A 42,855-nucleotide genomic window follows, 5' to 3' on the forward strand; every position below is an offset into this window, starting at 1 on the left:
GGTTCTGTGCCAGGCCGGGAGACCTGGTGCTCCTCCATCCACTGTTCCCCTTGTCCCCGCTTCCCATGTCACCCCCCACCCGCCAAATCCCTTAATTTTCCAACCCTGCCGGAAGCCACTCCAGGCTTCCTGCTGCGCCTTTGCCTGAACGCGAGGCGCCCAGCACCCGACCCAACGGCAGCTGAAAACGGACTTTCTCCTCCACCGTGACTTACCAGGCAGGTTCCCCCATGCAGTTCAGCGAATTATTGGCAGCGATTTCCACCCACGCGATCCGGCTGCAACGGGAAGAAGATGACCTGATCATCCTCGGCGACGACGAGGCGCTGGACGACGCCGTGTGGGATCAACTGATCGCCCACAAGGCGCGGTTGCTGCAACTGGTGGCCGAGCATGGTGGTGACTGGCTCAGCCCGGCGTACCGCATCACCCCGGACATGCTGCCCCTGGTCAGCCTCGACCAGGCCGCCATCGACCGTATCGTCGCCACCATCCCCGGCGGCGCGGCGAATGTGCAGGATATCTACCCGCTGGCGCCGCTGCAGGAAGGCATGCTTTATCACCATCTGTCGGCGGAGCAGGGCGATCCCTACGTGCTGCACGCGCAGTTTGCCTTCGACAGTCGCGCACGCTTGCAGACCTTTGCCGAGGCGTTGCAATGGGTGATCGACCGCCACGATATCCTGCGCACCTCCATGGTCTGGGAACGCCTCGACGCGCCGCTGCAAGTGGTATGGCGCAAGGCGGTGCTGGTGTGTGAAGAGACGGGCTTCGACACCCGCACCGACCGCATGGACCTCGGCCAGGCACCGCTGCTTCGACTGGTCTTCAAGCAGGAAGCGGCCACCGGCCAAGTGCTGGCGACGCTGCTGTTCCACCACACCATCCTCGACCACACCGCCCTGGATGTGGTGCGCCATGAAATCCAGCTGTACCTGGCCGGTGAACAAACCAACGCCGCCGAGCCAGTGCCGTTTCGCAGCTATATCGCCCAGGTCCTGCACGGCGTCAGCGAACAGGATCACGAGGCGTTTTTCCGCGAGATGCTGGCGGATATCGATGCGCCGACGCTGCCTTTCGGCTTGCAGGATGTGCAGGGCGACGGCCAGGGCATCGACGAGGCACGTATCTCCGTCGACAGCGCCTTGAGCCGCCGCCTGCGCACCTTGGCGCGACCGCTGGGCGTCAGCGTGGCGAGCATGATGCACCTGGCGTTGGCCCGTGTAGTGGGCGTGGTGTCCGGGCGTGATGCGGTGGTCTTCGGCACCGTGATGCTCGGTCGTATGGGCGCAGGCGAGGGCGGTGAACGGGCGCTGGGCATGTTCATCAACACTTTGCCGTTGCGGGTGGATGTGGGCGAGCAGGGCGTGCGCGCCGGGGTCAAGGCGACCCACCAACGCCTGACCACTTTGCTCAATCACGAGCACGCCTCCCTGGCGCTGGCCCAGCGTTGCAGCGGCGTGGCCGCGCCGGCGCCGCTGTTCAGCGCCATGCTCAACTACCGGCACAGCGCTGCGGGTGATATGGACGCAGTGATCGACATCGCCGAAGGCATTCAGGTCCTGGGTGCCGAGGAACGCACCAACTACCCGTTGACGGTCAACGTCGATGACCTGGGCGAAGACTTCGCGCTGACGGTGATGGTAGACGCGAGCATCGGTGCCGCACGCGTTGCCGACTACCTGCATACGGTCCTGCACAGCCTGGCCGAGGCCCTGGAGCAGCGACCGGATACGCCACTCGATAGCCTGAACATCCTGCCCGCCACCGAACGCCATCACCTGCTGCACGCCCTCAACCATACCCCGTATAGCTACGCCGACAGCGCCCTGATCCACCAGCAAGTCGAAACCCACGCCGCCGCCCAACCCGAAGCCATCGCCCTGCGCTTCGACAACCAACGTCTCAGCTATCGCCAACTCAACGAACGTGCCAACCAGGTCGCCCATCGCCTGTTGGCTCTGGGCGTGCGCCCTGACGACCGCGTGGCGATCTGCGTGGAACGCGGCCCGGAGATGATCATTGGCCTGCTGGGCATCCTCAAGGCGGGCGCCGGTTACGTACCCATCGACCCGGCCTACCCGCAGGAACGCATTGCCTACACCCTGCAAGACAGCGAACCGCTGGCCGTCTTGGTGCAAGCCAACACGCGGCATCGGGTCGGCGACGTACCACAGGTCGACCTCAACAGCCTGCGCGGTGAATCCATCGTCAACCCGCGGGTGAATCTCAACCCGGCGCACCTGGCCTATGTGATCTACACCTCCGGCTCCACCGGCCAGCCCAAGGGCGTGATGATCGAACACCGCCAGGTTGCGCGGCTGTTTACCGCCACCCAGCACTGGTTCGGCTTCAACCACAACGACGTGTGGGCGCTGTTCCATTCGTTTGCCTTCGATTTCTCGGTATGGGAAATCTGGGGCGCGCTGATGCACGGCGGCCAGTTGCTGATCGTGCCGCAACTGGTCAGCCGCTCGCCGGATGAGTGCTACACGCTGCTGTGCGAAGCGGGCGTGAGCATCCTCAACCAGACCCCCAGCGCGTTTCGCCAGTTGATCGCGGCGCAGCACCAAAACCCGCAGTCCCATTCCCTGCGCCAAGTGATTTTCGGCGGTGAGGCGCTGGAGCCGGGCATGCTCAAACCGTGGTACGCCCGGGCGATCAACGCCGGCACCCAATTGGTCAACATGTATGGCATCACCGAAACCACCGTGCACGTGACCTACCGTGCGTTGCAGGCGGCGGATGCGCAGTTGGTCGGCGTCAGTCCGATTGGCGTGCGCATTCCGGACCTGCAGTTGTATGTGTTGGATGCGCGCCGCGAGCCGCTGCCGGTGGGTGTGGTCGGCGAGTTGTACGTGGGCGGTGCGGGCGTCGCACGGGGTTATCTCAATCGCGACGCGTTGAACGCCGAACGTTTCCTGGCCGACCCGGCCACCGGCCTGCGCATGTACAAGACCGGCGACCTCGGCCGCCTGCTGAGCGATGGCAGCGTCGAATACCTGGGGCGCAACGACGACCAGGTGAAGATCCGTGGCTTCCGTATCGAACTGGGCGAAATCGAAGCGCGCCTGGCCACTGCCAGCGGTGTGCGTGACGCCGTGGTGATCGCCCGTGAAGACCTGCCCGGCGACAAGCGCCTGGTGGCCTACGTGATTGCCGATGGCGCATTCAGCGCAGCCGCTTTGCGTGACCATTTGCGGCTAAGCCTGGCCGACTACATGGTGCCCAGCGCCTTCGTGACGCTGGAGCGTTTTCCCCTCACCACCAATGGCAAGCTTGACCGCAAGGCCTTGCCGGCGCCCGACGCCGAAGCGCTGGCACGACGCGAATACCAGGCCCCCCAAGGCACCGTGGAAAGTACCCTCGCCGAACTCTGGCAGGACCTGCTCAAGCTCGACCGCGTGGGCCGCGACGACAACTTCTTTGAACTGGGCGGCCATTCACTGCTGGCGGTAAAACTGATCGAACGCATGCGCCAGGTCGACCTCAGCGCCGACGTGCGCGTGCTGTTTGGCCAGCCCACTCTGGCAGCGCTGGCTGCGGCAGTGGGCGGGCAGCAGGAAGTGAAGGTCCCGGCCAACCTGATTCACGCCACCAGCCAGCACATCACCCCGGACATGGTGCCGCTGGTGGAACTGGACCAGGCCGCCCTCGACCACATCATCCAGACCGTGCCCGGCGGCCTCAGCAATGTGCAGGACATCTACGGCCTGGCGCCGTTGCAGGCGGGCATTCTGTATCACCACCTGGCAACCACCGAGGGTGATCCCTACGTGTTGCAGGTGCAATTCGGCTTTGACGATCAAGCAGCGGTGGACGCATTTGTCCACGCGCTGGACAGCGTGATCGAACGCAACGATATCCTGCGTACCGCCATTCTCTGGGAAGGCCTGGATGAGCCGGTGCAAGTGGTGTTGCGCCACGCGCCGCTGGTGGTCGAGCGCATCGACGAGCCCCTGGCCCAGTTGCAACAACGCTTCGATCCGCGTCACTTTCGCCTGGACTTGAGCCGTGCCTCCCTGATGCGCTTTGTCTATGGCCAGGCGCAAGGCCGTTTCACCGGCATCTTGCTGCTGCACCATATCCTGCTGGACCACACCGCCCTGCAAGTGCTGGTGGAAGAAATGAGCGCCAGCCTCTGCGGTCACGGCGCCCAACTACCTGACGCGGTGCAGTACCGCAACTACGTGGCCCAGGCACGCCTTGGGGTCAGCCAGGCGCAGCACGAGGCCTTCTTCAGCCAGATGCTCGGCGATATCGACGAACCGACCCTGGCCTTCGGCTTGCAGGACGTGAACGGCGACGGCAGCGGCATCATCGAAGCCCATTTGCCGCTGGAACCGGCCCTGAGCCTTGGCCTGCGGGAACAGGCGCGCCAACTGGGCGTCAGCACCGCCAGCCTGGTGCACCTGGCGTGGGCGCAGGTACTCGGGCAGGTGTCCGGCCAGCAGGACGTGGTGTTCGGCACCGTGTTGCTGGGCCGTATGCAGGGCGGCGAGGGCGCTGACCGGGCGTTGGGGATGTTCATCAACACCTTGCCGCTGCGGGTCAGCCTCGGTGCGGTCGGCGTGCAAGCCGGGGTGCGCGCGACCCATGCGCGACTGGCGCAACTGCTGGGGCATGAACATGCGTCGCTGTCCCTGGCCCAGCGTTGCAGCGGTGTGCCGGGTTCGTTGCCGCTGTTCAGTACGCTGCTCAACTACCGCCACAGTGCACCCGGCGAGGCGCCCGGAGACGCGCCGTTTGCCGCGTCCGGCATCCAGATTCTCAGCTCCGAAGAGCGCAGCAACTACCCATTGGTACTCAACGTCGATGACCTCGGCACGGGCTTTGCGCTGACCGTGCAAGGCGTGGCCAGCCTGGATGTGCAGCGCGTGGGTGACTACATGCTCACCGCACTGCGCCATCTGGTGACCGCGCTGCAACAGGCGCCGACCACCGCGTTGCACGCCGTGTCGATTGTGCCGGCTGCGGAGCGTCACCAACTGCTGGTGGACTTCAATGCCACCGCCCGCCAATACCCGTCCCAACTCACCGTCAATCAACTGTTCGAAGCCCAGGCGCTGGCGCGTCCGGAAGCGGTGGCGGCGGTGCATGGCGTGTTGTCCCTGAGTTACCGCGACCTCAACCGTCGCGCCAACCGCCTGGCCCATCACCTGATCAACCAGGGCGTGCAACCGGGGGAAAGCGTGGCGATTGCCTTGCCGCGCTCCCTGGACCTGCTGGTGTGCCAGTTGGCGATCCTCAAATGCGCGGCGGTCTATGTGCCGCTGGACGTCAATGCGCCGCCCGAACGCCAGGCCTTTATCGTGCAGGACAGCGGCGCGCGCTGCGTACTCGATAGCCTCGAGGCGCTGGACCTGGACAGCTTGTCACCGCGTAATCCCGAGCTGCCGCAGTCGTCGGAGAGTGTTGCTTACATCCTCTACACCTCCGGCTCCACGGGTATGCCGAAAGGCGTGCAAGTGCCGCACCGCGCCATCTCACGGCTGGTGCTCAACAACGGCTATGCCGAGTTCAATGCGCGCGACCGCGTCGCCTTCGCCTCCAACCCGGCGTTCGACGCCAGCACCCTCGACGTGTGGGCGCCGTTGCTCAATGGCGGCTGCGTGGTGGTGGTCGAGCATGCGGTGTTGTTGTCCCAGGCGGCCTTCGCTGCGTTGTTGCAGGAGCAGTCGGTCAGCGTGCTGTGGATGACCGCCGGGCTGTTCCATCAGTACGCCGATGCGCTGATGCCGGTGTTCCGCCAACTGCGCTACCTGATCGTCGGCGGCGATGTGCTCGACCCGCTGGTGATCGGCCGTGTGCTTAAACACAGCAAACCCCAGCACTTGCTCAACGGTTACGGGCCGACCGAAGCCACGACGTTCTCCACCACCTTTGAGATCACGGCGGTGGGCGAGGGGGCTGTTCCGATTGGCCGACCGATCGCCAACGCACAGGCCTATGTGTTGGACGCGCGTCAGCAACCGCTGCCATTGGGCGTGATCGGCGAGCTGTATATCGGTGGCACGGGTGTGGCCAAGGGTTACCTGAACCAGCCGCAACTGAGCGCCGAAAAGTTTATCCAGAACCCCTTTGGCGAAGGGCTGCTGTACCGCACCGGCGACCTGGCGTGCTGGCAGCCGGATGGCAACTTGCAGTACCACGGGCGCAACGACCTGCAAGTGAAGATCCGTGGTTTCCGGATTGAACCGGGTGAAATCGAAACCCGCCTGGCGACGTTCCCCGACGTGAACGACGCCGTGGTGCAAGTCCGTGAAGACGAACCGGGCGACAAGCGCCTGGTGGCCTATTACACCGCAGACGCAGCGCTGGACATTGAAACCTTGCGTGCCCATCTGCAAGGCCAATTGCCGGACTATATGGTGCCGTCGGCCTACGTGTGGTTGGCGCTGCTGCCCCTGACCGCCAACGGCAAGCTCGACCGCAAGGGCCTGCCGGTGCCCGATCAAAGCGCCTTGCTCAGCCGAGGCTATGAAGCACCGGAGGGCGAGGTGGAAATCCTGCTGGCGCAGATCTGGCAGGACCTGCTCAAGCTGGAACGCGTCGGCCGTCATGATCACTTCTTTGAACTGGGCGGGCATTCGTTGCTGGCGGTGAGCCTGATCGAGCGCATGCGCCAGGTCGGCCTGAGCGCGGATGTGCGCGTGTTATTCAGCCAGCCAAGCCTGGCCGCGCTGGCAGCGGCGGTGGGCAGCGGGCGAGAGGTCGAGGTGCCGGCCAATGGCATTCCTGCGCACTGCACGCGCATTACGCCGTCGATGCTGACCCTGGTGCAATTCGATCAAGCGGCCATCGAGCGAATCGTGGCGAGCGTGCCCGGTGGCGCGGCGAATGTGCAGGATATCTACCCGCTGGCGCCGTTGCAGGAAGGCATTCTCTACCACCATATCAGCGCCGAGCAGGGCGACCCGTACCTGCTGCAATCGCGCATGGCGTTTGACAGCCTGGAGCGCTTGCATGGGTTTATGGGCGCGCTGCAACAGGTGGTGGCGCGCCACGACATCCTGCGTACCGGGGTAGTCTGGGAGGGCCTGGACAGCCCGGTGCAAGTGGTCTTGCGTGAGGCGCAACTGGTCGTTCAAGAGATCCCGCTGGACCCTGCGGACGGCGGCATCATCGAACAACTCCACGGCCGTTTCGATGCGCGCCACTACCGCCTGGACATCACCCAGGCGCCGTTGCTGCGCATGGTCTACGCCCACGACCCGCTCAATCGGCGGGTGGCGGCGATCCTGCTGTTTCACCACCTGGCGCTGGACCACACCGCCATGGCCGTGGTGGGCCAGGAGATGGAGGCGTTCCTGTTCAATCAGGGCCAGGACTTGCCCGAGCCCGCGCCATTTCGCAACTACGTGGCCCAGGCGCGCTTGGGTGTCAGCGTGGCGGAACATGAGCAGTTCTTCCGCGACATGCTCGCCGATGTCGATGAGCCGACCTTGCCCTTTGGCGTACAGGATGTGCAGGGCGACGGGCGTGATATCGAAGAAGCCGAACAGCCCCTCGACCCAGCACTCGCCCTGCGTGTGCGCGAACAGGCGCGGCAATTGGGCGTCAGCGCGGCGAGCCTGATGCACCTGGCCTGGGCCCATGTGCTGGGGGTGGTGTCCGGGCGTGACGAGGTGGTGTTCGGCACCGTGTTGATGGGCCGCATGCAGGCCGGTGACGGCGCGGACCGTGCACTGGGCATGTTTATCAACACCTTGCCGCTGCGGGTCGATATCGCGGCCAGCGCGGCGGTGGCGGTCAAGGCCACCCATGCACGCTTGAGCGCCTTGCTCGGGCATGAACACGCGTCCCTGGCCTTGGCCCAGCGGTGCAGCGGCGTGGCCACGGGCTCGCCGTTGTTCAGTGCCTTGCTCAACTACCGGCACAGCAGTCCCGACGAAATGGCCCGCGATGGTCATGGCATCTGGGAAGGGGTGCAGTTGCTGGGCGGTGAAGAACGCAGCAACTACCCGCTGACGTTGAGTGTGGATGACCTGGGTGTCGGCTTTGGCCTCACGGTGCTGGCGTTGCCGCAGATTGGCGCGCAACGCCTGTGCGGCTATATGCATAACGCGGTGGCGCAGTTGGTGTCGGCGCTGGAAAGCCGATCCAACCATCTGGACATCCTGCCGGCGACTGAACGCGAAACCCTGCTGCGCGAATTCAACGCCACCCACTGCGATTTCCCCACGGGCCACACCGTGCATGGCGCCTTCGAAGTCCAGGCGCAGCGCCAACCCCACGGGATTGCCGTGGTGCAGGACGGCGAGTCCCTGACTTACCAGCAGCTCAACCAGCGCGCCAATCAGTTGGCCCACCAGCTGTTGAGCCTGGGTGTGCAGCCGGATGACTGCGTCGCCCTGTGCTGCCGTCGCGGCCCGCAGATGCTGGTGGGGTTGCTGGGCATTCTCAAGGCCGGTGCGGGTTACGTGCCCATCGACCCGGCTTACCCCGCCGAGCGCATCGCCTATTTGCTGCAAGACAGTGCGCCGGTGGCGGTGTTGGCCGAGGCCAGTACCCGCGACCTGCTGGGCGCAGTGACCTGTATCGACCTGAATGAGCCACGTCAGCACCACCCCATCAGCAACCCGCACATCACGACGCTGACTCCGGCGCACCTGGCCTACGTGATCTACACCTCCGGCTCCACCGGCCAGCCCAAAGGCGTAATGGTGGAACACCGGACCGTGGAAAACCTGGTGCACTGGCATTGCGAGGCCTTTGGCCTGGATGCCACGGGCCACACCAGCTGCGTCGCCGGGTTCGGCTTTGACGCGATGGCCTGGGAGGTCTGGCCGGCACTGTGCGTGGGCGCCACCTTGCACCTGCCGCCGGCCAACGTGGGCAATGAAAACATCGACGAACTGCTGGCCTGGTGGCTGGCGCAGCCGCTGGATGTAAGTTTCCTGCCGACCCCGGTGGCCGAGTACGCGTTCAGCCAGGACCTGGTGCACCCCACGTTGCGCATCCTGCTGATTGGCGGCGACCGCCTGCGCCAGTTCAGCCACGAACGACGCTTTGCGGTGATCAACAATTACGGTCCCACCGAGGCCACCGTGGTCGCCACCTCCGGCCGTGTGCGCGCTGGGCAGGCCTTGCATATCGGCCGGCCCATCGCCAATGCCCGCGTCTACCTGTTGGACGCACAGCAGCGCCCGGTGCCGATCGGTGTGGCGGGTGAACTCTACGTGGGCGGCAGCGGCGTGGCGCGGGGTTACCTGAACCGACCCGAGCTGACCGCCGAACGCTTCCTGCACGACCCGTTCAACCCGGGGACGATGTACCGCACCGGTGACCTGGCGCGCTGGCTGCCCGATGGCAATATCGAGTACCTGGGCCGCAACGATGACCAGGTTAAGGTGCGCGGCGTACGGGTCGAGCTGGGCGAGATTGAAAGTCGCCTGGCCGCATTGGACGGTGTCGGTGAGGCGGTTGTATTAGTGCGCGAAGGCCGCCTGATCGCCTGGTTCACTGAACAGCAACCGCTGGATATTGAGCTGCTGCGCGCCCAACTGCTTGCCCAACTGCCCGAGGCGCTGGTGCCGGTGGCCTACGTGAAACTGCACGCGCTGCCCCTGACCGCCAACGGCAAGCTGGACCGCAAGGCGCTGCCGGAGCCGGATCACACCGCGCTGCTGAGTCGTGACTATGAGGCGCCCAAGGGCGCGGTGGAAATAGCGTTGGCGCAACTCTGGGCCGAGGTGCTGAACGTCGAGCAGGTGGGGCGGCACGACCATTTCTTCGAACTGGGCGGCCATTCGCTGTTGGCCGTCAGCCTAATCGAACGCATGCGCCAGGTCGGCCTCACTGCCGATGTGCGCGTGCTGTTCAGCCAGCCGACCCTGGCCGCGCTGGCCGCCGCCGTGGGCAGTGGTCGCGAAGTGCAGGTGCCGGCCAATCGTATTCCTGCCGATTGCCAGCGCATCACCCCGGACCTGCTGTCCCTGGTGGCGCTTGATCAGTCGACGATTGATCACGTGGTCGCCCAGGTCCCCGGCGGCGCGGCGAATGTGCAGGACATCTACCCGTTGGCGCCGTTGCAGGAGGGCATCCTCTACCACCACATCAGTGCCGGGCAGGGCGACCCGTACCTGCTGCAATCGCACCTGGCGTTCGACAGCCTGGAGCGTTTGAGCGCGTTCGCTCGTGCGCTGCAACAGGTCATCGACCGTCACGACATCCTGCGCACCGCTGTGGTGTGGGAAGGCTTGGCGCAGCCGCTGCAAGTGGTGTGGCGCCAGGCACAATTGGAGGTGCAGGCCGATACCCTCGATCACCTGCACCAACGCTTCGACCCACGTCACTACCGCGTGGCACTGGACCAGGCGCCGCTGATCCGCCTGGTATACGCCCAGGACCCGGCCAACCAGCGGCTGGTGGCGATCCTGTTGTTCCACCATATCGCCCTTGACCACACCGCCCTCGACGGCGTGCGCCACGAGATGCAAGCCAGCCTGCTCGGGCAGCCACAGCCTGCCGGCGAGGCCACGCCGTACCGCAACTACGTGGCCCAGGCACGCCTGGGTGTCAGTGAGCAGGAACATGAACAGTTCTTCCGCGAGATGCTCGGCACGATCAGCGAGCCAACACTGCCGTTTGGCTTGCAGGATGTGCGCGGTGACGGCAACGCCATCGAAGAGGTCCAGCTCAGCCTGGCGCCCGCGCTCAACCAGCGCCTTCGCACCCAGGCGCGTTTGCTGGGTGTCAGCGCGGCCAGCCTGTTTCACCTGGCCTGGGCGCGAGTGCTGACCAGCACCAGCGGCCAGCAGAATGTGGTGTTCGGCACCGTATTGCTGGGTCGCATGCAAGGCGGCAAGGGCAGCGATCGTGCCTTGGGCATGTTCATCAACACCTTGCCGCTGCGGGTGGATATCGACGCCACCGGTGTACGCCTGGCGGTCAAGCACACCCATGAACGGCTCACCGCCTTGCTGGGTCATGAGCATGCGTCCCTGGCCTTGGCCCAACGTTGCAGCGGCGTTGCCGCGCCGCAGCCGTTGTTCAGCGCCATGCTCAACTATCGCCACAGCGACAGCCAGCAGGCGCCGCAGTCCCAGGCCTGGGAAGGTATCCACACCCTGGCCAGCGAGGAACGCACCAACTACCCGCTGACCTTGAACGTGGATGACCAGGGCGACGGCTTCCGCCTTACCGCCATGACCCCGGCGCAGATTGGCGCGCAACGCCTCTGCGGTTACCTGCAAGTGACCTTGCTGGGGCTGGTGGACGCGCTGGAGCAGGCGCCGCAGTTGCCGGTCAACCGCCTGCCGGTGCTGGAAGACCACGAGCGTCAGCAACTGTTGTCGGGCTTTAACGCGACCGAAAAGGATTACAACCTCGACCAGACCTTGCACGGGATGTTCGAAGCCCAAGTCGTGCGTACGCCGGATGCGGTGGCGGTCAAGGCTGGCGCGCAGCAACTGACGTATGCGCAATTGAACCAACGGGCCAACCAGTTGGCGCACCACTTGCTGGCGCTGGGCGTCCAGCCGGATTCGCGGGTGGCGATCTGTGTGGAGCGCAGTCTGGAGATGGTCATTGGCCTGTACGCGATCCTCAAGGCCGGCGCCGCCTATGTACCGCTGGACCCGAGCTATCCGCCGGAGCGCCTGGCCTACATGCTCGAAGACAGCGCGCCGCTGGTCGTGTTGGCGCAACCTGCCACCCGTGCACTGCTGGGTACGCTGCCGGTGATCGATCTGGAGCAGCCGACCTGGCAACACCAACCTCTCGACAATCCCCAGGTCGCAGCGCGGGGCGCCTATGTGATCTACACCTCCGGCTCCACCGGCCAGCCCAAGGGCGTGATCAACGACCACCCCGGTGTGGTCAACCGCCTGTTGTGGATGCAGGACGCCTACGGCCTCAAGGCCCACGACACGGTGTTGCAGAAAACCCCGTTCAGCTTCGACGTGTCGGTATGGGAGTTCTTCTGGCCGCTGTTCACCGGCGCACGCCTGGTCATGGCGCGCCCTGGCGGCCACAAGGACCCGGCGTACCTGTGCGAGGTGATCGAGGCGGAACAGATCACCACGCTGCACTTCGTGCCGTCGATGCTCGATGTGTTCCTGGCCCATGGCGATGTGCGCCAGGCCCGTGGCCTGGTGCGGGTGATGTGCAGCGGCGAAGCGTTGCCGGGCAATGTGGTGCGGCGCTTCAAGCAGCAACTGCCGGGGATCGGCCTGTACAACCTGTATGGCCCGACCGAAGCCGCCGTGGACGTCACCGCCTGGAACTGTGCACGCCCAGAGGCGCCGGACAACACGCCGATTGGCAAACCCATCGCCAACACTCGAATGTACGTACTGGACCCGCAGTTGCAGCCGGTGCCGTTGGGCGTGGCCGGCGAGCTGTTTATCGGCGGCGTGCAAGTGGCGCGGGGTTACCTGAACCGTCCGGAGCTGACCGCCGAGCGCTTCATCGACAACCCGTTCGGCGAGGGGCGCCTGTACCGCACCGGCGACCTGGGCCGCTACTTGGCGGACGGCACCCTCGAATACCTGGGCCGCAACGATGACCAGGTGAAAATCCGTGGCCTGCGTATCGAACTGGGGGAAATCCAGGCGCGTTTGCTGGAGCATGTCCATGTCAAGGAAGCCGCCGTGGTCGCCCGCGAAGAGCGCCTTGTCGCTTATTACACCGGCGTGCAGTCGACCGACCTGCGCGAGCACCTGTTGCAGCACTTGCCGGACTTTATGGTGCCCGCGCTGTTTGTGCATCTGGACGCGCTGCCCCTGAGCCCCAACGGCAAACTCGACCGCAAGGCACTGCCGGAACCTGGCAGTCAGGCGCTGACGGTGCGCGAATACGAAGCCCCAGTGGGCGACACCGAAATCCTCTTGGCGCAACTCTGGTCTGAACTGCTCAACGTCGAGCGGGTAGGGCGCCAGGACAATTTCTTTGAACTGGGCGGGCATTCGTTGCTCGCCGTGAGCTTGATCGGGCGCTTGCGCCAGGAAGGCATGGAAGCCGATGTGCGTGCGTTGTTCGAACAGCCGACCCTGGCTGGCTACGCCGCAATGACCGAACGAATGGAGATCGTCCTGTGAGCATTCACGAACTGCTGGCCACGCTGAAAACCAAGGGTGTGCACTTGGCACTCAAAGGTGAGCAGCTCTCGGTGCAAGGCAACAAGCAAGCCCTGAGCGACCCGTCGATCCTGGCGGCGTTGCGTGAACATAAGCCGGCGTTGATCGAACTGATCAAGGCGGGTGACTACGCAGCGGCCAACGAAGTGCCCGCCAATGGCATCCCGGCGGATGCCGAGTGCATCACGCCGGCCATGTTGACCCTGTCGGCACTGAGCCAGGACGAGATCGACCGCATCGTCGCCACGGTAGAAGGTGGGGTGGCGAACATCCAGGACATCTACCCACTGGCGCCGTTGCAGGAAGGCATCCTGTTTCACCACGTCAGCACCGATCAGGGCGACCCCTATGTGATGCAGTCGCAGTTCGCCTTTGACAGCCCTGCGCGCTTCGAGGGGTTTGCCCAGGCTCTGCAAGGCGTGATCGACCGTCACGATATCCTGCGTACGGGCGTGGTCTGGGATGGCTTGCAGCAACCGTCGCAAGTGGTGTGGCGTACGGCCCGGCTGCCGGTGCAGGCGGTCGAGTTGGACCCGGCCGACGGCGATATCGCCGCGCAACTCCACGCGCGTTTCGATGCTCGCCACTACCGGCTCGACGTGACCCAGGCGCCGCTGCTGCGCCTGGCCTGGGCGGCAGACCCGGCGCAGGGCCGCATCGTCGCGATGCTGCTGTTTCATCATATGGCCCTGGACCACAGCGCCCTGGAAGTGGTGCGCCATGAAATGCAGGCGTTCCTGCAAGGTCAGGCTGGCCAACTGGGCGCGGCGGTGCCGTTTCGCAACTATGTGGCGCAAGCGCGGTTGGGTGTCAGCGAACAGCAGCACGAGGGGTTTTTCCGGCAGATGCTCAGTGATGTGGTCGAGCCCACCCTGCCTTTCGGTTTGCAGGACGTGCAGGGCGATGGCCGAGGGATCACTGAACTCGATTGGCCACTGTCGGACACCCTGAATCAACGCCTGCGCGCCCAGGCGCGTTTGCTCGGCGTGAGTGTCGCCAGCCTGTTCCATTTGGGCTGGGCCCAGGTATTGAGCGTGCTGGCGGGCAAGTCCCAAGTGGTGTTCGGCACGGTACTGATGGGGCGCATGCAAGGCGGGCACGCCACGGAGCGCGCCTTGGGGATTTTCATCAACACCTTGCCGTTCCGTGTGGACGTGGGCAGCGATGACCTGCGCAGCGCCATCAAGACGACCCACGCACGCCTTACCGCGCTGTTGCGGCATGAACATGCGCCACTGGCCCTGGCCCAACGTTGCAGCGGCGTGGTGGCGCCGACGCCACTGTTCAGCGCGTTGCTCAATTATCGCCACAGCGGCAGCGGTAGCAGCCGTGAAGCGGTGGCGGCCTGGCAGGGCATTCAAACCCTGCGCTCGGATGAGCGCACCAACTACCCGCTGACCTTGAGTGTGGATGACCTGGGCGACGGTTTTATCCTGCGCCTGCTGGCGACCACTCAGGTCGACCCGCAGCGCGTGTGTGCCTACCTGCAAACCGCACTCGACAACCTGGTGACGGCGCTGGAGCAGGCACCGGACACCGCGCTAAACCAGGTATCGGTGTTGCCGGTTGCCGAGCGCCAGGTGTTGCTGGAGCAGTTCAACGCAACCCACGCCGATTTCCCCCAAGACATGACATTGCACGGGCGCATCGAAGCGCAAGTGGCTGCCACACCCGCCGCCATCGCTGCCGTGTGCCAGGGTCGCCAACTGACCTACGCCGAACTGAATCAACAGGCCAACCAACTGGCCCACCATCTATTAAGCCTTGGCGTTACGCCCGACGACCGCGTGGCCATCGTCGCCCGTCGTGGCCTGGACACCCTGGTCGGCCTGCTGGCGATCCTCAAGGCCGGCGCCTGCTATGTGCCCGTGGACCCGTCCCACCCGGCCGAGCGCCTGCATTACCTGCTGCGCGACAGTGCGCCGGTGGCGGTGCTGAGCCAACACGCCCTGCTTGAGCGCCTGCCGGCTCTGGATGTGCCGCTGATCACGCTGGATCACTGCACCTGGCAGCACGCTTCGCCCCGCAATCCCGACGTGGCGGTTGCCCCCTCGCACCTCGCCTATGTGATTTACACCTCCGGCTCCACCGGCCTGCCCAAGGGCGTGATGGTGGAACACCACACCGTGGCCAACCTGGTGGACTGGCACTGCACCGCCTTCGACCTGCGCGCCGGGCGCCATACCGCCAGCGTCGCCGGGTTCGGCTTCGATGCGATGGCCTGGGAGGTCTGGCCGGCGCTGTGCGTGGGCGCGACCCTGCACCTGCCGCCGGCCCACGATGGCGCCGAAGATATCGACGCACTACTCGCCTGGTGGTGCGCGCAACCACTGGACGTGTGCTTCCTGCCCACGCCGGTGGCCGAATACGCCTTCAGCCAGCAGATCGAACACCCCACGTTGCGCACGTTGTTGATTGGCGGTGATCGCTTGCGCCAGTTCAACCGTGCGCAGCGTTTTGACCTGATCAATAACTATGGGCCGACCGAGGCCACGGTGGTCGCCACCTCGGGCAAGCTCGACGTGGGCCAACCGCTGCACATCGGCAAGCCCATCGCCAATGCCACGGTGTACCTGCTGGACGAACAACAGCGCCCGGTGCCATTGGGGGTGGCGGGGGAGTTGTACGTCGGCGGCAAGGGCGTGGCCCGGGGCTACCTGAACCGCCCGGAACTGACCGCCGAGCGCTTCCTGCGCGACCCGTTCAACCCTGGGCGCATGTACCGCACAGGCGACCTGGCGCGCTGGTTGCCCGACGGCACTATCGAGTACCTGGGGCGCAATGACGACCAGGTGAAGATCCGTGGCATGCGCATCGAATTGGGCGAGATCGAAACCCACCTCAACCAATTGCCGGGTATCCAGGAAGCGGTGGTGCTGGTGCGTGAAGAGCGGTTGCTGGCGTATTTCACCGAGCATCCGCAACTGGACCCGTTGAGTGTCGGCGCGATTCGCGCCCATCTGGTGGCGCACCTGCCGGACTATATGGTGCCGGTGGCCTATATGAAGCTCGACGCGCTGCCGCTGACCGCCAACGGCAAGCTCGACCGCAAGGCCTTGCCCATGCCGGACATGGCGGCGCTGTTCACCCGCGACTACGTCGCTGCCGAAGGCGAAATCGAAAGTGTGCTCGCGCAGATCTGGGCCGATGTGCTGCAAGTTGAACGGGTAGGGCGTCACGATCACTTTTTCGAACTGGGCGGGCATTCGTTGCTGGCCATGCGCATGGTCTCGCAAGTCCGCCAGCGCCTGGGGGTCGAGCTGCAACTGGGCGAGCTGTTTGCCAATGCCGAACTCACGGCGGTCGCCGATGTGTTGGCCAAGGCTGGGCGCAGCGAGTTGCCGGACATCCTCCCAGCCAATCGCGCCGAGGATGTGCCGCTGTCATTCGCCCAACAGCGCCTGTGGTTCCTGGCGCTGATGGAAGGCGCCAACACCGCCTATAACATTCCCATCGGCCTGCGTTTGCGCGGCCAACTGCATGTGCAGGCGCTGCAACGGGCGCTGGCGCGAATCGTGGCGCGTCATGACACGTTGCGCAGCCGATTCGCCCAGCACGGCGATGATGCCAAGGTGCTGATCGTACCGGCCGAAGCCATGCTCCCTCTGCAAGTGCAGGACCTGCGCCGTCACCCCCAACCGCAACAGGCGCTGGATGCGTTGATCCACGGCGAAGCCTCGGCACCTTTCGACCTGGAGCGCGGCCCGTTGCTGCGCGGGCGTCTGGTGGTGATGGCCGACGATCACCATGTGCTGTTGCTGACCCTGCACCATATCGTCTCCGATGGTTGGTCCATGGGTGTGTTGACCCGTGAGTTGATGGCGCTGTACCAGGCGTTCAGCCATGGCCTGCCCGACCCGCTGGCGCCGCTGGCGATCCAGTACGGTGACTTCGCGGTGTGGCAACGCCTGTGGCTCAGCGGTGAGGTGCTGCACCGCCAAAGCGCCTATTGGCAGCAGGCCCTGGCCGGTGCGCCGGCCTTGCTTACGTTACCCACCGACCGCCCACGCCCGGTCCAACAGGACTACGCCGGCAGCAGCGTCGAGGTGCGCCTGGACGAGCGGCTTACTGCGGCGCTCAAGGCCTTGAGCCAACGCCACGGCACCACGTTGTACATGACTTTGCTGAGCGCCTGGGCGTCGTTGCTGGCGCGCTTGTCCGGGCAATCGGAGGTGGTGATCGGCTCGCCCGTGGCCAACCGCAACCGCGCCGAAGTGGAAGGGCTGATCGGCCTGTTCGTCAACACCCTGGCGATACGCATCGATACCTCTGGCGAGCTGAGCAGCGAAGCGCTGTTGGCGCGGGTCAAATCCCAGACCTTGGCGGCCCAGGCCCATCAGGACCTGCCGTTCGAGCAAGTGGTGGAGATCACCCGACCACCGCGCAGCCTGGCCCATAGCCCGCTGTTCCAGACCCTGTTCACCTGGCAGGACAGCAGCGCGCCGACCCTGGCCCTGGGCGACCTGGCCCTGGAAGGCATCGTGGAAAACCGCCACTTTGCCAAGTTCGACCTGTCCCTGGATTTGTCGCAAGTGCAGGGCAGCCTGATCGGCACGCTGGAATATGCGGTGGCGCTGTTTGATGAAGCGACGGTGCAGCGTTACGCCGGTTACTTCACCCGCGTATTGCAGGCCATGGTCGATAACGACCAGGCGGTACTGGAACAGGCGCCATTGCTGGATGCGCGTGAGCGTCAACACCTGCTGGTGGATTTCAATGCGACCGAGGTGGCGTATGACCTTGAGCAGACCGTGCACGGGCTGTTCGAAGCGCAAGTGCTGCGCACACCCCAGGCGGTGGCGGTCAAGGCCGGTGAACAGCAACTGACCTATGCCCAATTGAACGAGCGGGCCAACCAGTTGGCCCATCACCTGTTGGCGCTGGGGGTAGACGCAGATTCGCGGGTGGCGATCTGCGTCGAGCGCGGCCTGGACATGGTGATTGGCCTGTACGCGATCCTCAAGGCCGGCGCCGCCTATGTACCGCTGGACCCGGCGTATCCGCTGGAACGCATCGGCTACATGCTCGAAGACAGCGCGCCGGTGGTCGTACTGGTGCAGGCTTCGACGCGAGCGCTGGTGGGTGCAGTGTCGGTGATCGACCTGGAACAGCCGAGCTGGCAGCACCAACCCGTCGACAATCCGCAGATCGCCAGCCGCAGCGCCTATGTGATCTATACCTCGGGCTCCACGGGCCAACCCAAAGGCGTGATCAACGACCACCCCGGCGTGGTCAACCGTCTGCTGTGGATGCAAGACGCCTATGGCCTCGACGCCGACGACCGTGTCTTGCAGAAAACCCCGTTCAGCTTCGACGTGTCGGTGTGGGAGTTCTTCTGGCCGTTGTTGACCGGCGCGCGCCTGGTGATGGCGCTTCCCGGCGGGCACAAAGACCCGGCGTACCTGTGTGAAGTGATCGAGGCGGAGCAGATCACCACCCTGCATTTCGTGCCGTCGATGCTCGACGTATTCCTCGCCCACGGCGATGTGAGCCAGGCCGCCGGCCTGGTGCGGGTGATGTGCAGCGGTGAGGCGTTGCCTGGCAGCCTGGTACGGCGCTTCAAGCAGCAACTGCCCGGCAGTCAATTGCATAACCTGTATGGCCCGACCGAAGCGGCGGTCGACGTCACCGCCTGGGACTGCGCAGGGCCCGTAACGCCGGACAACACGCCGATTGGCAAGCCGATTGCCAACACGCGCATGTACCTGCTGGACGCGCAGTTGCAACCGGTGCCGTTGGGCGTGGTGGGTGAATTGTTTATCGGCGGCGTGCAAGTGGCGCGGGGCTATTTGAACCGCCCTGAGTTGACCGCTGAGCGTTTCCTCAAAGACCCGTTCACCGAAGGCCGTCTGTACCGTACCGGTGACGTCGGCCGCTATTTGCCGGACGGGAATATCGAATACCTGGGTCGCAACGATGACCAGGTGAAACTGCGTGGCCTGCGCATCGAACTCGGCGAAATCCAGGCGCGTCTCACTGAGCTTGCACAGGTGCAGGAAGCCGCCGTGATCGCCCGCGACCAGCGTCTTGTTGCCTATTACACCGGCGTACCGAGTGCGACCGACACACTGCGCGCCCATCTGCTCCAGCACCTGCCGGAGTTCATGGTGCCGGCCACGTTCGTGCACCTCGACGCACTGCCCCTGAGCCCCAACGGCAAGCTCGACCGCAAGGCCCTGCCCACGCCGGATGCGGTGGGGGGGCGTGACTATGTCGCGCCCCAGGGCGACACGGAAATTGCCCTGGCCAGCCTATGGGCCGAGTTGCTCAACGTGGAACGTGTGGGCCGGCATGACAACTTCTTCGAACTGGGCGGGCACTCGCTGCTGGCCGTGAGTTTGATGGGGCGTATGCGCGACATGGGCCTGTCGGCGGATGTGAAGGTGCTGTTTGCGCAACCGACCTTGGCGGCCCTGGCGTCGGCACTGGGTGGCGGCCGTGAAGTGGCGGTGCCGGCCAATCGCATTGTTGCCGGTTGCACCCCTATCACCCCGGACATGCTGCCGCTGGTCCAACTGGATCAGCCCGCCATCGAGCGTATCGTCGCCTGCATCCCCGGCGGCGCGGCGAATGTGCAGGACATCTACCCGCTGGCGCCGTTGCAGGTGGGCATGCTGTATCACCATCGGGCGTCGCCGTCCGGGGATGATTATGTGCTGCGCGCCGAGTTCGCCTTCGAGAGTCGCCAGCGCCTGGAAGCCTTTGCCCTGGCGTTGCAGGCGGTGATCCAGCGCCATGACAGCCTGCGTTCATCCTTCCATTGGGATGGCCTGGAAGAACCGGTGCAGGTGGTGTGGCGCGAGGCGTCGCTGCGGGTGGAAAACGGCCCGCTGCCGCCACGTCTGGACCTGTCCCAGGCGCCGTTGATGCGCCTGGTTTGTGACGGGGACAGCGCGACGCTGCTGTTCCACCACCTGGTGATGGACCACATTGCCTTGGAGATTCTGCAACACGAAATGCAAGCCTTCCTGCTGGGCACCCAGCACACCCTTGGCGCTGCGGTGCCGTACCGCAACTACGTGGCCCAGACCCGCTTGGCGGCCCAGGATCACGAGGGGTTTTTCCGCGACCTGCTCGGGGCTATCGATGAGCCGACCCGTGTGGAAAACCTCGGCGCCAATGAGTCCATTCAACGTCCACTCGATGTGCCATTGAGCCAGCGCCTGCGCACCCAGGCCCGCCAGGCCGGCGTGAGCGCCGCGAGCCTGATGCACCTGGCCTGGGCTCTGGTGCTGGGCAAGGTCGCGGGCCGCCAGCCCGTGGTGTTCGGCACCGTGATGCTCGGTCGCTTGCAGGGCGGTGAAGGCGCCGAACGGGCCATGGGCGTGTTTATCAATACCTTGCCGCTGCGGGTGGACCTGGGCGAGCGCCCGGTGCGCGACGCACTGCGCGCGACCCATGCGCACCTCACGAAACTGCTCAGCCATGAACATGCACCGCTGGCATTGGCCCAGCGTTGCAGTGGCGTACCGGCAGCTACGCCGTTGTTCGACACGCTGTTCAATTACCGTCACAGCGCGCCTCAGTCTGCGACCGAGGCCTGGCAGGGCATTCAACTGCTCAAGGCCGAAGAACACAGCAACTATGGCCTGTCGGTCAGCGTGGATGACCTGGGTGACGGTTTCGGCTTGAAGGTCGTGGGGCAGGGCGCCCGTCGCGTATGCGACTACTTGCAGGTCGCCGTCGAGCAGTTGGTGCAAGCGTTGGAACAGGGCAGTGATACCTCCATCGGGCGTTTGGCGATCTTGCCGGTTGACGAACGCCAGCAACTGCAACGCTTCAATGCGACGGCGCGGGCATTTCCCCGCGAACGCACGGTGCAGCACCTGTTTGAAGCCCAGGCCCAGGCCAATCCGGATGCCGTGGCCGTGGCGCAGGGCGCACAGGTGTTGAGCTATGGCGAGCTGAACCGCCGCGCCAACCGCCTGGCCCATCATCTGCTGGGGCTTGGGCTGCGGCCTGCCGACCACGTAGCGATCCTGCTGCCACGCTCGGTGGACCTGCTGGTCAGCCAACTGGCGGTGCTCAAATGTGCGGCCGCCTATGTGCCGCTGGACGTCAACGCACCCGCCGAGCGCCAGGGCTTTATGGTGCAGGACAGCAACGCGGTGTGGCTGTTGACCCACGGCGACCTGTCCATCGACTACCCGGCGCAGCGCCTGGACCTCGACACCTTGAGCCTTGAGTCGCAATCGAACCAGAATCCGGACCTGCTCCAATCCAGCGACAGCGTGGCGTACATCATGTACACCTCCGGCTCCACCGGCACACCGAAAGGCGTATTGGTGCCCCATCGCGGCATCACACGGCTGGTGCTCAATAACGGCTATGCGGATTTCACTGCCCGCGACCGCGTGGCTTTCGCCTCCAACCCGGCATTCGACGCCAGCACCATGGACGTGTGGGGGCCGTTGCTCAATGGCGGGCAAGTGCGGGTGATCGACCACGCCACCTTGCTCAACCCCGCTGCACTTGCGCAGGCGCTGGAGGAGGTGACGGTGTTGTTCGTCACCACGGCGCTGTTCAACCAGTATGTGCACCTGATTCCTCAGGCGCTGGCGGGCCTGCGTATCCTGCTGTGTGGCGGTGAACGCGCCGACCCGGCGGCGTTCCGCAGCCTGTTGGCGCGGGCACCGGGGCTGCGCCTGGTGCATTGCTACGGGCCGACGGAAACCACCACCTATGCCACCACTTATGAGGTGCAGGCCGTGGCCGATGACGCCGAGAGCGTGCCGGTGGGACGGCCGATTTCCAACACGCAGGTCCATGTGCTGGATGCGCAGTTGCAAGCGTTGCCAGTGGGGGGTGTCGGTGAAATCTGCATCGGCGGGGACGGCGTGGCGCTGGGTTATCTGAACCGGCCCGAACTCACCGCTGAAAAATTTGTGGCTGACCCGTTCGATCAGGGCGGCCTGATGTACCGCACCGGCGATCTGGGCCGCTGGACATCCGATGGCCTGCTGGAGTGCATTGGGCGCAACGACCACCAGGTGAAGATCCGCGGTTTCCGCATCGAACTGGGCGAGATCGAAGCGCGCCTGGCAAGCGTGGCAGGCATCCAGGACGTGGTGGTAGTGGCCCGTGACGACCGCCTGGTGGCCTATTTCACCTGGACCGCCGAACCGCTGGACATCGACAACGTGCGCGCCTGCCTGCAAGGTCAACTGCCCGAGTACATGGTGCCGTCGGCCTATGTGCCGTTGGCGCAATTGCCGTTGACCGGTAACGGCAAGATCGACCGCAAGGCTTTGCCCGCACCTGATCTGGAGGCCTTGATCAGTCGCACGTTCGAGGCCCCGGAGGATGCACTGGAAGAGACCCTGGCGCAACGCTGGGCCGAGGTGTTGAAGCTGGAACAGGTGGGGCGTCACGATAGTTTCTTCGAGTTGGGCGGGCATTCATTGTTGGCGATCCGCTTGGTGACGTTGTTGGAAGAGGCGGGGTTGGCGGTGTCGCTGGCCGAGCTGTTCCAGCACGCCAGCGTCGCCTCGGTGGCGGCGTTGTTGCGCCAGCGTACGGATGAGCCGGTGGCTGATGCTTCGGTGGTCACGGTGCGCAGCGGCGGCACGCAGACGCCGTTGTTCCTGGTCCACGAGTTCAGTGGCATGGACGTGTATTTCCCGGCGCTGGGTCAGCATCTGCCGGGTGACTACCCGATCTACGGCCTGCCGGGCGGGCCGCACCTCAACACCATGGAAGGCCTGGCGGCGCGCCTGGTCGGCCTGATTCGCGGCATTCAGCCCCACGGGCCTTATCGACTCGCCGGTTGGTCGTTTGGGGGCGTGCTGGCCTATGAAGTGGCGATGCAACTGCTGGGGCTGGATGAAGCGGTGGAATTCCTCGGCCTGATCGACAGCTACGTGCCGCGCCTGACCGACCAGGGCAAGGCGCGCTGGAGCGGGCCGGATGCGCTCAAACGGCACTTGCTGTTGCAGTGCAGTGCGTATTGGAAAACACAGGGAGGTGTGGATGAACTGGCGAGCCTTGAACGGCTGGAGGCTGGCCTTGGACAGCTGGACTTTGCAGATGTGCTGCAACGTTGTCGCGATGGCGGTTTGCTGCACGCGCAAATGGCGGCGGCCTCGCAGACGGACCTTGTGAACTACCTCGAACGGGAAGTGGGGCACGGGCATGCCTTGGCGCATTACAGCCTGTTCCCCTTGCCTATCGCGGTGCATTTGTTCAGTGCGAAGGAGCGGCCAACCGAGTTGTCGCGGCGCAGCGTTTCGCTGGGTTGGGAGGATGCGCTGGCGCCCGGGCAACTGCATCAGCGAGAAGTGCCGGGGGATCACCAGAGCATGATGCAGGCGCCGCATATCCAGGCGCTGGGTCGTGCAATCAGTGAGGCGTTGGCCACCTGTTCGCCAATCGCCGAGACGCCCCATCAACCGCTGTTGCGTATCCAGAGTGGGCGAGCGGGGCAGGCGCCGGTGTTCTGCGTGCCGGGCGCCGGGGACAGCGTGACCGGGTTTGTGGGGTTGGGCGAGGCGCTGGGGCGTGACTGGCCGTTGTTTGGCTTGCAGCCACGGGGGCTGGATGGCGAGGCGGTGCCCCACAGCCAGGTCGAAGCGGCGGCGCGGTGCTACCTGGCGGCATTGGAGCAGGAATGCCCGCAGGGGCCGGTGCATCTCATCGGCCATTCGTTTGGTGGCTGGGTGGCGCTGGAAATGGCGTTGCAGTTGCAAGCGATGGGCCGCGAAGTGGCCTCGCTGACGGTGATCGACAGTGAAGCACCGGGTGGCGCGGGTAAACCCTATACCACCACGGCGGCGTTGCTGCGCCTGGTCGAGGCGATGCAGTTGGCGGCCGGCAAGTCGTTGGGCATCGACCGGCTGGCGTTTGCCGCGAGCAATGAAAATGCCCAGCGCCAGGCCTTGCATAGCGGCATGGTCGGGGTGGGCCTGTTGCCGGCGCGTGCCAGCGTGGATGCGATGGCGGGCCCGGCGCGCACGTATGCGGCGGCATTGCGCACGGAGTATCGACCGGCGCGGCGTTTCGACGGGGTGATTCGCTTGGTCTTGGCACAGGACCCGGCGCTGGATGCGGCGGGCAATCAACGTGAGCAGGGGGTGATGATCGAAGGCTGGCGGCGACAGGGCAGTGGGTTGGAGGTTTGGTATGGCCCGGGCAATCACTTCACGTTGCTCAAGGCGCCGAATGTGCAGGGGCTGGCAGGGTGGTGGCTGGAAGCCTCGATGGTGCGGGAGATGATTTCGTGACGGCTGTACACAAATCCAAATGTGGGAGGGGGCTTGCCCCCGATTGCAGTGTGTCAGCTACACATTTGTTGGCTGACCCCCCCTCATCGGGGGCAAGTCGAATCGTCGCACCGCCCCTCCCACATTTTTAACCCTGCCTGCTTTAAAACCTCATCATCTTTGAATGGTCATTTATGCAAAAGTCCACATTTCGCAAAGTCAGTCTGTTCGCTGCATTGGCCATCGCCCTCGGCCTGGTGATCTACACCGTGCAAGCCCCCGCCGACGCGCCGCAATACCTCACCGCCACGGCTGAACGCGGTGACATCGAAAATGCTGTGCTGGCTACGGGTTTGCTCGAAGGCATCAAGCAGGTCGACGTCGGTGCCCAGGTCTCCGGGCAGTTGAAGTCGCTCAAGGTCAAGGTCGGCGATAAAGTGAAGAAGGGCCAGTGGCTGGCCGAGATCGACCCGTTGATCCTGCAAAACACCCTGCGCAAGGCCCAGGTCGATGAAGAAAACCTGCAAGCCCAACGCCGCGCCACGGCGGCGCAGCTCAAGCAGGCCAAGTCGGTGTACGAGCGCTACAAGGGCTTGCAGAGTGATGAGTCGGTGTCGCGCCAGGATTTCGAAGATGCCGAATCGACGTTCCAGGTACAGCAGGCCAACCTGCTGTCCCTGGATGCGCAAATCAAGAGTGCGCATATCGAGATCGACACCGCCAAGGTCAACCTGGCCTATACCCGTATCAACGCGCCCATCGACGGCGACGTGGTAGGCATCGTCACCCAGGAAGGCCAGACCGTGATCGCCAGCCAGCTGGCGCCGGTACTGCTCAAGTTGGCGGACCTGGACACCATGACCGTCAAGGCCCAGGTGTCCGAGGCGGATGTGATTCATATCAGCCCCGGCCAGCAGGTGTATTTCACCATCCTCGGTGAAGCCGACAAACGCTACTACGCCAAGCTGCGCGGCACCGAGCCGGCGCCCCAGAGCTTCCTGGAAACCCAGACCGCCGGCACCCCCAAGCAAAACACGGCGGTGTTCTACAACGCGTTGTTCGACGTGCCCAACCCCGATCACCGCCTGCGCATCGCCATGACCGCCCAGGTGCGCATCGTGCTCGACACCGCCCAGGCCGCGCTGACAGTGCCGGTGGCTGCGCTGGGCCCGCGCAATAACGATGGCAGCTACTCACTGCGGGTGCTGGATGCCAAGGGCAAGGCGGTGTCCCGCGAGGTAAAGACCGGCATCAATAACAACGTCAAGGTGCAGATCCTCGACGGCCTGGCCGAGGGCGACAAAGTGGTGATCGGCGATGCCTCACCGGCCGTGGCGGGGAACTGACGGATGAGCCAGCCACTGTTGGAACTCAAGGGCATCACCCGCAGCTTTATGGCCGGCGAGCGTGAGTTTATAGCGCTCAAGGGCATCGACCTGACGATCCATGCCGGGGAGATGGTTGCGATCATCGGCGCGTCAGGCTCGGGCAAGTCCACCCTGATGAACATCCTCGGCGGCCTGGATTACGCCACGGCCGGCAGCTACAAGATCAACGGCATCGAGACCCGCTCCCTGGGCGATGAGCAGTTGGCGGAGCTGCGTCGCGACTACTTCGGCTTTATTTTCCAGCGCTACCACCTGCTGGCGCACCTCAGCGCGTTGCACAACGTGGAGATGCCGGCGATTTATGCCGGTACGCCGGAAACCGCGCGCCACAGCCGCGCGCGGGATTTGCTCGAACGCCTGGGGCTGGCTGGCCACACCACCCATCGTCCCAGCCAGCTCTCTGGCGGTCAGCAGCAGCGAGTGAGTATCGCCCGTGCCTTGATGAACGGCGGCGAAGTCATCCTGGCCGACGAACCCACCGGCGCCCTCGACACCCACAGCGGCAAGGAGGTGATGCGCATCCTGGCCGAGCTGCATGCGGCGGGGCACACGGTGATCATCGTCACCCACGACCCCAAGGTCGCGGCGAATGCCCAGCGCATTGTCGAGGTCAGCGATGGTGAAATCGTCAGCGATAAGGCCAATGCCGTCAGTGATCTGCCCAGCGAAGCACCCGTCGAGCCCAAGCGCAGCGGCGCCCGGCGCTTGGTGGCGAGCCTGGGGTTGTTCAAGGAGGCGTTCAATATGGCCTGGGTCGCGCTGGTATCCCATCGCATGCGCACCTTGTTGACCATGCTCGGTATCGTGATCGGTATCACCTCGGTGGTGTCGATCTCGGCCATCGGCGAGGGCGCCAAGCGCTATGTGCTCAAGGACATCCAGGCGATTGGCAGCAACACCATCGATATCTTCTCCGGCACCAGTTTTGGCGACAGCCGTGCTTCGGCCATCGAGACCTTGATGCCCTCGGACGTGGACGCGTTGAACCAGCTGTATTACGTCGACAGCGCCACACCTGTGGTGGGCCGCAACCTGCTGTTGCGCTACGGGAATATCGACCTGGACGCCCAGGTCAATGGCGTCAGCGACCGCTACTTCAAGGTCAAGGGCTTGAAGCTTGAAGCCGGCATCGCCTTCAGCGAAAACGACGCACGGCGCCAGGCCCAGGTGGTGGTGATCGATCACAACACCCGCAACCGCCTGTTCGGACCCAATGTCGACCCGTTGGGCCAGGTGATCCTGGTGGGCAACCTGCCGTGCACGGTGATCGGCGTGACCGCCGACAACAAAAACATGTTCGCCGCCAGCAAGGCGCTGAATGTGTGGGTGCCCTATGAGACGGCGGCGGGGCGCCTTCTGGGCCAGCGCCATCTGGACAGCATCACCGTGCGCATCAAGGACGGCCAGCCGAGCAAGGTGGTGGAAGACAACGTCAACAAGCTGATGCTGCAACGTCACGGCACCAAGGACTTTTTCACCAACAACCTCGACAGCATCATGCAGACGGTGCAGAAAACCAGCCGCTCCCTGGCATTGCTGCTGTCGTTGATCGCGGTAATTTCCTTGCTGGTGGGCGGCATCGGCGTGATGAATATCATGCTGGTGTCGGTCACCGAGCGCACCCGCGAGATTGGTATCCGCATGGCGGTGGGCGCACGGCAGTCGGATATCCGCCAGCAGTTTCTGGTGGAGGCGGTGATGGTGTGCCTGATCGGCGGGATCATCGGGATCTCGCTGTCCTACGCACTGGGCTTTCTGTTTTCGCTGTTTGTGAAAGAGTGGGAAATGGTGTTTTCCCTGGGCTCGGTGGTCACCGCGTTTGCCTGTTCGACGTTGATCGGCATTGTGTTCGGCTTTGTGCCGGCGCGGAATGCGGCGCGGTTGGATCCGATTGAGGCGTTGGCCAGGGACTGAACTCCTCCCTCAAAAACACTGAGGACTAAGTGTGGGAGGGGGCTTGCCCCCGATAGCAGGGTGTCAGTCACAGATGTATTCACTGACCCACCGCCATCGGGGGCAAGCCCCCTCCCACATTTTGATCGATGTCAGCTTAGAGTCCGGTGATGTCTTCGGTTGAGTACATCCACCGCAACAAGGAATGCCGCCCACTGATCCCCAGCTTGATCGACGCACGCTTGAGGTAGCTTTCAATCGTATTGACCTTCAACGCCAACTGCTCCGCCAATTCCGGCGCCGTGCGCCCGGCCAGCAGGCCCACGCATACCTCCAGTTCGCGGTTGGACAGGGTCAGCCCCGACTGCACCAGGCGTTCCTCGATGCGGCGACGCAAGGTTTCGATGCCCTGGTTTTGTGGTGTTACCGCCTCGCCGTCCTGGCGGCACGGCTGGATCGCGGCGATGTGTTTTTCCACCATGGGCAGCAGCATCGTGGAAAAGTCCTGCAGCATGCTGCGTTCCTGGGGCGAGAAGCTCTGGGACTGGTGGGAGCGGTACACCGACAACACGTAGCGCACGTCGTCCTTGCGGCGGGTGAGGTGCAATTGTGCGGCGGGCTGCTCTTCACCCAGGGTGGCCACCGAATCGGTATAGACCGGGCTGATCTTGCGCCGGGTGTGCCCCTCGGCGCTGACCTGCAATTGGGTGATATGGGTGGCGTCCACTGCCAGTTGAGTGAGGATAAGGTCATGCAGCATGCGTGGGAAATGGCGACTGCCAGTGCTGGCGATGACCTTGCCTATATGTGGGAACAGGTGTGAGTTCATCAATTCGTCCATGAGGTTCAAGCGCAGGTTCTTGGGTCCATAGCGACGGGCTCAATAAGGCAACCTGCAGTGATCGTACGACCCGCCGGAACCTATGCTAGTACAGGCTGGCGAAGGGAGGGGGATCCAATCCGGAAATATCCAGATTAAAAATGCATAACGGTGGTCGGACCAGTCCTACCACCGTTTGTGGGAAGGGATTACATCGAGTTCAAGCGTTACATCGCGCGTGTCTGACGCTGGCGAGCCAATGTCATCGCCGTATCCTCAATCATGTCTTCCTGACCACCGACCATTCCTCGGCGACCCATCTCCACCAGGATCTCCCGCGCCGGCACGCCATATTTCTGCTCGGCGCGCTTGGCGAACAGCAGGAACGAGCCGTAGACCCCGGCATAGCCCATGGTCAGTGCATCGCGGTCGCTGCGGATCGGGAAGTCCATGATCGGCACCACCAGGTCTTCAGCCACGTCCTGGATGCCAAACACACTGACCCCCGTGTCGATACCCATGCGATCACACACCGCCACCAGCACTTCCATTGGTGTATTGCCGGCCCCGGCACCCAACCCCGCGCAAGCAGCGTCGATGCGGTTGGCCCCGGCGGCAATGGCGGCGATGGAGTTCGCCACCCCCATCGACAGGTTGTGGTGCCCATGAAAACCAATTTCCGTCTCCGGCTTGAGCGCGGCACGCATGGCCGCCACCCGGGCGCTGACATCGTGGGGCAACAGGTAGCCCGCCGAGTCCGTCAGGTAGATGCAGTTGGCGCCGTAGCTTTCCATCAGCAAACCCTGTTTGACCAGGCCTTCGGGGCTGTTCATGTGGGCCATCATCAAGAAACCGACCGTGTCCATGCCCAGGTGGCGGGCATGGGCGATGTGCTGTTCGCTGACATCCGCCTCGGTGCAGTGGGTGGCCACGCGTAGGGTGTGCACGCCTAGTTCATGGGCCATCTTGAGGTGATCCACCGTGCCGATACCCGGCAGCAGCAGCGCCGAGACCTTGGCGTGTTTCATCAGCGGAATCACCGCCGACAGGTACGCCTCATCGGTGTGCGCCGGGAAGCCATAGTTCACCGAACTGCCACCCAGGCCGTCTCCGTGGGTGACTTCGATCAACGGCACGCCCGCCGCGTCGAGGCCGCAGGCGATGTCTTTCATCTGTTGCAGGCTGATCTGATGGCGCTTGGGGTGCATGCCGTCGCGCAGGCACATGTCATGCACCGTGATGCGTTTACCGTGAAGGTCCATGGTCGATTCCTTATACGTGGGCGGTGAGCGCGCGTTCGCCCTTGAGGATTTCCTCGGCGAACATCTCGGCGGTGCGGGCAGCGGCGGCGGTCATGATGTCGAGGTTGCCGGCGTACTTGGGCAGGTAGTCGCCCAGGCCTTCGACTTCCATGAAGATCGACACGCGGTTGCCGTCGAACACCGGGCCATTCACCAGCTTGTAGCCGGGCACGTAACGTTGCACCTGGCGGATCATGGTTTCGATGGCGGCGGTGATCGCCGCTTGGTCGGGCTCGCTGGCGGTCAGGCAATGCACGGTGTCACGCATGATCAGCGGTGGCTCGGCGGGGTTGATGATGATGATCGCCTTGCCTTCCTTGGCACCGCCCACCTGTTCCACGGCGCGGGAGGTGGTGCGGGTGAATTCGTCGATGTTCTTGCGGGTGCCAGGGCCGACGGACTTGGACGCGGCGGTGGCGATGATTTCCGCGTAGGCCACCGGTTGCACGCTGGACACCGCCGCCACCAGCGGAATCGTGGCCTGGCCGCCGCAGGTGACCATGTTGACGTTCATCGCGCCCAGGCCCAGCAGGGTTTTCAAGTTGACCGGCGGCACGCAATACGGGCCGATGGCCGCGGGTGTCAGGTCGATCATCAGCACGCCGAGGGCGTTGAGTTTCTGCGAGTTCTGCGCGTGCACATAGGCGGAAGTGGCGTCGAAGGCGATCTGGATGCGGTCGCGCTCGACATAAGGCAGCAGGCCGTCGACGCCGTCGGCGGTGGTCTTCAAACCCAGTTCACGGGCGCGCTCCAGGCCTTCGGAAGTGGCATCGATGCCGACCATCCACACCGGCTCCAGCACTTCGCTGCGCATCAGTTTGTAGAGCAGGTCGGTGCCGATATTGCCGGGGCCGATCACTGCGCATTTGATCTTTTGAGTCATGGTCGTGGGCTCCAGGGAGGGGTCAGGGGACAAAACGCAGGCTGGCTTTGCCCAGCCCGCTCATGGACAGGCTGATACGGTCACCGGCCTGCACCGGCACCAGCGGTGCAAGCGCACCCGACAAAATGATTTCGCCCCGGCGGAACGGGATACCCAGTTCGCCAAGGGTATTGGCCAGCCAGGCGACAGCCGCGCAGGGGTGGCCTTGTACCGCCGAGCCCAGCCCGGAACCTGCCGGTTCGGCGTTCTTCAATAACTGCATATGCACCGCTGCCAGGTCCACCGAGCGCGGGTCGATGCGTTGCGTGCCGAGGGCGAACACACCGCAGGAGGCGTTGTCGGCCACGGTGTCCTGGATGCGGATCTGCCAGTTGTCGATACGTGAATCGACGATCTCGAAGCATGGCGCCACGGCTTGGGTGGCGGCCAGCACGTCGTCGGCGCTGATGCCGGGGCCGTGCAGGTTTTCGCCGAGGATAAAGGCAATTTCGCCCTCGGCGCGGGGATGGATCAGGTTGTAGCGGGCCAGGCTGACCTCGCTGCCGTCCTCCACCTGCATGGCGTCGGTGAGGAAACCGAAGTCCGGTTGGTGCACGTCGAGCATCTCTTGCACAGCACGGCTGGTAACCCCGATTTTCTTGCCGATCACGCGCTCGCCGAGGGCCTCGCGGCGTTGCAGGAAATGCAGGGAAATCCGGTAGGCGTGGTCTAGGCTGATCTGCGGGTAGCGTTGGGTCAGCGGCGCCAGGGTCTGGCGGTTGCGCAAGGCATTAAACAGCTCATCGCCAAGCGCGGCGATCAAATGGGTGTCCATGGCGGGGCTCCAGAAGCGAGAAAAAAACAGTCGGGTGTCAGCCGGGCCACACCGAGGAGTCGGCGCCGCCGTCCACATCGATGATCTTGCCGGTGACCCAGGCCGAGGCCGGGCTGGCCAGGTACAGCGCGGCGGCGGCGATGTCCTCTGGCGTGCCGAGGCATTTGAGCGGGGTGTTGGCTTCCATGACTTCGCGCATGGCGGCGGGCATGACCCCGCTCAGCGCTTCGGTGAGGGTAGGGCCGGGTGCCACGGCGTTGACGCGGACCTGCGGGGCGAAGTCCTGGGCCAGCAGCCGGGTCAGATGACTCAGCGCCGCCTTGGCCGTGCCATAGGCACTGAAATGACGCTGGGCATAACGGGCCGCCACCGAGCTGATATTGAGGATGTTGCCGCCACCGGCCTCGCGCATCAGCGGCACACACAATTGGCAGAACGCATAACTGGTGGCGACGTTGAAGGCCATGACCTGGGCGAACTGCTCCGGCGTCATCGCCAGCGGATCATTCGGCCCACCGCCGCCGACGTTGTTCACCAAATGGGTGAGGCGGCCCATCTGTTCGACGCTTTGGCTGACCAATGCGCGGCGTTGTGCATCGTCATTCACGTCACAGGCGAACGCCAGCGCCCGTCGGCCCAGGCCGCGCACTTCCTCGGCCACGGCCTCCACTTCCGCCAACGAGCGCGCCGCACACACCACATCGGCACCGGCTTCGGCATACGCCAAGGCAATCGCCCGGCCAATGCCACGGCCGCTGCCGGTGACGATGGCGACACTGCCGTGCATCTGGAAACGCTGCAAAATACTCATGGGCCCTTGCTCCGTGGGGTCGGCTGTAGTGGCGGCCACTATCGCCATCGCTGCGGGGGGCTACATCGTCCTAATGAAGTAGGTGCGGAACGCTCTGTAGTGAGCGGGCTTGCCCCGCGCTGGGTGGCGAAGCCGCCCCAATCAGACCGCCTCGGTGTTCCAGAAAGACCGAGGTGCCTGGTTTTGGGGCGGCTTCGCAGCCCAGCGCGGGGCAAGCCCGCTCACTACAACCACAACCACAGTCCTAGTCCGCTTTGACGATGATCAATCCTTCGCCCGCTCCGATGATCTGTCCCAACGTGCGCAATGGCGCAGTCAGATCGGGAGAGTCGAGTGATGCACAGCATGCGGGAAAAGACCCAGGACGAACGAGAGTTGCTGGACCGTGCGCGCCGCCTGGTGCCAGTGCTCAAGGAACGTACCGCACAGGCCGACAGGGATTTGAAGGTGCCCTCGGAAAGCATCGCCGACCTGCAAGCGGCCGGCCTGCTGCGTGCCTTGCAGCCACGGGCATTCGGCGGTTATGAAGTGGACCCGCGCACCTTCTTCGAGATCCAGTCGATCCTCGCCGAAGGCTGTATGTCTACGGCGTGGATCTACGGCGTGATGGGCGTGCACCCGTGGCAACTGGCGCGCTACCCGGTGCAGGCCCAGCGTGAAGTGTGGGGCGATGATCAGAGTGTGCTGATCTGCTCGACCTATATGCCGGCCGCCAAAGTAACGGTGGTGGAGGGCGGGTATCGCATTAGCGGGCGCTGGGGCTTTTCCAGCGGCAGCGAGCACTGCCAGTGGGTGTTCCTGGGGGGCATCCTGCCGCCGGACGGCGCAATAGCCGCCGAGCACGGCACCTTCCTGCTGCCAAACACCGACTACCGGATCGAACGCAATTGGGACGTACTGGGCCTGCGCGGCACCGGCAGCCATGACATCGTGGTCGAAGACGCCTTCGTGCCGGCCCACCGCGTGCAGCGCACCAATAACTGGACGCCGGAAGCGACGCCGGGCCGCCAGGTCAATACCAACCCGATCTACGCAATCCCGTTTGCCCAGGTGTTCTCTCGCGCAGTGTCCACCTCGGCCATCGGCGCGCTGCAAGGCGCGATCAATGAGTTTCGCGACAACGCCGCCAGGCACATCGGCAAGCACGGCGCGCGTACCGCCGAGGATCCGGTGGCCCAGACCGCTGTGGCCGAGGCGATGATTACCGTCGACAGCCTGCGCCTGGTGCTCGAGCGCAACTACGAACACCTGATGAGCCTGGCGCGTGCCGGCGAATACCCCGACACCGAAACCCGCCTGCTGTACCGCTATCAGTCGGCCTACGTGACCAACATCTGCGCCGAACGCGCCAACGACCTGCTGCGCAGCATGGCCGCCTCGGGCCTGTACAACACCAATCCGGTGGCGCGTCTGTTCCGCGACCTGCACCAGGCACGTGGGCATATCGCCAATAACTTCATGGCCTATGGGCGCAGCTACGGCGCGGTGTTGCTGGGCTTGCCCAACCCGGATCCGTACGTTTGAACCGACCCTTCCAGGGTGATGAGTAGCCAGCCTATGAACCAGTATCTTGCTCTGCGCGTAGCCCGCGTGATTGAGGAAACCGCCGATGCGCGCTCCTTGGTGTTCGACGTGCCGGTGCATTTGGGCGAACGCATGCGCTATCAGCCAGGCCAATTCCTGACCGTGCGCGTGCCCTTCGAGGGCGGGTGGTTGCCGCGTTGTTATTCGCTGTCCAGCACGCCGTTGTTGGATGAACCGCTGCGCGTTACGGTCAAGCGCGTGCGTGATGGGCGTGCGTCCAACTGGTTGTGTGGCGAGCTACAAGCTGGCCAGACCCTGGAGGTGCTGCCGCCGGCGGGGGTGTTTGTGCCGCGCAACCTGGATCGCGATCTGCTGTTGTTCGGCGGCGGCAGTGGGGTGACGCCGGTGCTGTCGATCCTGCGTTCGGCGTTGCTGGCGGGCACTGGCCGAGTGTTGCTGATCTATGCCAACCGCGATGAAGCCTCGGTGATCTTCAAGGACGAACTCAAGGTGCTTGCCAGTGCCCATCCACAGCGCCTGCAAGTGGTGCATTGGCTCGATTCGGTACAGGGCATTCCCAGCGTTGGCCAACTGGCCGAACTGGCACGGCCGTTGATCGATGCCGAGGCGTTCATCTGCGGGCCTGGCCCGTTTATGGACGCGGCAGTCAGCGCACTCAAAGGCCTGGGCATGCCCGACGCGCGGGTGCATGTCGAACGTTTCGTGTCGCTGCCCGGTGAGGGTGAACAGTTGCCGGTGGCCAGCAGCGATGCGGCGGTGGCGGCCCAGTTGGCAGTGCGCCTGGATGGCGAAGACCACCAACTGCCTTGCGACAGTGGCGAGACCGTGCTGGCAGCCATGGAGCGTGCCGGTCTCAACCCGCCCAGTTCCTGTCGCGTCGGCGGCTGCGCTTCGTGCATGTGCACGTTGGAAAGCGGCGACGTCGAGCTGTTGCACAACGATGCACTGGACGCGGGCGAACTGGCCGAAGGCTGGATCCTGGCCTGCCAGGCCGTGCCCACCAGCGCGCAACTGCGCATCCGTTTTCCCGATTGACGCCAAGCCCGAGCCTACGATGAATCAGAGCCTGAACCTTGCCGCGCCGCTGCGCGCAGCCCCCACCACCGTGGCCCAGTTGGTGTTCGCCAGCGCCGCCCGTTTTGCCGGGCGCAGCGCCATTGAGGAGCCCGGCCAAAGCATTGACTACGCGCAGTTGCCCGAGCGCGTCATGGGCTTTGCCCGCGGCTTGATGGCGCTGGGGGTCCAGGCCGGTGACCGGGTGGGGATCTGGGCGCCGAATGGTGCCGAGTGGATTCTCGCGGCGCTGGGTATTCAATGCGTGGGGGCGGTGCTGGTGCCGATCAACACGCGCATGAAAGGCCTGGAGGCCGCCGATGTGCTGGCGCGCAGTGGTTGCCGCGTGCTGTTTGCCCAACAGCAGTTTTTGGGGGTGGATTACCCGTCGCTGCTGGCGCCGCACCGGCCGGTTAGCCTGGAACACCTGGTGGTGCTGGGGGACGACGCAACGGCGTTGGCACCCGACCTGACGCTGGCGCGTTTCCTGTTGGGCGCTGCGAGTATCGACGCCGCCAGCGCCCAACGCCGTGCCGACGCGGTGACCCCCGACGCCCTCTGCGACCTGTTGTTTACCTCCGGCACCACCGGCAAGCCCAAAGGCGTGATGAGCGCCCATGGCCAAAACCTGCGGGCGTTCACCGAGTACGTCAAGGTGATCGGCCTGGTGCCGGGCGACCGTTACTTGATCGTCAATCCGTTCTTCCACGCGTTTGGCTACAAGGCCGGCTGGCTGACCTGCCTGATCGGCGGCGCGACCATCCTGCCCCATGCGGTGTTCGACGCCGAAGCGGTATTCGAGCGCATCGCCCGCGAGCGCATCAGCGTGCTGCCCGGCGCGCCCACCTTGTACCTGTCGTTGCTGGCGCATCCGCGACTCAAGGAGGCCGACCTGTCGAGCCTGCGCATCGCGGTGACCGGCTCGGCCAGCATCCCGCCCAGCCTGATCGAGCGCATGCGCAATGAACTGGGATTTGCCGTAGTCACCACCGCCTATGGCCTGACCGAGTGCGGCGGCCTGGCGACCATCTGTAATCCGCAGGACTCGGCCGAGGTGATCGCCAGTACCAGCGGCCGCCCGATTGCCGGCACCGAAGTGAGTATCCGTGACCCGCACAACCAGGCGCTTGAGCGCGGGCAAACCGGGGAAATCTGCCTGCGTGGTTTCCACGTCATGCAGGGCTACTTCCAGGATCCGCAAGCCACCCTTGAGGCCATCGACAGCGAGGGCTGGCTGCACACCGGCGATGTCGGGCGCCAGGATGAAACGGGCAACCTGATCATCACCGACCGCCTGAAAGACATGTTTATCGTCGGCGGTTTCAACTGCTACCCGGCGGAAATCGAAGCCGCGCTGATCGAGCATCCGGCGATTGCCCAGGTGGCGGTGATCGGCATTGCCGATGAGCGCATGGGCGAAGTGGGGTGCGCCTGCGTGGTGCTGCGTGAAGACGCGGTCCTCGATGAGACGCAGTTGATCAGTTGGAGCCGCGAGCGCATGGCCAATTACAAGGTGCCGCGCCAGGTGCGGTTTTTCAGCGCGTTGCCCCTTAACCCATCGAGCAAAGTCGCCAAGAACGCACTGCGCGCCGCCGTGGCCGACAACACCGCGCTATAGCCCCCACAAAAACAACAAGAAAGGAGATCAGCATGTCTACGCGAAACCCTGTCGGTGGCCGTTGCCTGTTGGCCACGGCGATCACGCTCACCAGCGCCACGGCCGGCGCCGCGCCGACCGTGCAGCTGGGCGAGAACACCACCCTGGACTCATCGTTGACGGTCAACTACACCGCGTCGATGCGCACCGCCAAGCAAGCCAGCGAATACCTCAACGACCCCAATAACGACGATGGCACCCGCAACTTCAAGCGCGGTTCGCTGATCAACAATCGCCTGAGCCTGTTTGGCGAGCTGCAACTCAAGCACGACAACCTCGGCGCCGTGCTGCGCGGCAGTCACTTCTATGACGACGTGTACCACCAGCGCAATGCCAATGACTCGCCGGACACCGTGAACAAGCTGGGCAACCCTGACGGTTTCAGCGACGAGACCCGCCGCTTGAGCGGCAGCAAGGCGCGGCTGCTGGATGCCTATGTGTATGGCAATTTCGAGGTGGGCGACACCCAGTACGTGTCGCTCAAGGCCGGTCGGCATCTGGTGGCATGGGGCGAGAGCCTGTTCTGGCCCAACATCAGCCAGGGCCAGGCGCCGGTGGATGCCACCAAGTTCAACGTGCCGGGCACCGAGGCCAAGGATTCGTACCTGCCGGTGGGGCAGGTGTCGGGGTCCTGGTCGCTGAATGAGAACCTGGCGCTGGTGGGTTACTACCAATACGAGTGGGAAAAGACCCAGCTCAACCCCGTGGGTGACTACTTCGGCAGCGACACCTTCGGCCCGGGCGCCGAGTTCTATCGCCTCGGCGCCGGTGTGGTCGACGGCCTGCCCAATGGCATGGCGGTGGCCTACGGCGGCGAAAAAGACGCCAGCGACAGCGGCCAATGGGGCCTGGGCGTACGCTACCGAATCACCGAGAACACCGAACTGGGCCTGTTCCATTACCGCTATAACGAGCGCATCGGCTCGCTGTTCTTCGACTTCACCGGCACCACTCAATACTCCTCGCTTAACAGCATCGGCCATGAGGGCGGCGCGCCGTCCTATCGCCTGGGGTATTTCGAGGGGGTGAAGCTCACCGGGATCAGTTTCAGCTCGAAAGTCGGCGACTCGGTGCAATACGCCGGCGACCTGAGCTACCGCGACGGCGCCGCGGTGTACCTCAACAACGGCGCACCGACTACCGGGCAACTCTGGCAAGGCAACCTGAATGCCTCGTACATCCTCGGCCCGAGCTTTTTGGCCCAGCAAACCACGTTCATGGGCGAAGTGGTGCATCAGCGCATTGCCTCGGTGGACAGCGTGACCATCACCGGCGGTGGCGCGGGGGTGGATGGCACCTTCGATCAATTCGAGTCGAAGACCCAGACCCGAGGCTCGACGCTGTTGGGCGTCGGCGCCTACATGGACTACCCGTCCATTGCCAACGGGCTGGACCTGAGCACCAAGGTGGTGTGGACGCAAAACGTCGACGGCAGCGCCTACCAGGGCCTGGGCCGCGCCGAAAAACGCCTGACTGTGGGCGGCGACTTCAAGTACCTGGGCAACTTCCAGGTGGGCCTGACCTACGTCGCCTACCTCAGCTCCCCGGATATCGCCCAGGGCCGGTTGCTGGCTGACCGCGATTACCTGTCGCTCAACGCCAAATACACCTTCTGATCCGACCAATAAGAGAGGCCTGCCATGAGCGTACATCCGACCCCGTCACCGTTCAGCCCCCTGACCATTGGGCCCTTGACCCTGAAAAACCGCTTTATCAAGGCCGCCACCAACGAGGGCATGAGCGCCCAGGGCGTACCGTCCAAGCAACTGGTGAAACTGCACGCGGCGTTGGCCGCCGGCGGCACCGCCTTGACCACCGTGGCCTACTGCGCGGTGAGCAGCGACGGGCGCACCTTGCCCAACCAGTTGACCCTGGTGCCGTCCAGCGTCGCGCATTTCAAGGTGCTGACCGATGCGGTGCACCAGTCCGGTGGCCTGGCCAGCGCGCAGATCACCCACGGCGGCTGTTTCACGTTCATTCGTGAGCGCTCGACCAAGCGTCCGTTGTCGGCCAGCGGTGGCTTTAACAAGATCGGCCTGATGAGCGGGATGTTTCTCAAGCAGGCCATGAATGAAGCCGATATGCAGCAAGTGGTGCGAGAGTTTGCCCAAGGCGCACGGCTGGCGCGCCAGGCGGGTTTTGATGCGGTGGAAATCCATATGGGCCACGGCTATCTGCTCAGCCAATTCATTTCGCCGTTGTACAACAAACGCCGCGATCAATACGGCGGCAACCTGGAAAACCGCCTGCGCTTTCCACGCCGGGTGCTGCGTGCCGTGCTGGACGCGGTGGGCCAGGACATGGCGGTAATCTGCAAGTACAGCATCACCGAAGGCGTACGCGCGGGTAACTCCGCCGAGGACGGCGCGCGTATCGCGCAACTGCTGGAAGAGGAGGGCGCACACCTGCTGGTACTCAGTGCGGGGATGAATGCCGAGTCGATCACTACCATGTTCGGTTCGTCCTTCCCCAAGGAAAACCGTGTGCAGCAGAAGAACAAACTGATCGCCCTGGCCATGGCCATCCAGCGCCGCACGGAACCGGAAGTGGAATTCCATGAGCTGTACCTGCTGGAACACGCCCGCAAGGTACGGGCAGCGGTGAAGATGCCATTGGCCTACCTGGGCGGTGCAAAGAGCCTGGCGAGCATCGAACAGATCATGGCCGAAGGCTTCGACCTGGTAGCGATGGGGCGGGTGTTGCTGGCCGAGCAGGACTATGTGGAAAAACTCGCCAGTGGCGTCAGCCGCGACTCAATCTGCACGGCGTGCAACCGCTGCGTGGCGATGATGTACACGCCGGGTGGCACCTCCTGCGTGCTTGGGCCTCCGGGTGATGCCGAGCTGAATCGCCAGCCTGCGGCGGGTGGTTGATCCACCGATCTCGTATGCCGTTCACAGCCCAAATGTGGGAGGGGGCTTGCCCCCGATGAGGGAGTGTCAGCTAACTAATTCTTAGCTGACACACCCTCATCGGGGGCAAGCCCCCTCCCACATTTAGACTGTGCTGTGTCTGATTAAGCAGGGACTCAGCCGTGTTGCAGGAAGTCAATGCAACTGCGGTTGAACAGCTCCCGATGCTCCACCTGCACCCAATGTCCACAGCGGTTAAGCACAATAAACCGCGCATTCACCGCGCCATCGATAATGCGCTGCGCCCCGCTGACCGGGTTGAAGTGATCGTTGCTGCCCCAGAACCCCAGGATCGGGCACTGGATCTCCCCCAGGCGTGCCTCCATGTTCGGCACCATCATCGTACTGAACAGGTTCTTCGGCTGGGTCACCGCCACCGCCACGCGTTCCTCTAACAGGCTTTCCGGCAGGATCGAGTCATCGAACAACTGCAGGCGCATCATGCTGCGCATTTCTTCCATGCCGATGGGCCCGGCATTGAACAGCGTGACCATACGCACGATGCCTTGCATCTTGAAGTAGGTCTCACGCTCCTCCACGCCGCCGGGTGCCAGCAAAATCAGGCTATGGGGCAGTTGTGGTAGGCGCAGGGCCAGGCCCAGGGCAATCGCGCCACCGAGTGAATTGCCGAGCAGGGTGGCGCGCTTCACGCCGATGGCGGCGAGGAACGCCGCCACGCAATCGACGAAGAAATCCAGGTTGTACTGGGCGTCCTCAGGTTTGTCCGAGCGGCCGAAGCCCGGCAGGTCGAGCACGATATTGCGGTAGCCGGCGGCGACCAGTTGCGGGTAATTACCCTTGAAGTTGCTGAACCCGCTGGCCCCCGGCCCGCTGCCGTGCAGCCACAGCACCACGGGGCCGGTGCCTTCGTCCAGGTAATGCAGGCGCAGGCCGTTGGGCAGGTTGGCGTAATGGCCGATGGGCAGGGGCAGGTCTACAGGTTGGTTCATGACGGTCTCCATTCGCGGCGGATTGATAAGGCACCACCGCGCCAGGCAGAACTGCAGGTTGAAGGGGAACGCGTGCCTGGCGTGGCGTGCACCGGCCCATGCTGGGCTTGCAGGCGTGGCTTCACATCGTCCATTCAGACCACGCCGCGCTAGTCCCATCGGACGATGTGAGCGAGTGCGCAGGCCGCTAATCATGCTGGGTGAGGGCTGCACGGCGCTCGTTTCTGCACACTTGGAGATCGTTATGAAATTACTCAATAAAGTCGCGTTTGTGACCGGCGCCGCCCAGGGCATGGGCCAGGCCATCGTGCGTGGGTTCGTCGCCGAAGGCGCCAAGGTGGTGGCTGTCGACCTGAACCAGGCGGCCCTGGCCGAGAGCCTGGCCGACCTTGGCGAACAGGTACTCGCCCTGGCCTGCAACGTCGCGGACAGTGCCTCGGTGGCCGACGCCATGGGCCAGGTCGAAGTGCATTTCGGCGGCCTCGACATCGTGGTCAACAACGCCGGTGTCGGCGGGCTCGACAGCTTCCTCGACACCTCGGACGAGAGCTGGGCCCGTGTGATCGGCGTGAACCTCGGCGGCACCTTCCTGTGCAGCCGCGAAGGCGCCAGGTTGATGATCAAGGGCGCGCGCAAAGGCGCAATCATCAACCTCTCCAGCACGGCGGCGCTGACCGGCGAAGGCCCTGCGCACTACTGCGCCTCGAAAGCCGCGGTCATGGGCCTGACCCGTTCGATCACCCGTGAACTGGCCGCCAGCGGCATCCGCGTGAACACCCTGGTGCCCGGACCGACCAACACACCGATGATGGCCGGCATCCCGGATGACTATATGCAGGCGCTGTTGAAAAACGTGCCGCTGGGCCGTTTGTGCGAGACCGATGAAATCGCCCGGGTCGCGGTGTTCCTGGCCAGTGACGATGCCAGCTACATGACCGGGCAGAACATCGCCGTCAACGGCGGCATGGCCTTTATCTGATCGAGGAGACATCCATGAGCAAGCGACTACAAGGCAAAATCGCCTTTATCACCGGGGCCGGTTCCGGTATCGGTGAAGCCACCGCATTGCGGTTTGCCGAGGAGGGCGCCACCGTTGTGCTGTGCGGTCGGCGTATCGAGCCGCTGCAAGGTGTGCAGGCAAAAATCAACGCCCAGGGCGGACAGGCCGAGATTGCCGTGGCCGATGTCAGCGATGAACGGGCCTACGTGGGCGCGCTGCACGCGGCGGCGCAACGTCATGGGCGCCTGGACATCCTGGTGAACAACGCGATGGCCTACACCTGGGGCGGGGTCGACACCATGACCACCGCCGACTGGCACGCCAACTTCGCCACTACCGTGGACGGCACGTTCTGGGGCACCCGGACGGCGATGCAACTGATGAAGGCGCAAGGTGGCGGGGCTATCGTCAACATCGCTTCGATCTGCGGCCTGTTCGGCACGGCGTGGATGGCGGGCTACTCGGCAGCGAAGGCGGCGGTGATCAATTTCAGCCGGGCGGTGGCCAGCGAAGGTGCAGCACACCATGTGCGCTGCAATGTGATCATCCCTGGCGTGGTGGATACCCCGGCCACGGCGGGCATGCTCAGCGACGCCAAGACCCGCGCCAACACCGAAAAAGTCATCCCGATGAAGCGCGTCGGCCTGCCGGTGGAGCTGGCCAACGCGATTGTGTTCCTCGCCAGCGATGAGGCCTCCTACGTCACCGGCGCCAGCCTGGCAGTGGACGGCGGCCGTGGTGCGGACCTGTACACGGTGCTCGACTGATGAGCCAGGACAGCAGCGCCTTGCTGGCGCGCATCGACCGCCTGGAATCGACCGACGCCATTCGCCAACTGGCCGGCCACTACGCCTTGGCCCTGGACATGCGCGACATGGACGCCATGGCCAACTGCTTTGCCCCGGACGTGCGCGTAGGCCGCGACAAAAGCGGCCGTGCGCACCTCAAGGCGTGGCTGGATGAAACCATGCGCAAGCAGTTCCACGGTACATCCCATCACCTGGGCCAGCACATCATCGAGTTCAGCGATGCCGACCACGCCACGGGGGTGGTGTATTCGAAGAACGAGCATGAAACCGGGCCAGAGTGGGTGATCATGCAGATGCTGTATTGGGACGACTACGAACGGATCGACGGCCGTTGGTGCTTCCGCCGACGGTTGCCGTGCTACTGGTACGCCACTGACCTGAACAAACCGCCGATTGGCGGCCTGAAAATGCGCTGGCCTGGGCGGGAGCCCTATGCCGGGAGCTTTCATGAGTTGTTCCCGTCGTGGGATGCATTCTGGGCGCAGCGGGCGGATAAGGATGCGCTGCCGCAGATAGCCGAGCCGGCGCCGTTGGGGCGGTTTCTCAGCGCGTTGCGGCGGGGGGCAGGGGATCCCAGGATTCGGGTGAGGTGAGCATGTTTGACCAGCAACCCCAGATCAAGAGTAAAAGCGCGGCGGCCTTAGGGTCGGCCACTATTTCATGCCGTTCATAGTCCTACTGTGGGAGGGGGCAAGCCCTAATGCCAGTCAGTTAAGGAAACAGCGGATGAGCGGCTTTC

Annotated in this window: 18 protein-coding genes; 12 read left to right on the top strand and 6 right to left on the bottom strand. The window is 64.3% G+C overall.

The window, feature by feature from the left end:
- The first annotated feature begins 230 nt into the window (after positions 1–230).
- From DYL61_RS24695 to DYL61_RS24710, 4 genes are all read left to right on the top strand, one after another.
- Positions 231–13,043, top strand: a complete 12,813-nt coding sequence (locus DYL61_RS24695) for a non-ribosomal peptide synthetase (RefSeq protein ID WP_135310501.1) — start codon at positions 231–233, stop codon at positions 13,041–13,043.
- Positions 13,040–24,301 carry a non-ribosomal peptide synthetase gene (locus DYL61_RS24700; protein WP_135310502.1) on the top strand — a complete coding sequence of 3,754 codons (11,262 nt, stop codon included), beginning with the start codon at positions 13,040–13,042 and terminating at the stop codon, positions 24,299–24,301. The genes DYL61_RS24695 and DYL61_RS24700 overlap by 4 nt, the downstream gene beginning before the upstream one ends.
- Positions 24,302–24,474: 173 nt before the next feature.
- Positions 24,475–25,626, top strand: coding sequence for a macrolide transporter subunit MacA (gene macA / locus DYL61_RS24705; protein WP_135310503.1), 1,152 nt, complete (start codon positions 24,475–24,477; stop codon positions 25,624–25,626).
- Positions 25,627–25,629: 3 nt separating this feature from the next.
- On the top strand, positions 25,630–27,582 hold the full coding sequence (locus DYL61_RS24710; protein ID WP_135310504.1) for a MacB family efflux pump subunit: 1,953 nt from the start codon (positions 25,630–25,632) through the stop codon (positions 27,580–27,582).
- Positions 27,583–27,718: 136 nt separating this feature from the next.
- On the opposite strand, the gene DYL61_RS24715 is transcribed toward DYL61_RS24710, so the two are convergent.
- The 5 genes from DYL61_RS24715 to DYL61_RS24735 all read right to left on the bottom strand — a co-directional run bounded on the left by DYL61_RS24715 (position 27,719) and on the right by DYL61_RS24735 (position 32,190).
- Positions 27,719–28,390 (bottom strand): helix-turn-helix transcriptional regulator, encoded by a 672-nt coding sequence (locus DYL61_RS24715; RefSeq protein WP_193559455.1) that lies wholly within the window; start codon positions 28,388–28,390, stop codon positions 27,719–27,721.
- 218 nt (positions 28,391–28,608) lie between these two features.
- Positions 28,609–29,643 (bottom strand): 4-hydroxy-2-oxovalerate aldolase, encoded by a 1,035-nt coding sequence (dmpG, locus tag DYL61_RS24720; protein WP_135310505.1) that lies wholly within the window; start codon positions 29,641–29,643, stop codon positions 28,609–28,611.
- 10 nt (positions 29,644–29,653) lie between these two features.
- Complete coding sequence (locus tag DYL61_RS24725; protein ID WP_135310506.1) at positions 29,654–30,565, bottom strand: acetaldehyde dehydrogenase (acetylating); 912 nt, start codon at positions 30,563–30,565, stop codon at positions 29,654–29,656.
- A 22-nt stretch (positions 30,566–30,587) separates the two neighbouring features.
- Positions 30,588–31,379 (bottom strand): fumarylacetoacetate hydrolase family protein, encoded by a 792-nt coding sequence (locus DYL61_RS24730; RefSeq protein ID WP_135310507.1) that lies wholly within the window; start codon positions 31,377–31,379, stop codon positions 30,588–30,590.
- 37 nt (positions 31,380–31,416) lie between these two features.
- Positions 31,417–32,190: a glucose 1-dehydrogenase gene (locus tag DYL61_RS24735; protein WP_105698952.1), complete on the bottom strand. Its 774-nt coding sequence runs from the start codon at positions 32,188–32,190 to the stop codon at positions 31,417–31,419.
- A 336-nt stretch (positions 32,191–32,526) separates the two neighbouring features.
- On the opposite strand from DYL61_RS24735, the gene DYL61_RS24745 reads away from it, so the two are divergent.
- Genes DYL61_RS24745 through DYL61_RS24765 form a run of 5 tightly spaced genes read left to right on the top strand, consistent with a single transcriptional unit; the run spans position 32,527 to position 39,318 of the window.
- A complete protein-coding gene (locus tag DYL61_RS24745; RefSeq protein ID WP_135310508.1) occupies positions 32,527–33,714 on the top strand; it encodes an acyl-CoA dehydrogenase family protein in 1,188 nt (395 codons plus the stop codon).
- 33 nt (positions 33,715–33,747) lie between these two features.
- Positions 33,748–34,770, top strand: coding sequence for a ferredoxin--NADP reductase (locus DYL61_RS24750; protein WP_135310509.1), 1,023 nt, complete (start codon positions 33,748–33,750; stop codon positions 34,768–34,770).
- 19 nt (positions 34,771–34,789) lie between these two features.
- Positions 34,790–36,406, top strand: a complete 1,617-nt coding sequence (locus tag DYL61_RS24755; protein ID WP_135310510.1) for a FadD3 family acyl-CoA ligase — start codon at positions 34,790–34,792, stop codon at positions 36,404–36,406.
- A gap of 32 nt (positions 36,407–36,438) precedes the next feature.
- Complete coding sequence (locus DYL61_RS24760; protein WP_193559456.1) at positions 36,439–38,061, top strand: DUF1302 domain-containing protein; 1,623 nt, start codon at positions 36,439–36,441, stop codon at positions 38,059–38,061.
- A 24-nt stretch (positions 38,062–38,085) separates the two neighbouring features.
- Complete coding sequence (locus tag DYL61_RS24765; protein ID WP_135310511.1) at positions 38,086–39,318, top strand: NADH:flavin oxidoreductase; 1,233 nt, start codon at positions 38,086–38,088, stop codon at positions 39,316–39,318.
- Between the two features lie 155 nt (positions 39,319–39,473).
- Here the strand turns inward: DYL61_RS24765 and DYL61_RS24770 are convergent, their stop codons facing one another.
- On the bottom strand, positions 39,474–40,307 hold the full coding sequence (locus DYL61_RS24770) for an alpha/beta fold hydrolase (RefSeq protein WP_135310512.1): 834 nt from the start codon (positions 40,305–40,307) through the stop codon (positions 39,474–39,476).
- Between the two features lie 244 nt (positions 40,308–40,551).
- Here DYL61_RS24770 and DYL61_RS24775 point away from each other — a divergent pair, with 244 nt between their 5' ends.
- From DYL61_RS24775 to DYL61_RS24785, 3 genes are read left to right on the top strand one after another with little or no spacing between them, the layout of a single operon-like run.
- Complete coding sequence (locus DYL61_RS24775; RefSeq protein WP_135310513.1) at positions 40,552–41,286, top strand: SDR family NAD(P)-dependent oxidoreductase; 735 nt, start codon at positions 40,552–40,554, stop codon at positions 41,284–41,286.
- A gap of 14 nt (positions 41,287–41,300) precedes the next feature.
- Complete coding sequence (locus DYL61_RS24780; RefSeq protein WP_135310514.1) at positions 41,301–42,074, top strand: SDR family NAD(P)-dependent oxidoreductase; 774 nt, start codon at positions 41,301–41,303, stop codon at positions 42,072–42,074.
- The gene (locus DYL61_RS24785) at positions 42,074–42,709 is read left to right on the top strand and encodes a nuclear transport factor 2 family protein (protein WP_135310515.1); all 636 of its coding nucleotides are present in this window, start codon (positions 42,074–42,076) and stop codon (positions 42,707–42,709) included. The genes DYL61_RS24780 and DYL61_RS24785 overlap by 1 nt, the downstream gene beginning before the upstream one ends.
- Positions 42,710–42,855: the final 146 nt, after the last annotated feature.

Source organism: Pseudomonas nabeulensis, assembly GCF_004682045.1.
GTDB lineage: Bacteria > Pseudomonadota > Gammaproteobacteria > Pseudomonadales > Pseudomonadaceae > Aquipseudomonas > Aquipseudomonas nabeulensis.

Coding starts and splice junctions, on each gene's coding strand:
- DYL61_RS24695 (WP_135310501.1), top strand. CDS start 231: ATGCAGTTCAGCGAATTATTGGCAGCGATTTCCACCCACGCGATCCGG.
- macA (WP_135310503.1), top strand. CDS start 24,475: ATGCAAAAGTCCACATTTCGCAAAGTCAGTCTGTTCGCTGCATTGGCC.
- DYL61_RS24710 (WP_135310504.1), top strand. CDS start 25,630: ATGAGCCAGCCACTGTTGGAACTCAAGGGCATCACCCGCAGCTTTATG.
- DYL61_RS24715 (WP_193559455.1), bottom strand. CDS start 28,390: ATGAACTCACACCTGTTCCCACATATAGGCAAGGTCATCGCCAGCACT.
- dmpG (WP_135310505.1), bottom strand. CDS start 29,643: ATGGACCTTCACGGTAAACGCATCACGGTGCATGACATGTGCCTGCGC.
- DYL61_RS24725 (WP_135310506.1), bottom strand. CDS start 30,565: ATGACTCAAAAGATCAAATGCGCAGTGATCGGCCCCGGCAATATCGGC.
- DYL61_RS24730 (WP_135310507.1), bottom strand. CDS start 31,379: ATGGACACCCATTTGATCGCCGCGCTTGGCGATGAGCTGTTTAATGCC.
- DYL61_RS24735 (WP_105698952.1), bottom strand. CDS start 32,190: ATGAGTATTTTGCAGCGTTTCCAGATGCACGGCAGTGTCGCCATCGTC.
- DYL61_RS24745 (WP_135310508.1), top strand. CDS start 32,527: ATGCACAGCATGCGGGAAAAGACCCAGGACGAACGAGAGTTGCTGGAC.
- DYL61_RS24750 (WP_135310509.1), top strand. CDS start 33,748: ATGAACCAGTATCTTGCTCTGCGCGTAGCCCGCGTGATTGAGGAAACC.
- DYL61_RS24755 (WP_135310510.1), top strand. CDS start 34,790: ATGAATCAGAGCCTGAACCTTGCCGCGCCGCTGCGCGCAGCCCCCACC.
- DYL61_RS24760 (WP_193559456.1), top strand. CDS start 36,439: ATGTCTACGCGAAACCCTGTCGGTGGCCGTTGCCTGTTGGCCACGGCG.
- DYL61_RS24765 (WP_135310511.1), top strand. CDS start 38,086: ATGAGCGTACATCCGACCCCGTCACCGTTCAGCCCCCTGACCATTGGG.
- DYL61_RS24770 (WP_135310512.1), bottom strand. CDS start 40,307: ATGAACCAACCTGTAGACCTGCCCCTGCCCATCGGCCATTACGCCAAC.
- DYL61_RS24775 (WP_135310513.1), top strand. CDS start 40,552: ATGAAATTACTCAATAAAGTCGCGTTTGTGACCGGCGCCGCCCAGGGC.
- DYL61_RS24780 (WP_135310514.1), top strand. CDS start 41,301: ATGAGCAAGCGACTACAAGGCAAAATCGCCTTTATCACCGGGGCCGGT.
- DYL61_RS24785 (WP_135310515.1), top strand. CDS start 42,074: ATGAGCCAGGACAGCAGCGCCTTGCTGGCGCGCATCGACCGCCTGGAA.